Annotated in this window: 52 protein-coding genes and 2 tRNA genes (2 of these 54 only partly in view); 35 read left to right on the forward strand and 19 right to left on the reverse strand. The window is 47.2% G+C overall.

Annotated elements, in window-relative coordinates; genetic code table 11:
• The 3 genes from HCJ96_RS08700 to rsgA all read right to left on the reverse strand — a co-directional run.
• On the reverse strand, window positions 1–859 hold the 5' portion of the coding sequence (locus HCJ96_RS08700; protein ID WP_169210649.1) for a DMT family transporter. It extends 17 nt beyond the left edge of the window; the window shows 859 of its 876 coding nt (coding positions 1–859); its start codon is at window positions 857–859; its stop codon lies beyond the left edge, outside the window.
• A 10-nt stretch (window positions 860–869) separates the two neighbouring features.
• Window positions 870–1,742 (reverse strand): archaetidylserine decarboxylase, encoded by an 873-nt coding sequence (asd, locus tag HCJ96_RS08705; RefSeq protein WP_169210650.1) that lies wholly within the window; start codon window positions 1,740–1,742, stop codon window positions 870–872.
• A gap of 95 nt (window positions 1,743–1,837) precedes the next feature.
• Window positions 1,838–2,875, reverse strand: a complete 1,038-nt coding sequence (rsgA, locus tag HCJ96_RS08710; protein WP_169210651.1) for a small ribosomal subunit biogenesis GTPase RsgA — start codon at window positions 2,873–2,875, stop codon at window positions 1,838–1,840.
• An 82-nt stretch (window positions 2,876–2,957) separates the two neighbouring features.
• Between rsgA and orn the strand changes: the two genes are divergently transcribed.
• The 6 genes from orn to ilvN all read left to right on the forward strand — a co-directional run bounded on the left by orn (window position 2,958) and on the right by ilvN (window position 8,655).
• The gene (gene orn, locus HCJ96_RS08715) at window positions 2,958–3,503 is read left to right on the forward strand and encodes an oligoribonuclease (protein WP_169210652.1); all 546 of its coding nucleotides are present in this window, start codon (window positions 2,958–2,960) and stop codon (window positions 3,501–3,503) included.
• Between the two features lie 108 nt (window positions 3,504–3,611).
• Window positions 3,612–3,687, forward strand: a tRNA-Gly gene (locus HCJ96_RS08720).
• 342 nt (window positions 3,688–4,029) lie between these two features.
• Complete coding sequence (locus HCJ96_RS08725; RefSeq protein WP_169210653.1) at window positions 4,030–5,577, forward strand: tetratricopeptide repeat-containing sulfotransferase family protein; 1,548 nt, start codon at window positions 4,030–4,032, stop codon at window positions 5,575–5,577.
• 169 nt (window positions 5,578–5,746) lie between these two features.
• Entirely contained in the window at window positions 5,747–6,253 is a 507-nt protein-coding gene (locus HCJ96_RS08730; protein ID WP_169210654.1) for a DUF4442 domain-containing protein, read from the forward strand.
• Window positions 6,254–6,445: 192 nt separating this feature from the next.
• Window positions 6,446–8,158 (forward strand): acetolactate synthase 3 large subunit, encoded by a 1,713-nt coding sequence (locus HCJ96_RS08735; protein WP_169210655.1) that lies wholly within the window; start codon window positions 6,446–6,448, stop codon window positions 8,156–8,158.
• On the forward strand, window positions 8,158–8,655 hold the full coding sequence (gene ilvN, locus HCJ96_RS08740) for an acetolactate synthase small subunit (RefSeq protein WP_169210656.1): 498 nt from the start codon (window positions 8,158–8,160) through the stop codon (window positions 8,653–8,655). The genes HCJ96_RS08735 and ilvN overlap by 1 nt, the downstream gene beginning before the upstream one ends.
• A gap of 17 nt (window positions 8,656–8,672) precedes the next feature.
• Here the strand turns inward: ilvN and HCJ96_RS08745 are convergent, their stop codons facing one another.
• Window positions 8,673–9,608, reverse strand: a complete 936-nt coding sequence (locus HCJ96_RS08745; RefSeq protein WP_246261234.1) for a hypothetical protein — start codon at window positions 9,606–9,608, stop codon at window positions 8,673–8,675.
• Between the two features lie 222 nt (window positions 9,609–9,830).
• On the opposite strand from HCJ96_RS08745, the gene tatA reads away from it, so the two are divergent.
• Genes tatA through hemB form a run of 7 tightly spaced genes read left to right on the forward strand, consistent with a single transcriptional unit; the run spans window position 9,831 to window position 15,321 of the window.
• Window positions 9,831–10,064 (forward strand): Sec-independent protein translocase subunit TatA, encoded by a 234-nt coding sequence (gene tatA / locus HCJ96_RS08750; protein WP_169210658.1) that lies wholly within the window; start codon window positions 9,831–9,833, stop codon window positions 10,062–10,064.
• Window positions 10,064–10,366 (forward strand): Sec-independent protein translocase protein TatB, encoded by a 303-nt coding sequence (gene tatB / locus HCJ96_RS08755; protein WP_169210659.1) that lies wholly within the window; start codon window positions 10,064–10,066, stop codon window positions 10,364–10,366. Before tatA ends, tatB begins: the two co-directional genes overlap by 1 nt.
• Entirely contained in the window at window positions 10,363–11,109 is a 747-nt protein-coding gene (tatC, locus tag HCJ96_RS08760; RefSeq protein ID WP_169210660.1) for a twin-arginine translocase subunit TatC, read from the forward strand. The genes tatB and tatC overlap by 4 nt, the downstream gene beginning before the upstream one ends.
• Before the next feature lie 17 nt (window positions 11,110–11,126).
• On the forward strand, window positions 11,127–11,657 hold the full coding sequence (locus HCJ96_RS08765; protein WP_169210661.1) for a hypothetical protein: 531 nt from the start codon (window positions 11,127–11,129) through the stop codon (window positions 11,655–11,657).
• A 1-nt stretch (window position 11,658) separates the two neighbouring features.
• The gene (locus tag HCJ96_RS08770; protein ID WP_169210662.1) at window positions 11,659–12,438 is read left to right on the forward strand and encodes a TatD family hydrolase; all 780 of its coding nucleotides are present in this window, start codon (window positions 11,659–11,661) and stop codon (window positions 12,436–12,438) included.
• 25 nt (window positions 12,439–12,463) lie between these two features.
• The gene (locus HCJ96_RS08775; RefSeq protein WP_343034697.1) at window positions 12,464–14,320 is read left to right on the forward strand and encodes a sensor domain-containing diguanylate cyclase; all 1,857 of its coding nucleotides are present in this window, start codon (window positions 12,464–12,466) and stop codon (window positions 14,318–14,320) included.
• On the forward strand, window positions 14,320–15,321 hold the full coding sequence (gene hemB, locus HCJ96_RS08780) for a porphobilinogen synthase (RefSeq protein WP_169210664.1): 1,002 nt from the start codon (window positions 14,320–14,322) through the stop codon (window positions 15,319–15,321). The genes HCJ96_RS08775 and hemB overlap by 1 nt, the downstream gene beginning before the upstream one ends.
• Before the next feature lie 18 nt (window positions 15,322–15,339).
• On the opposite strand, the gene HCJ96_RS08785 is transcribed toward hemB, so the two are convergent.
• Together HCJ96_RS08785 and rhlB are read right to left on the reverse strand one after the other, a co-directional pair.
• Window positions 15,340–16,851, reverse strand: coding sequence for a Ppx/GppA phosphatase family protein (locus tag HCJ96_RS08785; RefSeq protein WP_169210665.1), 1,512 nt, complete (start codon window positions 16,849–16,851; stop codon window positions 15,340–15,342).
• A 3-nt stretch (window positions 16,852–16,854) separates the two neighbouring features.
• Window positions 16,855–18,141 (reverse strand): ATP-dependent RNA helicase RhlB, encoded by a 1,287-nt coding sequence (rhlB, locus tag HCJ96_RS08790; protein ID WP_169210666.1) that lies wholly within the window; start codon window positions 18,139–18,141, stop codon window positions 16,855–16,857.
• Window positions 18,142–18,241: 100 nt separating this feature from the next.
• On the opposite strand from rhlB, the gene trxA (HCJ96_RS08795) reads away from it, so the two are divergent.
• The 11 genes from trxA (HCJ96_RS08795) (at window position 18,242) to HCJ96_RS08845 (ending at window position 29,847) form a co-directional block, all read left to right on the forward strand.
• Window positions 18,242–18,568, forward strand: a complete 327-nt coding sequence (gene trxA, locus HCJ96_RS08795) for a thioredoxin TrxA (protein WP_169210667.1) — start codon at window positions 18,242–18,244, stop codon at window positions 18,566–18,568.
• 240 nt (window positions 18,569–18,808) lie between these two features.
• Window positions 18,809–20,074 (forward strand): transcription termination factor Rho, encoded by a 1,266-nt coding sequence (rho, locus tag HCJ96_RS08800; protein ID WP_169210668.1) that lies wholly within the window; start codon window positions 18,809–18,811, stop codon window positions 20,072–20,074.
• Window positions 20,075–20,300: 226 nt separating this feature from the next.
• The gene (locus HCJ96_RS08805) at window positions 20,301–21,536 is read left to right on the forward strand and encodes an amidohydrolase (protein ID WP_246261273.1); all 1,236 of its coding nucleotides are present in this window, start codon (window positions 20,301–20,303) and stop codon (window positions 21,534–21,536) included.
• Between the two features lie 23 nt (window positions 21,537–21,559).
• The gene (locus tag HCJ96_RS08810; RefSeq protein WP_169210670.1) at window positions 21,560–24,355 is read left to right on the forward strand and encodes an ATP-binding protein; all 2,796 of its coding nucleotides are present in this window, start codon (window positions 21,560–21,562) and stop codon (window positions 24,353–24,355) included.
• Between the two features lie 216 nt (window positions 24,356–24,571).
• Entirely contained in the window at window positions 24,572–25,060 is a 489-nt protein-coding gene (gene purE / locus HCJ96_RS08815) for a 5-(carboxyamino)imidazole ribonucleotide mutase (protein WP_169210671.1), read from the forward strand.
• The gene (locus tag HCJ96_RS08820; RefSeq protein ID WP_169210672.1) at window positions 25,060–26,208 is read left to right on the forward strand and encodes a 5-(carboxyamino)imidazole ribonucleotide synthase; all 1,149 of its coding nucleotides are present in this window, start codon (window positions 25,060–25,062) and stop codon (window positions 26,206–26,208) included. The genes purE and HCJ96_RS08820 overlap by 1 nt, the downstream gene beginning before the upstream one ends.
• Before the next feature lie 69 nt (window positions 26,209–26,277).
• Window positions 26,278–26,353 (forward strand) — tRNA-Thr (locus tag HCJ96_RS08825).
• 227 nt (window positions 26,354–26,580) lie between these two features.
• The gene (locus HCJ96_RS08830; RefSeq protein WP_169210673.1) at window positions 26,581–27,066 is read left to right on the forward strand and encodes a copper chaperone PCu(A)C; all 486 of its coding nucleotides are present in this window, start codon (window positions 26,581–26,583) and stop codon (window positions 27,064–27,066) included.
• Window positions 27,067–27,188: 122 nt separating this feature from the next.
• Window positions 27,189–27,662 (forward strand): Dps family protein, encoded by a 474-nt coding sequence (locus HCJ96_RS08835; RefSeq protein WP_169210674.1) that lies wholly within the window; start codon window positions 27,189–27,191, stop codon window positions 27,660–27,662.
• A 14-nt stretch (window positions 27,663–27,676) separates the two neighbouring features.
• The gene (locus tag HCJ96_RS08840) at window positions 27,677–28,789 is read left to right on the forward strand and encodes a PQQ-dependent sugar dehydrogenase (protein ID WP_246261236.1); all 1,113 of its coding nucleotides are present in this window, start codon (window positions 27,677–27,679) and stop codon (window positions 28,787–28,789) included.
• A gap of 251 nt (window positions 28,790–29,040) precedes the next feature.
• Window positions 29,041–29,847 carry a hypothetical protein gene (locus HCJ96_RS08845; RefSeq protein ID WP_169210675.1) on the forward strand — a complete coding sequence of 269 codons (807 nt, stop codon included), beginning with the start codon at window positions 29,041–29,043 and terminating at the stop codon, window positions 29,845–29,847.
• Between the two features lie 123 nt (window positions 29,848–29,970).
• On the opposite strand, the gene HCJ96_RS08850 is transcribed toward HCJ96_RS08845, so the two are convergent.
• The 4 genes from HCJ96_RS08850 to HCJ96_RS08865 all read right to left on the reverse strand — a co-directional run bounded on the left by HCJ96_RS08850 (window position 29,971) and on the right by HCJ96_RS08865 (window position 33,862).
• Window positions 29,971–30,447, reverse strand: a complete 477-nt coding sequence (locus tag HCJ96_RS08850; RefSeq protein WP_169210777.1) for a LabA-like NYN domain-containing protein — start codon at window positions 30,445–30,447, stop codon at window positions 29,971–29,973.
• Window positions 30,448–30,458: 11 nt separating this feature from the next.
• Window positions 30,459–31,307, reverse strand: coding sequence for an acyl-CoA thioester hydrolase/BAAT C-terminal domain-containing protein (locus HCJ96_RS08855; RefSeq protein WP_169210676.1), 849 nt, complete (start codon window positions 31,305–31,307; stop codon window positions 30,459–30,461).
• An 88-nt stretch (window positions 31,308–31,395) separates the two neighbouring features.
• Entirely contained in the window at window positions 31,396–33,477 is a 2,082-nt protein-coding gene (locus HCJ96_RS08860) for a S9 family peptidase (protein ID WP_246261238.1), read from the reverse strand.
• A 34-nt stretch (window positions 33,478–33,511) separates the two neighbouring features.
• Window positions 33,512–33,862, reverse strand: coding sequence for an Mpo1-like protein (locus HCJ96_RS08865; protein ID WP_169210678.1), 351 nt, complete (start codon window positions 33,860–33,862; stop codon window positions 33,512–33,514).
• A gap of 162 nt (window positions 33,863–34,024) precedes the next feature.
• Here HCJ96_RS08865 and trxA (HCJ96_RS08870) point away from each other — a divergent pair, with 162 nt between their 5' ends.
• From trxA (HCJ96_RS08870) to HCJ96_RS08895, 6 genes are all read left to right on the forward strand, one after another.
• Window positions 34,025–34,885 carry a thioredoxin gene (gene trxA, locus HCJ96_RS08870; RefSeq protein ID WP_169210679.1) on the forward strand — a complete coding sequence of 287 codons (861 nt, stop codon included), beginning with the start codon at window positions 34,025–34,027 and terminating at the stop codon, window positions 34,883–34,885.
• 28 nt (window positions 34,886–34,913) lie between these two features.
• On the forward strand, window positions 34,914–36,083 hold the full coding sequence (locus tag HCJ96_RS08875; protein WP_169210680.1) for an aminotransferase class V-fold PLP-dependent enzyme: 1,170 nt from the start codon (window positions 34,914–34,916) through the stop codon (window positions 36,081–36,083).
• A complete protein-coding gene (locus HCJ96_RS08880) occupies window positions 36,083–36,268 on the forward strand; it encodes a DUF2065 domain-containing protein (protein WP_169210681.1) in 186 nt (61 codons plus the stop codon). Before HCJ96_RS08875 ends, HCJ96_RS08880 begins: the two co-directional genes overlap by 1 nt.
• A gap of 93 nt (window positions 36,269–36,361) precedes the next feature.
• Complete coding sequence (locus HCJ96_RS08885; RefSeq protein WP_169210682.1) at window positions 36,362–37,660, forward strand: adenylosuccinate synthase; 1,299 nt, start codon at window positions 36,362–36,364, stop codon at window positions 37,658–37,660.
• A 167-nt stretch (window positions 37,661–37,827) separates the two neighbouring features.
• Window positions 37,828–39,228, forward strand: a complete 1,401-nt coding sequence (locus tag HCJ96_RS08890) for an aldehyde dehydrogenase family protein (protein WP_169210683.1) — start codon at window positions 37,828–37,830, stop codon at window positions 39,226–39,228.
• Window positions 39,229–39,244: 16 nt separating this feature from the next.
• The gene (locus HCJ96_RS08895) at window positions 39,245–39,661 is read left to right on the forward strand and encodes a VOC family protein (protein WP_211162767.1); all 417 of its coding nucleotides are present in this window, start codon (window positions 39,245–39,247) and stop codon (window positions 39,659–39,661) included.
• Here HCJ96_RS08895 and ggt read toward each other — a convergent pair.
• Both ggt and HCJ96_RS08905 read right to left on the reverse strand, forming a co-directional pair.
• Window positions 39,643–41,331, reverse strand: a complete 1,689-nt coding sequence (gene ggt, locus HCJ96_RS08900; RefSeq protein ID WP_169210685.1) for a gamma-glutamyltransferase — start codon at window positions 41,329–41,331, stop codon at window positions 39,643–39,645. The two genes, HCJ96_RS08895 and ggt, sit on opposite strands and share 19 nt — an antisense overlap.
• A gap of 4 nt (window positions 41,332–41,335) precedes the next feature.
• On the reverse strand, window positions 41,336–42,712 hold the full coding sequence (locus HCJ96_RS08905; protein ID WP_169210686.1) for a Na+/H+ antiporter NhaC family protein: 1,377 nt from the start codon (window positions 42,710–42,712) through the stop codon (window positions 41,336–41,338).
• A 228-nt stretch (window positions 42,713–42,940) separates the two neighbouring features.
• Between HCJ96_RS08905 and HCJ96_RS08910 the strand changes: the two genes are divergently transcribed.
• From HCJ96_RS08910 to HCJ96_RS08920, 3 genes are all read left to right on the forward strand, one after another.
• Complete coding sequence (locus HCJ96_RS08910) at window positions 42,941–44,782, forward strand: glycoside hydrolase family 3 protein (RefSeq protein ID WP_169210687.1); 1,842 nt, start codon at window positions 42,941–42,943, stop codon at window positions 44,780–44,782.
• A 116-nt stretch (window positions 44,783–44,898) separates the two neighbouring features.
• Window positions 44,899–45,831 carry an ABC transporter ATP-binding protein gene (locus tag HCJ96_RS08915; RefSeq protein ID WP_169210688.1) on the forward strand — a complete coding sequence of 311 codons (933 nt, stop codon included), beginning with the start codon at window positions 44,899–44,901 and terminating at the stop codon, window positions 45,829–45,831.
• Window positions 45,828–46,592 carry an ABC transporter permease gene (locus tag HCJ96_RS08920; RefSeq protein WP_169210689.1) on the forward strand — a complete coding sequence of 255 codons (765 nt, stop codon included), beginning with the start codon at window positions 45,828–45,830 and terminating at the stop codon, window positions 46,590–46,592. Before HCJ96_RS08915 ends, HCJ96_RS08920 begins: the two co-directional genes overlap by 4 nt.
• A gap of 7 nt (window positions 46,593–46,599) precedes the next feature.
• Here HCJ96_RS08920 and HCJ96_RS08925 read toward each other — a convergent pair whose 3' ends face one another.
• Genes HCJ96_RS08925 through HCJ96_RS08940 form a run of 4 tightly spaced genes read right to left on the reverse strand, consistent with a single transcriptional unit; the run spans window position 46,600 to window position 53,075 of the window.
• Complete coding sequence (locus HCJ96_RS08925; protein ID WP_169210690.1) at window positions 46,600–49,437, reverse strand: FAD-binding and (Fe-S)-binding domain-containing protein; 2,838 nt, start codon at window positions 49,435–49,437, stop codon at window positions 46,600–46,602.
• Window positions 49,438–49,445: 8 nt separating this feature from the next.
• Complete coding sequence (locus HCJ96_RS08930) at window positions 49,446–50,594, reverse strand: exo-beta-N-acetylmuramidase NamZ family protein (protein WP_169210691.1); 1,149 nt, start codon at window positions 50,592–50,594, stop codon at window positions 49,446–49,448.
• Window positions 50,584–51,513, reverse strand: coding sequence for an N-acetylmuramic acid 6-phosphate etherase (gene murQ, locus HCJ96_RS08935; RefSeq protein WP_169210692.1), 930 nt, complete (start codon window positions 51,511–51,513; stop codon window positions 50,584–50,586). Before murQ ends, HCJ96_RS08930 begins: the two co-directional genes overlap by 11 nt.
• Window positions 51,510–53,075: a sodium:solute symporter gene (locus tag HCJ96_RS08940; RefSeq protein ID WP_169210693.1), complete on the reverse strand. Its 1,566-nt coding sequence runs from the start codon at window positions 53,073–53,075 to the stop codon at window positions 51,510–51,512. The genes murQ and HCJ96_RS08940 overlap by 4 nt, the downstream gene beginning before the upstream one ends.
• Before the next feature lie 132 nt (window positions 53,076–53,207).
• Between HCJ96_RS08940 and alr the strand changes: the two genes are divergently transcribed.
• On the forward strand, window positions 53,208–54,281 hold the full coding sequence (gene alr, locus HCJ96_RS08945; protein WP_169210694.1) for an alanine racemase: 1,074 nt from the start codon (window positions 53,208–53,210) through the stop codon (window positions 54,279–54,281).
• An 18-nt stretch (window positions 54,282–54,299) separates the two neighbouring features.
• On the opposite strand, the gene HCJ96_RS08950 is transcribed toward alr, so the two are convergent.
• On the reverse strand, window positions 54,300–55,283 hold the full coding sequence (locus HCJ96_RS08950) for a GGDEF domain-containing protein (protein ID WP_169210695.1): 984 nt from the start codon (window positions 55,281–55,283) through the stop codon (window positions 54,300–54,302).
• A 204-nt stretch (window positions 55,284–55,487) separates the two neighbouring features.
• Here HCJ96_RS08950 and HCJ96_RS08955 point away from each other — a divergent pair, with 204 nt between their 5' ends.
• Window positions 55,488–56,378 carry a glucosamine kinase nucleotide-binding domain-containing protein gene (locus tag HCJ96_RS08955; RefSeq protein WP_169210696.1) on the forward strand — a complete coding sequence of 297 codons (891 nt, stop codon included), beginning with the start codon at window positions 55,488–55,490 and terminating at the stop codon, window positions 56,376–56,378.
• Between the two features lie 15 nt (window positions 56,379–56,393).
• Here the strand turns inward: HCJ96_RS08955 and HCJ96_RS08960 are convergent, their stop codons facing one another.
• Window positions 56,394–57,065, reverse strand: a complete 672-nt coding sequence (locus HCJ96_RS08960; RefSeq protein ID WP_169210697.1) for a YitT family protein — start codon at window positions 57,063–57,065, stop codon at window positions 56,394–56,396.
• Window positions 57,066–57,216: 151 nt separating this feature from the next.
• Window positions 57,217–57,671, reverse strand: the 3' portion of a protein-coding gene (locus HCJ96_RS08965) for an O-acetyl-ADP-ribose deacetylase (protein ID WP_169210698.1). It continues 67 nt past the right edge of the window; 455 of the gene's 522 nt are visible here — the last part of the coding sequence; the start codon falls outside the window, past its right edge; the stop codon is at window positions 57,217–57,219.

The raw sequence follows: 57,671 nt of genomic DNA on the forward strand, positions 1-57,671 counted from the left end.
GGTGAGAGCGCCCTGTATTGACAGTTTCGTAAATCGAAGCCGAAATGATTAACAAACCGCCGAGAAGTGTAGATAGTTCGGGTGTTTCTTTAAGCAACACCACCGCTAGCAACACGCCGTAAAGTGGCTGCATACAGGCAATTAATGAAAAGGTTTTAGCTCGAAGATATATTAAACAGTTGGCGATAAGGGCATGTGGCAGGGCGGTAAAAAGCGTCCCCAGCGTAGCAATCAGCAATCCGGTAGATAAATTGATCTCGGTTAGCTCAGTGCTGCCAACCGGAATCAGGACGATACAAATAACTAAAATTTGCCACGCCATTGCTTTCGCGCCACCATAATGAGAAAAGTACTGCCGGTGAAGCAGATTCCTTAATGCATAAAGTATGGCAGAGGCAACACCGATTGCCACTCCCAGCGTGACATTATTATTTAAATCTGGTGCAGGAACGAGCAGGTAAATGCCTATCAGAACGACAAGCGCGCTGACCACATCCTGCCACTTAAGCCTGACAGCCTCAAAGAACGGCTCCATGAATACGGTGATGACTGGAAACGTGAACAGCGCGATCAAGCCTACCGATACACTGGCATACTGCATGGCAGCGAAATAACTGACCCAGTGTGCAGCCATCAGTGCGCCCAGGCCGATGGCTATAAAATAATCGTGTTTACATGCTAATTTAAGCGACTCCCCTGACCACAGCAAGTAAGCTATCAGTGTCAGACAAGCGAAAACAGAACGCCCGATCGTAATATCGGTAGCGCTTAATGGAATGAGATGAGAAAACAAGGCTGTGCCGCCGAGCAGCACAACTGTAACATGAAGCGTTACCAGGCTTCGTTTAATGGGATCCATCGACGATAAATTATTCGCTGGCTGAAGCTGCGCGTGTGGCCATTGGTTGACCTAATCGGGTTACCTGAAGTGGCGCCAGGTCGGTAAAATCGATGGAATCTGGTTCGAAACACACCACAATGGTAGAGCCCAGTTTAAAGCGTCCCATTTCCTCTCCCTTTTTAAGATGGATACTGGTTTCATTGTCTGTTTCATATTTCCAATGCTGCACGTTTTTACCAGCGGGGGGAGTCACTGTGCCCGCCCATACGGTTTCGATGCTTGCCACTATAGTCGCGCCGACTAACACCATGGCCATTTTACCCACCGGCGTATCAAAATAAGCCACCACCCGTTCATTGCGTGCAAACAGGCCGGGGATATTTGCGGCGGTGAGCGGATTGACCGAAAATAGTTCGCCAGGAACATACACCATGTCGGTCAGCGTGCCATCAACGGGCATATGTATGCGGTGATAATCCTTGGGGGCTAAGTAAATAGTGGCAAACTTACCATTTCGATACGGCGTTGCCAGTTCTGGCTTACCGCCCAGCAGCGTGGTAAGACTATAGTCATGGCCCTTTGCCTGAAATACGCTGTCGTGACGAATATCACCAAATTGACTCACTGCACCATCGACAGCGTGGATGATAGAATTATCGTCCGCATCAATGGGCCTGGCGTCGTCTTTCAATGGACGGGTGAAAAATTCGTTAAAGGATTTGTAATGTGCGGGATCAGAATACATAGCCTCATCCATATTGACGTTGTATTGCTTAATAAAAAGTTTGATTAATCCCGTGGTCAATCCTCCTGCTTCGGCACTGGCCAGCTTACCTACCAACCTCGATAACAGATGCTTTGGTAACAGGTACTGAAGATTTACTTTTAACCAATCCAACACAACAATTCTCCGCTTTTAATCCTGGTATTCAAATTTCGGCCGCGATTGTACCCTATCTGTACGCAAATAGTTGTCTTTTTGGGTTACCGGAATTATTAATTTGACGGAATGTAACTTGGACGCTGCTCTTCCATCGTGGCCAGAATTCTGTGATAACTGTCAAAGCGAGTTTGACTGATTTCACCTTTCTCCACTGCCTCGCGAATCATACATCCCGGGTCATTCAAGTGTTTACAGTCGCGGAATTTACACCCGCCGATATACTGTCTGAATTCAACAAACCCCCAGGTCACTTCCTCTTGGGTGAGGTGCCATAAACCAAATTCACGGACTCCGGGCGAATCGATTAAGTCGCCTCCGGCTGGCAGATGCAGAAGCTTTGCTGATGTAGTGGTGTGTTGGCCTAACCCTGATGTGGCTGAAATTTCACCCACCACTTCATCCGCCTCTGGCAGGATTTTATTAATCAAGCTGGATTTACCAACCCCGGACTGGCCGACGAAGATGTTCGTTTTTTCACTCAGGTGTGCGTTCAAATCATCCAGCCCTTCAGCACTTTTACAACTGGTGTAAATAATTGAATATCCCAGCTCGGCATAGGTTTTGAGGGTGGTTTGTAACTGCGTGTAATCCTCTTGGCTTAGCAACTCAACTTTATTCATTACAATGAGTGGGTGAATATTGATATGCTCACACGCGACTAAATAGCGATCAATAATATTTAACGACACTGCCGGAAGCACTGAACTGACGATAATTATTTGATCAATGTTGGCTGCAACTGGCTTGACGCCATCGTAATAATCCGGGCGGCTAAGCATACTGCGGCGATCTTTGACTAACTCGATCACCCCTTGCAGGGTTGCGTTAGTATGCTCATCTTTGCTGATTAGCACATCATCGCCACAGACTACCGAATCAATGGTTCTTCTGATGTGACAACGACAGATTTCGGGTGTATTTGAAATGACAATTTCCACATCCGCATGCTTACCAAACCGACCTACAACGCGACCTTCAATTAGTTCAGCAGTATTGAGAGTCTTTTCTGATGGCGTGTTTTTCAGCATTTTACTTCGATTTGCCGCCACCTGTCTTTTCTGTCGATGAGTCAATTTAGGTTTTTTAGCCACGATATCCTGATAAATTAGCGTATACTCTGCCAATCATACCGTTTGTTGAGCGTGCTTACCACGCCTATACACAGAGGACCCTATGACAAAAGACAGTAAAAACCTGGTTTGGATTGATATGGAAATGACAGGACTCGATCCTGAAACCTGTAAAGTGCTGGAAATTGCCACCATAGTTACCGATGCGCAATTAAACGTTTTAGCTGAAGGGCCGGTCATTGCCATACACCAATCTGACGAGATATTGGATAACATGGATGCATGGTGTGTGCGAGTTCACGGGGAAAGCGGCTTGACCAAGCGTTGTCGCGAAAGTGCAATCACAGAGCAGCAAGCTGCTGAGACCACGATTAAGTTTTTAAGTGACTATGTGGATAAGGGGGTGTCGCCGCTGTGTGGCAATACCATCGGTCAGGACCGCCGCTTTATGGTCAAATACATGCCGGAACTGGAAGACTACTTTCACTACCGCAGCATTGATGTGTCGACAATTAAGGAATTGGCAAAACGCTGGAAACCAGATGTGCTCAACGGTTTCACCAAAAAAGGCGTACATTTGGCACTGGATGATATTCGCGAATCAATCGAAGAGCTCAAATATTACCGAGAGCACGTGTTTAGTATATAAATTCGCCATGATGACAAAAAAGTTGTAATTAGGTATTGCGTTAATAAAAATTTTTTGTAAAATGCGCACCTCTTCAAGCAAAGCGATGCTTGAAGAGGTCTTTTTAATGCGGGAATAGCTCAGTTGGTAGAGCACAACCTTGCCAAGGTTGGGGTCGCGAGTTCGAGTCTCGTTTCCCGCTCCAAATCTTTATCCTCCAAATTTTCATTTTCCAGATTTTGTATCAAACCCCTTTTTATGTTTGTTTGATTCAGCAAGTGTTTCAATATCAGCGCGTTAAAAAGCCTCACTTTTAGCCTGTGGGTGAGCAAAATTTCGCTCCTTCGTGGCTTGAGATTCTGGTTGCTGGTGGGCGAACTAAGTCGAGCAATAAATTTAATTAATCTGAGCGATTTCATTTAATCCGGTTACATTAAATCCGTGTAATCATCTATAATCGAAACGAATTAGTAAATCGGAGTATGACGACTAACTTTTCCTTGAGAAAATCAATTAAAAATTATAATTAGTCGTTGCAGTCTTAAAGATGGAAACCCGCAGTCAGTTAATTTCAAAAGCAGAAGCCGCTTGCGATGCCGGCGATGTAGTTAATGCGCAACGAGCGTGCTCAATTTATCAAAAAAACTTTGGTGAGGACCCTGATATTTTGTGCCTCACCGGGCGTACCCTTCTTAACCTGCGTCAGTATACAGAAGCAGAAAAAGCGCTAACCCGGTCTTACGAACAGTCGCAAAGCAATATCACACTGGCCTATCTCATTATTGCGGCATGCGCTTCATATAATCGTGCGCGAGTTGAAACTGTCGTCACAGAGCTTCAATTTGACCAAATAGAACAATACGAGCTTCTTGTTCTTCTCGGACAAAGTCTGGCGACCTTAAAGTTGCATACTTTAGCACTGGACGCGTACAACCAGGTTTGTGCTATATGGCCGCGGCGCGCAGATGGCTTTTATTATGCAGGTCGAACATACGTTAAACTCGGCAATCGTCCACAAGCCGTCGTGTCACTAAAACAAGCCATTGATATAGAGCCGACGCATCTGCTGGCTAACCATACACTGGCTATCGCCAACCCTGCTGACTTCGATTCGGCCCAGGTGGCAGCGCTGTCTGATGCATTTAAACAAGCTCATTCGGCAGGGGATCAGGATTCCGCTGTCATTTTGGCGCACACTTTAAACAAAATTTACGCGCATCAGGGGGCGTATAGAAAGGCAGAGAACATTTTATTGCAGGCAAAGGGTGAATTTGTAGAGGATGCCGAAATATCAGAAGCAAGAAATGCCGCCATCTTCGACTGGTTGCTAGAGGGAAAACGCGAAAATTGCTTCGGTTCTGTGGGCAGTGCAAGTGACCAGCCCATCTTTATCGTCGGTATGCCCGAAACCGGATCGAATATTGTAGCTCACATTCTATCTGCGCATCCTGAGGTGGCAACACCATCATCCACTAACCTGTTTGTACAGGCAGTTAGCCAACTTTGCGATAGAAAAAAACATATATCGCTGGATTTAAAAGCATTGCTTGAAGCTGAGGAATTGGATAATCAGCGATTCGGTGAATACTATCTGCAATTGACCAATGGAATGAAATCAGGCTCTGAAAAATACACCGTTGATTACCAGCCGTATAACTTTTTCAATGTGAGTCTGATCAAACGCGCTTTGCCGAACGCCAAAGTGATAATTATGTTGCGCGATCCTGTAGAAACAGTCATCGCCAATTATCTTAAGCTGACATTGCCCTTCAATCATACCAATGGGTACACTTACGATTTGACTTATTGCTGTCGGTACTATCGCCATTTTTATAATCTGATGCATCGGTGGCAGTCAATTTACGGCGACTCAATTCGTATCCAGTCGTATGCAGCATTATCCAGCGATTGGGAAACAGAAGTGAATGCACTGTTCGATTACTGCGGCTTTGCAGCCGTTGATAAATCAACCAGGGCATTTCAACAGCGTATTTTATCAGCTCACCAAAAGCTCACCAATAATAATGACCTTGACCATTACACCACGTTTGCTGAGTTAGTGCGGAACAAATTGTCAGACTTACTTAGCGATTAACCTGATCGGGAGACGTATAGGTGACGCCACGACTTGGTACAGGTTTGCATTCGGTATCATTAAGCTTCTGACAGCGATTGCCTGCTATGTTGTTGCAACCCCTTGTTGAATTTTGGTGCGTATCCAATTAGGCTTACTGGTCTAACCAGATTGAGTGAAGATATGACCCGTGAACACCAAAGCCAAACACAAACCCAATCCCCTGAGGCAATTTGCAAATTGGGCTAACAAGAAACCAGACTGGTTAAGCCGCAGGCTGTTAACCTGGATATTCCGTTTTAAAGTGAAATTAACCGGCACCACCAGACTGGAAATCCTGCACACCGATTTTACTTCCGTCACCTTTCGTCAGCGCAACTTAACCCGTGTGCAAAACCACATCGGTAGTGTGCACGCCGCAGGTATGGCGTTGCTGGCTGAGTCTGCGACAGGGTTTATCGTTGGTGTCAATTTACCCGGTGATAAGTTGCCGTTGATAAAGTCGATGGAACTCAAATATGTAAAGCGAGCGAAAGGCGATATGCAAGCGATCGCTACACTCACAGAAGAACAACTTGCGCTAATGCAGCGTGAGGATAAAGGAGAGGTACTAGTGAATGTCAAGGTTACAGACGAGACCGGTGATGAGCCTGTTTTGTGTCAAATGCTATGGGCCTGGGTGGCGAAAAAAACCTGATGGCGAAATTGTAAAAATTGTGTTAATTGACCTAATTGGGAGTGGATAAAGCCTACTGGATAGGTTGTTCATCCTATTATTTTGCTATATTGGGATATATATCTCACTTTATTGAAAATTGTTGTTTATCCTTCCTAGTTCCTTCGATATAGTCTCAAAACGGTGCTTTTATAGACAAAATGGGAGGGAGTTGTGAAGATGATGTCAGGTGCAGCCATGGTGGTTGAGGCATTGAAAGATGCAGGTGTCAGCCATGTTTTTGGTTATCCGGGGGGCGCTGTTCTTGACATTTATGACGCACTATTTGCGCAAGATTCAGTTAAACATATTCTGGTTAGACACGAGCAGGCTGCTGCGCATATGGCAGACGGATACGCACGCTCGACGGGAAAAACGGGAACCGTTCTAGTTACCTCAGGACCAGGCGCTACTAATACGATAACCGGAATTGCCACGGCGTATATGGATTCCATTCCGATGGTGGTACTTTCAGGTCAGGTTCCGTCAATGCACATTGGCGAGGATGCGTTTCAGGAAACCGACATGGTCGGTTGCTCGCGCCCCATTGTTAAGCATAGCTTCCTGGTCAAGCGCACGGTTGATATTCCCGACGCGATAGCCAAAGCCTACTACATTGCAAGTACGGGCCGTCCTGGTCCAGTGGTGGTGGATTTGCCTAAAGATTTGGTTAATATTCAGGAAAAACACCTCTACTCCTATCCGCAATCAATCTATATGCGGTCATACAATCCAACACTTAGCGGGCATAAAAAGCAGATTAAAAAAGCGCTTGAAGCGCTAAAGAATGCGCAGCGTCCGGTGTTGTATGTCGGCGGCGGTGCCGTTGCTGCTAACGCCAGCGCGAAAGTTATTGCCTTAGCTGAAAGCCTGCAGGCGCCGGTAACCTGTACGTTAATGGGGTTAGGCGCGTTTCCCGGCCAACACAATCAGAGCCTGGGCATGCTGGGGATGCACGGCACACTTGAGGCCAATAAAGCCATGCATAACGCAGACTGCATCCTGGCCTTAGGCGCGCGCTTTGATGATCGCGTAACCAACAACGTGGCTAAATTCTGTCCGCATGCCACTATTATCCACGTTGATATTGACCCGGCTTCAATCTCAAAAACCGTTAATGCACATATCCCTGTAGTTGGAAGTGTGGAGAAAGTCCTTGAACAGTTACTCGAATCGTTAGCTTTGGAGGGCTCACAGGCGGATAAGTTAGCCGACTGGTGGCAACAAATTGAACAATGGCGCCAACGCAATTGTCTGCGTTATCAGCAGGCAGATGACAAAATCAAGCCGCAGCAGGTAGTGGAAAGTGTATATCGTCATACCCAGGGTCAAGCGTTTGTGAGCTCAGATGTAGGGCAGCATCAAATGTTTGCCGCCCTGTACTACAAATTTGCCCGTCCCCGACAATGGATTAACTCTGGGGGGCTGGGCACTATGGGATTTGGATTACCTGCGGCAATGGGGGTGCAGGTGGCTCACCCGGAGGCAACGTCAGTGGTAATCACCGGAGACGGCAGCATCCAGATGAATATTCAGGAGCTATCTACCTGCTTGCAATACAACCTGCCAATTAAAATTATTTCGCTTAATAATCAGGCGCTGGGAATGGTGCGGCAATGGCAAGACATGATTTATAAAGGTCGTCACTCGCACTCTTATATGGAATCCATGCCGGATTTTGTCAAGCTGGCTGAAGCATATGGTCATGTGGGAATTCGCGTCGATCATCCAGATGAACTTGAGGCGGCAATGGAGCAATGTTTTAGTCTGAAAGAGCGCTTGGTCTTTGTCGATGTCAGGGTAGATCAAAATGAACATGTTTATCCAATGCAAATTAAGTCCGGCGCTATGGATGATATGCGGTTAAGTAAAATGGAGCGTACCTGATGAAACGAATAATTTCAGTATTGATGGAAAATGCTCCGGGCGCATTATCCCGCATAATCGGCGTATTTTCACAGCGAGGCTACAATGTTGACTCATTGTGCGTGGCACCGACAAACGATCCCAGTTTATCGCGATTGACAATTATTACGCATGGTGACAGCAAAATTATCGAGCAGATAACGAAACAGGTTAACAAACTGATTGATGTATTAAAGGTTGCGGATCTGACCGAAGGCGCGCATATAGAACGAGAGTTGATGTTAATTAAGGTGGCCACGCGAACCGAAGCCATTCGTGCTGAGGTTAAGCGTAATACGGATATTTTTCGAGCACGTATCGTCGATGTCAATGCACACAATTATACTATTGAGATTACCGGTACTACGGACAAACTTGACGCGTTTGCACTGACCATGAGTCAGGCCTCTGAAATTATCGAATCGTCGCGAACGGGGGTGTGTGGTCTGGGCCGGGGTGAACGCGCGTTAAGGCCCTGAATGTTAGTAAATGCTTACTACAGATGATATTTTCCGTAATAAACTTCAATTCGCAATGCTACACCATAGGAGGGCTTGAAGTCCTCCTCTCTTAACCATAGTACAAAGGGCTCAACCTCATAAAACAACCACTCTCTATGAGGGTTGGTGCGATAACGCGCGCTAACATAGTATTGGTCGAGTCGGTTTCCGGGCTTAGTGAAGCCTTCGGTGAATAGGTTGTAAATCACCGCAGAATCGTTAGTCAGAGGCTGCAGAAATTGCAGTTCGTGCCGCCACATCCAGTCTTCAGACAAGTCGCGGTAGTAATAGCGATTGTTAAAGCGAAAAACATGGTCGGTTTCATTCACGTGTTGAAACGATGCCCCAACTTCGGCGCCAAATTCGTCACGAGTGTAATAATACGCTTCGGCGTCATACAACATTGACCAGTTCTGATTGAATGAGTAGGTATCCCGGTAGCGGGATTTAAGGTAAATCTGGCCGCGTCGACCGGTTCCGATTCGATGCGAAAGGGACGAATCGTCAGACTTTTTGAACCTTAACGCAATTGTGGTGCTCTCTCTGGATGACAGACTCTGGTCGCGCACGGCGTTAATGGTATCATCTTCATCGTAATCGTCATCATCACTAAGCAATAAATCAACCCGGTCTTTTAAGGCTGGAAGTTTTACCCGGATACGAAACTTTAAATCCAGTTCTGACATGTCGCGTGTGCGCGGTTCCCAACCTAATCTGACACGTCCTTCCGCTCTGGCATCTTTGTACGCATCGCTACCTTCCACCGCAAAAAAACTATCGAGCTGACGTGCAGTATTGTCCATGGATTGAGTCAAACTCTGCTGCCAGCGATCGAACCAGGAGGCATCCTTATTTTCGACCGTATCTGGAGGGAAGGGGCGCACTATTTCATCGGTTTTAAGCTCAGCATCAGCTTCACGATGATGTGACATTGTGCGATTTGAAGTGTCCTCAACAACAAGCGAGGAGCAAAACAATAATATCAGACAAGACATTGTTAATGGTTATCAACTTACTACTATTCCATGTATTACTTTAGCATGCTTGGTAATTAACGAGAGGTCAAATGAGTTTTTCATCTGATCAGGATAAAGATAATGAAAGCAGCTTCTGGCAATGGCATACTGTAACTTCTGACGTAAAGGAGAAACAATATGGGGATCAGTATTTGGCAATTGCTGATAGTCTTGGTCATCGTAATCTTATTATTCGGCACCAAACGTCTGAAAAATATCGGCAGTGATTTAGGCGGAGCATTAAAAGGCTTCAAAAATGCCGTTAATGACGACAAAGATGCTGAATTTGACGCGGATGAATCCAAAAAAGTCGAACAGCAGGATTCTCAAAAGCAAACCTCTGCCAAGCAGGAAACTAAAGAAAAACAATAATGTTTGATATTGGTTTTTGGGAACTGTTGACTGTGGCAGTGCTTGCATTGTTGATACTGGGGCCGGACAGACTCCCGGGTGCCTTGCGTTCAACCATTTCTACGGTGCGCAAAGTGCGCAATATGGCGACCGGTTTTAAACATGAAGTCGAGCACCAGTTGCGTATTCATGAGCTTCACGAGAACCTGAAAAAAGCAGAGCAGGAAGGGATTGAGAATGTCTCGCCTGAATTGAAAAAAAGTGTCGAAGAGTTGAAGCAAGCCGCCAGCTCCGTGCAAGAACCCTATAAAAAGAAAGAATGACTGACGAAAACAGCTTGCTATCCCACTTAATTGAACTGAGAAGTCGAATATTAAAAGCATTACTTAGTGTTCTAGTAGTGTTTTTATGTTTGGCCTATTTTGCTCAGGACTTATATCAATTGTTAGCGCGGCCACTTCTTGATGCGCTGCCCGATGACGCGTCCATGATTGCAACCGATGTTGCATCTCCGTTTTTTGCCCCATTCAAATTAACTCTGGTGTTGTCATTTTTCATAGCTATTCCATACGTGCTCTATCAGGTGTGGGCCTTTGTGGCACCCGGTCTGTACAAAAATGAAAAACGACTTGTCGCGCCTTTGCTGTTTTCCAGTACATTGCTGTTTTATGCCGGTATGGCCTTTGCCTACTTTGTGGTATTCCCGCTTGCGTTCGCTTTTTTTACCAGCGTAGCACCTGAAGGTGTAACGGTGAGTACCGATATCAACAGTTACCTGGATTTTGTATTAAAATTGTTTTTTGCCTTTGGTATCTCATTTGAGATCCCAATCGCTATAATTTTGCTTTGCTGGACCGGGGCAACTGATGCCAAAAGCCTGCGCGCCAAACGCCCGTATGTCATTGTTGGGGCATTTATCATTGGCATGTTATTAACTCCCCCGGATGTGATCTCGCAAACCTTACTGGCGTTACCCATGTGGTTGTTATTTGAGGTAGGTGTGGTGTTGGGAGGTATTTACTCTCAGCGCAGCCAGCACGTTTCAGATTCAAATTTACATGAATAATAAAAAGGGAAAACAACATGAAATTTAGCATTTTGGTGGGTTCTGTCGCTCTGTTATGTGCCGCCACCACTCAGGCAGAGTCCATTGAGCAGGCTCTGGTCAAATGCAGCAACGTAGATAACAGTCTGCAACGTCTGGTGTGTTTTGATAAGGTGGCAAAGGACGTGCAGCAGTATTCGGGCGTTGAAGAGGCCATCAAGCGTGGCTATTCGGTACCCGCAGGTTCGGTTTCAGCGCCCCGGCCGGCACCGCGCAAGTCAATAGAAACCGTGACGCCGGCCGCAGAAGCGACACCCTTTGGATTAGAGCCCAAAGAACAGGGTGAAGAAATTGAAGAAATCAGCGCCACTGTTGCCAGCCTGGATAAAGCCCCACGTGGCGAATTGATTATTACCCTTTCTGACGGCAGTGTGTGGCGGCAGCGTGACTCCACACACTATAAACTTAAGTCTGGTGACGTGGTAAACATCGAACGCGGCATGCTGGGTTCTTTTTATCTCTCTAAACCCGACCAAAATAAGCGTATAAAAGTCAAGCGAACGAAATAACATGCGCTGGTTTGATGCTGGAGTAAACTTGCTGGACAGACGCTTTGAACCGCAAGCCGTGGTGGAAAGCGCGCTTGCGGCAGGCGTGTCGAAAATGTGCGTCATTACCACTCAACCTGATGAATGGCAGCCCGCGATGAACGTGGCTGCAGCATACCCTGAAAATTTGGTGTTTACCGTTGGGATTCACCCTCATAATGCCAAGCTGGCCACGCCAGACGATTTTATTCGGCTCGGCGATGCTCTGCAGCACGCGCAAGCTGTGGCAGTGGGAGAGTGCGGGCTGGATTTTAATCGTAATTTCTCCCCCCCTGATGTGCAGCGCGACGTGTTTGAACAACAACTTAGGATTGCCGTTGCGGCCAATAAACCTGTTTATCTGCATGAGCGGGATGCCTTTGCGGATCAAGCCCGCATATTATCTGCTTATAGGGCGCAACTCACAGGTGGCATTGCGCATTGCTTTACCGGCACTAAGACGCAACTCGAAGCCTACCTGGCGATGGGGCTTCATATCGGTATAACCGGGTGGCTGTGCGATGATAAGCGCAATGCATCCTTGCTTGAGGCAATTGAAGCGCTGCCGGCTGATAAGCTGATACTCGAAACGGATGCGCCGTATTTGTTTCCCAAAAACAAGCGTCCACGTGCGCGCAACAATGAGCCTGCGTATTTGCCCAGTATTGCAGACAAACTCAGCGAAGTGACTAATATTCCAAGTGAAACCCTCAGCAAGACAAGTTATGCTAACACTTGCAGATTATTTGGGATAACTGATTAGCGCAATGCAGCAAACAGCTTTTACAGTGCGTAAATACGATTTGTGGTTACTGGGAGTCACAAGCATCCTGGTAGCGCTGCTTATGGTAATTGCATTCAGGTTTGCACCCGTGGATACGCAAGAACAACGCATTCAGAATCTTTTTTATAGTTTCGAAAGTGTTGACGACGCACCATTCGCCACGGAACACCACTGGTTGGCGATACCTAACCCGGTCAATCTTGGGATGCGTGAAGCGCCGACGTGGTTTCGCTTTACTATTGCCCCATCAAATGGCCCGATTCGATACCTGCTGGAAGTTAAATACCCACTGCTGGATACCATCACGGTTGCATTTTATGCGTCGGATACACAACAGCTTATCAATGAATTCGAAGCCGGGGACGCGCAGGCATTTGCTCATCGTCCGATTCTTCATGAGTCACTGTTATTTCCCGTGCCCGATCATGAGAGCGAGCTGACGGTCATTATCAAAGTACAGTCAGCTGGCACCACCAGACTCCCCTTACGGCTTTGGAAAAAAACCGAGTTTATTGAGTACACCTCAAAACATAATTTATTAATGGGGTTGTTTTTCGGTTTTCTAGCAGCGATGGGGATCAGTAATCTCTTTTTCTTTTTTACTACCCAAAATCGTACTTTCTTTATCTATTCCGGCTACGTATTTTCACTAATGCTCACCTTGATGTCAGTGAAGGGATTGGCGTATGCACATATCTGGCCTGAGTGGGTTTGGTTTCAGGAACGTGCAGTCGGTATTTTTGCCAATGCGGCGATTATGTGCGCTGTCATTTTTTCCAGCTGGTTATTGAATGTCAAACATTACAATAGGCGCCTGGCCTTAATATTAAAGGCGTTTGGCTGGGTTTTTTTAGCTAATATTTTTATTAGTCTGGTGCTTCCGTATGCCTACTTGATTAAGTTGTTTTTCGTATTGTTGAGCATCGCGGTTGTCGTCACGTTTTCTATTGGCATCTGGCTGGCCATAAAGGGCGTCGTTATTGCCAGGTACTATGCTTTCGCCTGGTCAATTTTGTTACTAAGTGGCTTGCTGGCCAGTCTCGATAATCTGCAATTGATATCAATCAACATTCAGTCAAATTACCTGCTTATGTTGGGGGGGGCGGTTGAAACGTTGTTATTGGCGTTAGCGCTGGCAATTTCATATAACCTTAATCGCAAAGAAATGCTGGATGCACAGGAAGTTGCTATTGCCCAGGAGAAATCTGCCCTGAATGCCAAAGAACAACTTCTGGCGGTTCAGGAACAATATCAAAATGAACTTGAGTATAAGGTGCAGGAGCGGACGTTAGAGTTGGAGGTGGCGTTAAGAGAGTTGTCTGAAGCCAACCGGGAACTTGAAAAACTTAACACGATAGATTCTCTGACCAATATTAAAAACCGTCGTCACTTTGATAAGCGTTTAATCGCGGAGGGAAGACGAAGTCGTCGGGAACAGACCCCTCTCAGTATTATCATGGCCGATATTGATCATTTCAAAAAAATTAATGATAAATATGGGCATGCCGCTGGCGACGCCTGTATTAAACATGTTGCCAGCTTGCTCAAAGAAGCCGTTCGCCGGCCTACCGACGATGTGTGCAGGTATGGTGGTGAAGAGTTTGCCATCATACTGCCTAACACCGATTCAGAAGGGGCATCCAATGTAGCTGAGCTGATGCGGCAAACCGTTGAATCGTCACCCGTGTTGGTTGACGACTCCACCATCAGAATGTCATTAAGCGTGGGCATAGCCACCGCAATTGTTACCGCAGAGGAACAAGAACTGACCATGCTGAAAGAGGCTGATCGCATGTTATATGCCGCTAAACAGGACGGCAGAAATAACGTAAAAATTATGGATTTATCAGGAAGTGAATAATGAGTAGCAATAATTTCCCTGTTCGCAGAATGCGCCGTTTGCGCTTTAATGAATCACTTCGTTCACTGGTCACAGAGCATCAGTTAAATGTGAGTGATTTGATTTATCCGGTGTTTATTTTACCCGGCGAGCAGCAACGTCAATCGGTACCATCCATGCCTGGCGTTGAGCGACTTTCAATCGACGAATTATTGCATGACATTAGTGAATGGTTTGCGTTGGGTATTCGCGCGCTGGCAATATTTCCGGTAACCCCGGCAGACAAGAAATCACTTTGTGCGAGCGAGGCTTTTAACCCGCAAGGACTGGCTCAGCAAGCCATCACAGCGGTTAAGCAAGCCTACCCGGAGATGTTGCTGATCTCTGATGTAGCGCTGGATCCGTTTACCTCGCATGGACAGGACGGGCTGATTGATGAAGCGGGTTACGTGCTGAATGATGAAACCGTGGAAGTACTGATCAAACAGGCAATCTCGCATGCCAATGCGGGGGCAGACATTGTCGCCCCTTCGGACATGATGGACGGTCGAATTGGTGCAATTCGTCAGGCGTTAGACGCACATGCACATATTAATACCTGTATCATGGCATATTCCGCAAAATATGCGTCAAGCTATTATGGGCCTTTCCGTGATGCGGTTGGTTCTGCAGCTAATATCAAAGGCGGCAATAAAAAATCTTATCAAATGAATCCGGCGAATTCTGATGAAGCAATTCAGGAAATCAAGCTGGATATTGAAGAAGGTGCCGACATGGTCATGGTCAAACCCGGCATGCCTTACCTGGATATTGTCCGACGTTGTAAGGATCAGTTCAGAGTGCCAACCTTCGCCTATCAGGTCAGTGGTGAGTACGCTATGCATATGGCCGCTTTTGAGCAAGGGTGGTTAGACAGGAATGCGGTCATTGTCGAATCACTGCTGGCGTTTAAACGGGCTGGCGCAGACGGTATTTTAACTTATTTTGCGGTAGAGGCAGCAAGGCTATTGCAGCAAAAATGATCACCAGCGCGGACACAACTAAACGCAGTTAAGTGTCCAGCCTGCTTTATGCTGTAGCCAGCGTTCGTTAGCCAGTTCAGCTTTAATGAGCGGATGATGATTGAGCCAGTTTTCAGGAAAACACAAAGTCCACTCATCATCGTCCACCATCAGTTTTACTGTGGGGATATGCTTATTTTGGCGTCGCAAGCAAAGTACGACGGCAATACGTAGAATTCGAAGCATGCCCGTGAGCATGGGTTGAATTTCTGCATGGTAGCCTGCAAAAATATCTGCATTCACTGCCATCCGATGTGCTGAAACCAAATCTCTGACGGCCGCACGTTGCAGTCGCGTGTAGCCGGGCAGCTCAATATGACTGAGAATGTAGGCACCATGATGATGGTGTTTTTTATACTCAATGTGCAAGCCGGTTTCATGCAAAATAGCCGCAGCACCTAATACCGCTTCAGTATCAATATGACAGATACTCTGCTGTGCACATAGCTGCTGGCAAAGCTTAAGCGCCAAGGTTTTCACTAACTCAGCATGGTGCATATCAATATGGTAGCGAATGACGAGCTGATTCAGCGTTTGCTGACGCCGGTCATTTTCCTGCAAGTTATCCAACATACCGTAAATAAGGCCTTCGCGTAATGCGCCTCCAGCGATATTCATGGTTTTGATATGCAAGCGTTCAAACAATGTAATGAGGATGGCCAGGCCGCTGGGAAAGATGGCTTTTCGGTTTTCTTCTAACCCTTCAATATTAAGCGAGCTAACTGACGCACAATCTATGCACTGCTGGCGAAGGTGATGTAAATAAGTCAGTCTGATGGCATCACTGATTCCTTGCCTGACCAAGATTTCAACAATTGCCTGCGGGGTACCTGAAGCGCCAAGACAGTTTTGCCAGTCGAAACATAAAAAACTGTCAACCCACTTGTCTAATAGCTGGTTGGCCGCTGCCTGCGCCGCGTCAAATGCCTCTTGGGTAATATTCCCATCTTTGAAGTAACGCTCCATAAAGGTCACACAACCCATGTCGATACTGACACAATGTATTGGTTGCAAGTCGTTACCTAAAATGATCTCGGTGCTTGCTCCGCCTATGTCAACCACCAAGCTATTGCCCTGATTAGCGGATGTATAGGCAACGCCGAGGTAAATCTGACGGGCTTCTTCAAGGCCGCTGATCACATCCAGCCGCAAACCCAAAATTGCTTCAGCGCGTTTGACGAATTCGTGTGCATTGGTGGCCAGACGCAGCGTTGCTGTTGCTACGGCCTTGACGTTTGAGGCGGGGATGTCTTCCAGTCGCTCGGCAAAAGATTCCAGGCATTTCCAGCCTCTTTCCATGCTCTCCTGACTTAGCGCCATGTTTTCGTCAAGCCCTGCAGCCAGACGTACTTTTTGTTTTATTTTGCCAACAATTTGTACGCTACCATTGACCACGTGCACCACAACCATGTGAAAACTATTGGAGCCAAGGTCGATGGCGGCGTAGTGTTCACCGTTGACAATTGTGTCCTGAAAAATCTCTGCCTGCATAGATTATGACTGTCTGTTGGAAGTCCTTTTATTGTTCCTGCCACGACGAGAAGAGTTCCGATTGTTACTATTGCGCTTTCTATGACGAGGACGCGGCGCTTTCACGTCATCCAGTAACGCGGTGCGATCATAATCTGTGACCGGAATGGGGTGATGAATATAGGTTTCAATTGCCGGTAGATTGAGCGCATACTTTTCACAAGCAAAGCTGATGGCATGCCCACTTTTTCCTGCACGACCTGTGCGGCCAATGCGGTGAACATAATCTTCAGCATCGTCAGGCAAATCGTAATTGAACACGTGAGATACTTTGTCGATGTGTAAGCCGCGCGCGGCCACATCAGTTGCCACTAAGATGTCCAGATTATCTTTGGTGAAGTCATCCAGAATACCTAAGCGCTTTTTCTGCGGCACATCACCACTTAACAAGCCGACCCGGTGTCCGTCGGCTTCCAGCCAGTCGTTGATCTTTTCACAGGCATGCTTGGTATTGGCGAAGACGATGGCTTTTTCCGGCCACTCTTCTTCCAGCAAAGAAAGAAGTAACAACATTTTGTCGTCGTCAGACGGATAAAATAACTCCTCCTGAACGCGACTTGCTGTTCTTTGCTCCGGCGCAATTTGTACATGCGTGGGGTTGTTCATATGTTCGTAAGCCAATTCCTGGACGCGGTATGATAGCGTGGCAGAAAACAGCATGCTTAAACGCTCAGTTGCCGCTGGCATACGACGGAAAAGAAAGCGTATATCTTTAATAAAGCCTAAATCGAACATGCGATCGGCTTCATCCAAGACGGCTACCTGTATGTGTTTGAGTGTAAACACGCCCTGTTTATTGTAATCCAGGATACGCCCGGTGGTGCCGATAATGATATCAACACCTTCTTCTAAAACTTCCCGTTGACTTTGGTAGCCTTCGCCCCCATATATCAACCCAAGCGTTAGTCCAGTGTGTTCACTGAGCAGTTTCGCATCATTGTAGATTTGTACGGCAAGTTCCCGTGTGGGTGCCATAATGATAGCTCTGGGCGCATTTGCTGGCCAGTTAGCCGTTTCATTACGTTGCGAACTTTCCAATAAATAGTGGAAAGTGGCGACCAGAAATGCGATCGTCTTGCCGGTGCCGGTTTGAGCCTGACCTGCAATGTCCAGGCCCTCCAGTAATGGAGGTAGAGCCAGCGCCTGTATCGGCGTGCAATGAGTAAAGTTGGCAGCAGCAAGTGCTGAAACCACCTTATCATTGATAGGCAGGTCAGAAAAATGAGTTTCGGTTAGATGTGTAGTTTGCATAGCTTATAGCTTATCAGTGCTTGCATTAAATGACAGTTTCTATATAACACTTAGGGTAAAGCTGAGCAAATCAGCAGTAGACCAAATGACGGAGAAAAGAATGAGCGACAAAATTATCCAGTTAACTGACGATAAATTTGAGGCAGATGTAATCAATGCTAGCAGTCCTGTACTGGTTGACTTCTGGGCAGAATGGTGTGGCCCGTGTAAAATGATCGCACCTATTCTTGAAGAAATTGCGAACGACTTTGATGGCAAGTTAACAGTTGGTAAACTGAATGTCGATGAAAATAATGAAACGCCACCAAAATATGGTATTCGTGGTATCCCTACATTATTGCTTTTCAAAGACGGTAATGTAGCTGCTACCAAGGTTGGGGCGTTATCTAAAGCGCAATTAACAGAGTTCTTAAACGAAAATCTGTAAATTGACTTTCGAGCCAGCCATTTGAGCTGGCTCATCCCCCATACCAAATACCTGGCAGTATTTGAATATAAAATTGTGTTTTTTATGCAAAAACACTGGACGCATCAAAATTATGGTGCTAACTTTCATTTAGCTCATACCTGAGCAGCGTTCTGCATGCCCATATCCGGGCGGTATAAACATTTCAAATTAATCTAGTGACATTTAGTCCTGTATGCGAAGTCCAAAAGACCCACCAGTATGAATTTAACTGAACTCAAGAATAAACCCATAAGCGAATTGGTTTCCCTGGCCGAAGAAATGGGCCTGGAAAATATGGCACGTGCCAGAAAGCAAGATATCATTTTTTCAATTTTGAAAAATCACGCCAAGGGTGGCGAAGATATTTTTGGTGATGGCGTATTAGAAATTCTGCAAGATGGATTCGGCTTTTTACGTTCCGCCGACTCTTCTTATCTTGCCGGACCTGATGACATTTACGTCTCACCAAGCCAGATTCGACGATTTAACCTTCGCACAGGCGACACTATAGCCGGCAAAATCCGGCCACCTAAAGACAGTGAACGCTATTTTGCCCTCCTTAAGATTCGCGAAGTCAACTTCGATAAACCTGAAAATTCCCGCACTAAAATTCTTTTCGAAAACCTGACCCCGCTACATGCTGCGTCGCGTATGCGGATGGAGCGAGGCAATGGGTCTACTGAAGATATTACCGCGCGTGTGCTTGACTTGGCGTCGCCCATTGGTAAAGGTCAGCGTGGCTTGATTGTTGCCCCCCCTAAAGCGGGTAAAACCTTATTGCTACAGAACATTGCCCAGTCAATTGCGGCGAATCAACCAGATTGTGAACTAATGGTGTTACTGATTGATGAGCGTCCTGAAGAAGTGACTGAAATGCAACGTCTGGTGCAAGGTGAAGTGGTTGCCTCAACTTTTGATGAACCCGCCAGCCGTCACGTGCAAGTTGCTGAAATGGTAATTGAGAAAGCCAAACGCCTGGTTGAGCATAAAAAAGACGTGGTCATTCTACTTGACTCAATTACCCGTCTGGCGCGTGCGTACAATACGGTTATCCCATCATCGGGTAAAGTATTAACCGGTGGTGTGGATGCCAACGCGTTACACAAGCCTAAACGTTTCTTTGGTGCTGCGCGTAACGTAGAAGAAGGCGGCAGTCTGACAATTATTGCAACTGCGTTAATTGATACCGGCTCTAAAATGGATGAAGTTATCTATGAAGAGTTTAAAGGTACCGGTAACATGGAACTTCATCTAAACCGCAAGATTGCGGAGAAACGTGTTTTCCCTGCGATTGACTTTAACCGTTCAGGTACGCGACGTGAAGAGTTGCTGACCAGTCAGGAAGAATTGCAGAAAATGTGGATCTTACGTAAAATTGTCCACGAAATGTCGGAAATTGATGCCATGGAATTCTTGATCAACAAGCTCTCCATGACCAAAACCAATGATGAATTTTTTGACGCTATGAAGCGCCAAAAAGGCTAATTGTTTACACTGAAAGCGCAGGTCTATCCTGCGCTTTTTTTGTCTCTCTTCTTCTCTTTTCTATTTCCCTAAATACCTCTGTTTCAGCGAGTTAGTTCGCTACCGCTTACTTTCCATTAACCCGGATTTACGCTACTGTTTACACTCAGCTAATTACTTAGAACAGGAAATTACTATGTTGCGTGCGCTGCTTAGCTCTTCAATACTTTTCTTTTCATCTGCTGTTATGGCTGATGACCACGTGGCTTCACTGGTCGATGCTGTAGAGCCCGAGGTGATTAAGTGGCGTCATCATTTTCACGAGTTTCCTGAACTTTCAAATCGAGAATACGAAACAGCTGATTATATTGCCAAGTACCTACGTAGCCTTAACCTGGATGTAACCACCGGGGTGGCGAAGACCGGAGTGGTGGCGATTTTAGATAGTGGCAAGCCCGGTCCTGTGGTTGCACTGCGCGCCGATATGGATGCACTGCCGGTGAAAGAGGAGAACGATTTACCCTTTAAGTCGGTGCAAACGGGTGAATACAAAGGTGAAACGGTACCGGTAATGCATGCGTGTGGTCATGATACCCACATGGCCATGTTAATGGGTGCGGCAAAAGTGCTGGTGCAAATGAAAGATCAATTACGGGGCAAAGTAAAATTCATATTTCAGCCTGCTGAAGAAGGCGCGCCTCCGGGTGAAAAAGGCGGTGCTGAGGTAATGGTGGCCGAAGGCGTACTTAAGAACCCCGATGTCGATGTGATTTTTGGATTGCACATCAGTGCCAATAGAGATGTTGACACTGTCATGTACAACTCGGGTGGCGTAATGGCTGCAGTTGACCCCTTTAAGATTGTTATTAAAGGCAAGCAGGCCCATGGTGCCTATCCATGGAAAAGTGTTGATCCTATCGTCACGGCCGCACAAATGGTGATGTCATTGCAAACCATTGTCAGTCGTGAAGTGAAAGTGATTGATAACGCAGCGGTAGTTACTGTAGGTTCAATCCACGGTGGTAATCGTTCAAACATTATTCCAGCCGAAGTTGAGCTAATCGGAACTATCCGTACGCTGAACAAAAAAGCCCGAGACTTGATGTATGAAGCCATGCCCAGAAAGGTAAAAGGGATTGCCGAAAGTATGGGCGCTGAAGCAGAACTGACGTTGCCTTTAGACTATAGTTATCCTATTACCTATAATGATCCGGAGTTAATGGCGAAAATGCTGCCAACGATTCAGTCGACAGCAGGAAAAGAAAATGCTATTCAGGACAAACCAGTAACAGGAGCGGAAGACTTTTCGTTTTTCCAGGAGAAAGTACCTGGCTTGTATCTGTGGGTAGGTGGTAAACCTAAAGATGTCCCAGAAAATGAATCACCAGCGCATCATACGCCCGAGTTTTATGTTGAAGACAGCGGAATGAAACTGGGCGTTAAACTGTTAACCAACCTCACGCTTGATTATATGCACCAATAAAAGGCCAGTAAGGGAGTAAGGCTTTGAGAAATGCGAAAAATGTAGTGATGTACCTGCTGCTCACGGTAGCAGGTGCTGCCGCAAATACCCTTGCTCCCGCTATTATTTCAGATGGTATTTTTGCCTATGGAGTGGCTGCGTCCATCTTTATCGCATTGCGCTATCGTCCAGTTTTAGCTATTCCTGCAGCCTTTGTTATCGCGTTTCCTTTAACCTTGCACCACCCATTATTGGCGGTAGCAGTACTGGTTGCTCAACCTCTTATCCTGAGTTTGTTCTGTTATCCCAAAAGAATTCTAAAACCGTTAATCTATGCTGGCTTTTTTTGGAGTCTGGTAGCCCTGCCTATCATAGGCCTGGCCTTCATGGGCGAACAAATTGAAACCACATCAGAGCTTATCACCGCCAGTATTATCAGTTGGCTGGGGGGAGTGGTAGGTCTGCTTATTGGACATATCAGTTATTGTATCGCTAACCGAGAAAGAATCGCTGCCTCGTCTGAACTAGTGCCTGCCAGAGGCATGCTGAGTTACATTTTTGCCAGTCTGTTATTTTTAATTATATTAGTGATTTTTATTGGTTATCTGCATATTTTCCAGAAGCAGCAAAAAATGCAGATCGACAAGTATATCGGTGAGCGCACTGGAATAATTGCTGAACAAGTTGAAGTATTTTTAGAACGCAATCAAAGTGCGGTTAATCTCACCGCAAACCTGCTCGCCGCCGGTTTGTCCAACAACAGTGCAACCAATGAAGCCATCACCCAGTATTTACAGTCTTTAGCAGTCAACCAGCCACATTTTTTAACCTTCCTGGTCGCCAACGAACAGGGTGAAATTACCAACTCTTACCCGCCGGATTTAAAAATAAAAGCCGAAGAACTGGGCTATAACAGTGTTGCTGCGCGGCCTTATTTCAGCCAGGTACAAGCGACGGAGAAGCCGTATCTTTCCAACGCGTTCCAGGGGAAAGGTTTCGGCAATGATCTTATTGTTGCCATCTCATCTCCGATTATGGTGGAGAAGCAATTGGCTGGTATTGTGGAGGGCTCGCTCTCATTGAGTAGCTTTGCCCAATTTGATAAGCAACAAATTCCCGGCTTTGCAGTAATCATCGAAGATGCTGCACAAAATGTGGTTTACGCCAGTGAGCGCTTAGCTTTAACGCCATTGATGCCGGTGGAATACGAAGCGTGCCTTAACGAGCGTTGCGCGCATGGTGTCAGGCTAAAAGAGAATGACTGGTTAGGTTCACGTCGCGGCGTCAGCCAGACCAACTGGCATGTTAGATTACTGTATGATTTTTCCCGCTTTACTGACACTTTTAACACCTGGCTGTTATTAGCATTAGGTGTGCTGCTGTGTCTGGCGTTACTGAGTGTGCTGGTAGGTCATATCCTTGCTACCGTATTTACTGCACCTATGAACAATTTGGTGCGTTACTTTGAATCATTTGCGCCTGACAGTCAGTCAGTAGGCGTGCTTCCTCAACGCAAACGATTTTATGTGGTCGAGATCAACCAGCTCAATGAAGCTTTCTCTAATTTACAGGAACGTCTCATCAATGCGTTTAAAGATCTCGCTCAGTCGCGGCTAGAGCAGAAGGTCTTAAACAAACAGCTGAGAGCGTTGAACATCTCGCTGGAAGAAAAAGTCGAAGAAAAAACCCAGTCGTTGAAGGAAGCACTCGACAAGGCCAAATCAGCGAATGAATCAAAAAGCCAGTTCCTGGCCAATATGTCTCATGAAATTAGAACGCCAATGAATGGAATTTTGGGCAGTTGCGAAAATTTACTGGAAATGCCGCTGCCTGATGGCGTATCTAAAAAAATCGAAGTCATCCACTATTCCGCCAGTCATTTACTGTCAATTTTAAATAGCATTTTAGATTGGTCAAAAATTGAAGCGGGCAAAATGACTCTGGATGAACATTCGTTTTCTATGAGAACCTTGGTCGATAGTGTGTTGTTTCTTAATTCACAGGCGGCACAGAGAAAAAATGTGTTACTTCGCTGTACAGTGAACGAGTCGGTTCCGGAACATTTATTGGGCGATGGCGGAAAACTGAATCAAATCATCAATAATTTGCTGAGTAACGCGATTAAATTCACGCAAAGCGGCACGGTCAGCATCAATGTCTCATTTAGCGACGATCAACTACAGATCAGTATTGCTGACTCAGGTATTGGGATGAGCAAAGAGCAACTTGCACGAATATTCGACCAGTTTGAACAAGCCGATTCGTCTACTACCCGTGTCTACGGTGGCACCGGGCTAGGCCTTTCAATTACCAGCAAGCTGATAGAGTTGATGGGAGGAACCATTCAGGTAACCAGCAAATTACGCCAGGGAACCACCTTTACGGTTTCTATCCCGTTTTCTCAGGACGTGAATCTGGCCAATGCGAACGTCCCTGTTTTGCCGCATCTTCCACAAAAGCTTAACGTCCTGTTGGTCGAAGATAATCACATTAATGCTGAAATCGTTGCAGATATAATTAAGTCACAGAAATGGGTGCTGTTATGGGCTAAAGACGGCCAGCAGGCACTTGATGTGTTGTCTAAGCATCATTTCGATTTAATCCTGATGGACTGTCAAATGCCGGTGATGGATGGCCTGGAAGCCTCCCGCCAAATTCGAGCACGCACAGATGATAAAGCATTAATTCCAATCATAGCGCTAACAGCGAATGCGTTTGAAGAAGATAAGCAGGCATGCCATGAGGCAGGCATGGATGCACATCTGGCCAAGCCGTTTAAAAAGGAGCAGCTACTCAACGTAATTGCCACGACGTTGAAGCGCACTACATCAATTAGCTGATGCCAGTTAGCAGCACCAATTCATCCTGCCGTCATCGGTATATTATTCTACGCTTACGATTTTAACTCAATCGCGTTAAAGTCCTTCTTTGACTATGGGCAAAACCAGCCGTTTGAGTTAAAATTGTGCGCTTTTCCACACACCTTAATCTTCGTTCTTCACGCATACAGTGTTTGTGCAGTTCGAAGCTAAAACTACAGTTATCAGGAGCTGTTGATGGCAAAAGTCGCAATTGTTATGGGCTCGACCTCTGATTGGCCTACCATGCAGCAGGCGGCAAAAATGCTGCGGTCGTTCGGTGTTGAATTTGAAGCGAAAGTGGTATCAGCCCATCGAACCCCCAACTTGCTGGTCGAATTTGCTGAAGGCGCTGCTGAGCAAGGGTTCAGTGTCATCATCGCCGGAGCTGGTGGCGCCGCTCACCTGCCAGGCATGATTGCCGCACATACACATCTACCGGTATTCGGTTGTCCGGTTCAGTCAAAAGCCCTTAGTGGTTTAGACTCCTTGTTGTCTATAGTACAAATGCCCAAAGGTGTTGCCGTAGGAACATTGGCTATTGGTGAGGCAGGCGCAGCTAATGCAGGCTTACTGGCCGCGCAAGTTGTAGCGCTACAAAAGCCTCAAGTGGCTGAGGCGATTAAACATTTCCGTAAAAAACAAACCGAAAAGGTTCTTGAAAATAGTAAGCTGGAGCTCGACTGATGCAGGTGCTGGTTTATGGTGCCGGGCAGCTGGCGCAAATGATGTATCTTGAAGGTTGCCCCATGGGCATTGAAGTACAGGCTGTCGATGTTAAAAATGAACAGGTTGTACACCCCGTTACCAAACAGCCAATGAACATTTCACTGGGTCAGGCGATTGCCAATGCGGATGCGCTGACGGTAGAGTTTGAACATGTGCCAGAACATTTGCTGGAACAAGCTTCGCGTTCAGGTAAATTATATCCATCCATTGATGCAGTATTGATTGGCGCTGACAGAGTGCGCGAGAAACGTCTGTTAACCCGTGTAGGGGTAGCAAACTGCCCTCATCGGGTGGTTACCCAGATAGATCAGCTGGACAGCTGCATTGAAGAGTTAGGCGAGCGATTAATACTTAAAGCTAGCCGCGATGGTTATGATGGCTATGGCCAGTGGCGACTAACTCAATCTTCAGAGCTTTCCGCGCTCAAGACCACTTTACAGGGGCTGGACTTAGAGTCAGTGCCTCTAGTCGTCGAGAAAATGCTCGACTTTGACCGTGAGGTGTCAATTATCGGCGTGAGAGACAAGCAGGGCCAAATCCGTGTTTATCCGTTGGCCGAAAACCTTCACCATAAAGGTCAGTTGCATGTCTCAGTGGCACCCGCTCTGAATATTACCGATGCGCTGCAGAAACAGGCTGAAACCATCTTTACCATACTGGCGGAAGGAATGGGTTATATTGGCGTGCTGGCGGTTGAATTATTTCAGTGCGGGGAACAGTTACTGGTGAACGAAATTGCACCACGTGTTCACAATTCAGGGCATTGGACTTTAAGCGGCAGCGATGTCAGCCAGTTTAATAATCACTTGCGCGCTGTCACCGGGTTGCCGCTTGGCCAGAGTGACTCATTGAAAGTCAGTGCGATGGTCAATATTATCGGATGTAGTGCGTTTTCAAGTGACTTGCTCAGTATTCCGGGTTGTCATCTTTATTGGTATGGCAAAACGGTGCGTGAGAAACGAAAAATGGGACACATCAATGTTACCGCAGACAACTTCGCTGAGTTAGGCGACAAGCTGCGTGCGCTAAGTGAGTACTTACCTCTTGAGCACTTCCCTAAGCTTGAAGATGAGGCTAAACGCTTAAAATCGCTTAGTCCTGCTTGACAACTGAAGCGCGGACGCTAAAATACGCGTCCGCTTCAGGGGCTTCTTCTCTGATGTGGCGTTAAGTGTGCCGACTTAGCTCAGTTGGTAGAGCAACTGACTTGTAATCAGTAGGTCGCCAGTTCGATTCCGGCAGTCGGCACCATTTAACTTTTTAACTTTTTAACTTTGTAACTTGTTAGCCCCTTAGTATATCCAACAACTTACTTTCCATGTTCCCACAGCGTTAATCATAGCAGTAAGTGACTGTATTTTTACGATAATATAAAAATAATTAACGACGTTATCAATCAGTTCAGCGCAATTGCAGTATCAATTTCACTATGACTTTGCTAACGTAACTGCTTAATTTACTTTAATACATTACGCGATATGAAGACGATTTCTCGATTAATCTGTACTCTGATTTTCAGTTTGTTCAGCTTTTCGGCCTGGTCCTCTGCTAACATTGAAGTCAGCGATGCCTACGCCCGCGCGACCTTTGCGATGGCGACAACAGGGGCGGTTTATATGACCCTGCACAATCATTCAGAAGGTGAGCGAACGCTTAAAACGGTTAAAGTGAGTGAGTCACTCGCTGATGAAGCGCAAATCCATACTACGCAGATGGTTGCTGACATGGCAAAAATGCGTGAAGTAAAAGAAGGCGTCAAATTGCCGTTACATCAATCGGTTGAGTTCGTTCCCGGTGGACATCACATCATGTTGTTGGGCCTGAAGAAGCCGCTCATCGAAGGTGAAACGATTTCACTGACACTGATTTTTGATGACAATTCCAGCCTAAACGTTGAAGCCATGATCCGCAATGAGAGTGGCGAAACCTCCACTAACGGGCATCACGACCATTCGCACCATTAAGAAGCAATACTGCCCTAATTGCTCATTGTACTAATCCAAAATGAGCTTATTTGTCTATTAAACGTGAATCGTTCAGGGTCTTTGCACCCTGACTTTAATCTGATTAACAAGGAGCAAAATGCATGAGTAATATTGATATTGGGATTTCCGAGGGTGACCGTAATCAAGTCGCTGATGGGTTAAGCCGCTTGTTAGCTGATTCATATACTCTTTACCTGCAAACGCACAATTTCCATTGGAATGTGGTCGGGCCTAAATTTCGTGATTTACATATGATGTTTGAAGAACATTATACCGAGCTGGCCGTTGCAGTTGACGATATTGCAGAACGGATTCGCACACTTGATGTACCAGCGCCTGGCACTTACAAAGCATTTGCCGAACTCAGTTCCATTGAGGAAGTCGAGGGGGTACCCGAGGCGACCGAAATGGTGATACTGCTCACTCATGGTCACGAGCAGGTGGTAAAAACGTGTCGGAAAGTACTGAAAATGGCCCAGGAAGCTGATGACGAATCAACCGTGGCGCTAGTTTCCGACCGCATGCGTGTGCATGAAAAAACGGCCTGGATGTTACGCGCGTTAACCCAGAAATAAACATAGGAACTATTTTGAAGACATCACTCTTGCTCAACCGACTGGCCGCCGCTAGCGTGGTTGCCACATCTTTATGTGCTACTACGGCACATTCGGAAGATCTGCAGGTAAAAGAATTAGCGACTGGATTAAATCACCCGTGGGGCATGACTTTTTTACCTGACAACCGGTTGGTCATTACCGAACGCGGTGGCGCAATACAGATTTATGACGCAGAAAACGGATTAAGTGGCGATTTGGAGGGGGTGCCGAAAGCTGCCACCAATAATCAGGGCGGGATGTTAGATATACTTGCCGATCCTGATTTTGCATCTAACCAGACATTGTATTTCTGTTACAGCAAACCAGGTGAGGGCGGCAGTAGTTCTGCGGTCATGAAAGCCAGATTAGACGGTGGAAAACTGGTCGGCGGTGAAGATATTTTTATTGCTAACCCACTGGTTGATAATGGCTTTCATTTTGGCTGTCGACTAGGTTTTGATGCCGAAAAGAACTTGTACATCACGTTAGGTGATCGCTACAAATACATGAAAGAGGCGCAGAACACCGATAACCACCATGGCAAAATTGTGCGCATACGACCTGATGGCAGCATACCAGACGATAACCCCTTTAAAGACGGTCAGGCACCTGAAGTGTTCAGTTATGGGCATCGCAATGTTCAGGGGTTGACGGTTCACCCCGAGAGCGGCGAGGTCTGGGCAATGGAACACGGTCCTAAGGGGGGCGATGAGGTGAACAAGCTTGCCGCAGGCAATAACTACGGCTGGCCTGTGATCACCTATGGTGTCGATTACAGCGGTGAAATCATTTCGGATAAAACCAGGCAGGAAGGCATGGAGCAGCCCGTTATCTATTGGGACCCGTCGATAGCGCCCAGTGGAATGACTTTCTATTATGGTGATAAGTTTAAGGCGTGGGAAGGCGACCTGTTGGTTGGCGCGTTAAAATTCACCCATCTGCGTCGAATCGAGATGGACGGCGACACGCCGGGCAAACAGCATGAATACCTGCGTGAACGCAATCAACGTATTCGTGATGTCGAAGTTGGGCCTGACGGCTTAATTTATCTGCTGACCGATGAAGCGAATGGCAAGTTGCTGCAATTGTCGCCAGCACAACAGTAATAGGCATTTGGTTCACTTTCGCATAGTGGAAGTGAGCCAACCTTTCTACCAATTATCTAGCAGGACAAAACACTTTCGCCCAGCCTGTTTGCTATTTTCCTAGTCAATTATCTACCCTACAATCAGCGTGTTGGACGTGAGTGCCAATCCACAGTGAAAACATCATTGATAAGATGTAATCTGCTTTTCTACACGCTGGTCTATACTTCGGATTAAGGAAAAAAGGAACAGAGAACAGGAACAGCAAGGATATGTTGAAAGGATTGCTGGCATTAGGCCTTTTACTTCTTCACACTGCAGTTTTCGCGAATGATAAAGATGTGGTCGTCAGTGTAGTGGAACACCCGCTCAGCGCCAGATACAAACCTCTTATTACAGAATCTTATCAAGCGGTAGGTCTTAACGTCAGGTTTGTCACTATGCCTCTTTCGCGGCGTCTTATTGCATTAGATGAAGGTGGCACAGATGCCGATCTGGTTGGCAGGGACAAGCTTTCCAACCATTACAATAATGTTTTGCGTGTAGGGCCTAAGCTGGCAACGATCACGATAAAGCTTATATGCAGTGACAAGCTGCGCTGTGGTAAGGGCGATACACAGCACTTTTCTCAGCGTATTTTCATGGATAAAGCGACCCGTGTTGCCCTTAGACAGGAATTTAAAATTCGCTTCAATAACGTTAACGACAATATTGAGTCACCACAAATGCTGGTCGAACTGTTCGAGAAAGATCGGATTGATTATTTTATATTTGTTGACGATGAGTCCGCGCAATCACTAAAGCTGAACAGAAAACATAAGTCGGTGTTTCTGGGAGAGTTGGATTTATATCATCACGTAAATAAGAAGATGCAACCTATTGCTAAAAAGTTAGCTGAGGCCATGCTCTCAGCGTCTCAAAAACGTAAGGCAAAGGCCAGAGTCGTCGATGACAAGCGGCACTTCCATCACTCAACACCCGGGGTACGGAAAATGCTCTGTATCGCTCCGGTTAGCGCAGCGCATTGTAGCGGCAACGCTGGTTTATCTGCACTTATTGAGCCCACTTACTATCTTTAGATCACGTACGCTATTTTACCATCGAGGTCGCATAAAAATTATCTTAAGCTGACGCTACGATGGTGAAGGAGCCAGTTGATAGTCAGGTCGATAGGCGAAGCTGCCTGCCACTTGCAATCTTATTTAACCAAGTAAGAGTTGATGCTCTATCGCAATATAATTTGTAGCGACCTGCATTAGGCTGGTAGCCGTGAGTGCGGGTACTCCATACACTACAACCTGTTTGCCTTTTTGTGTTTTAAGTCGCTCAACTAATATGTCGAAATCGCCATCGCCTGAAACGAGTATGAGTGTGTCGGCATCGTCAGCATAATCCATCATGTCGAGGGTAATGCCTACATCCCAGTCACCTTTGGCGCTGCCATCAGCGCGTTGGATAAATGGCTTTAACTTCACTTCAAAGCCAATTGCCCGCAAGATATTCTGAAATTCCTGCTGCTTTTTATCACCACGATCGACAGCATATGCGATGGCCTGAGTTACCTGTTTACCAGCGGTGACGGTTTGCCAGAATTTATTGTAATCGAAATTCTTTTTATAGGCCTGCCGAGTGGTGTAGTAGACGTTTTGCACGTCCACAAAGATTGCTATTTTTTCCATAAGGGATTCGTTCATTGTATGTCTGAAATACTGTCCGCAAAAAGTTGATGCATGGGGGTGCTGCGGTCTAAAAATTTTAAATCAAGCAAATGATCCCGTCCTGCAAACGTGTGGTGTTCACATTGCCCATTGTTGGCGCTGTTCATCGAGTTGCACACATCGTCTGCCATTTGCGAAGAGGGCCAGATCTCATCATTCCCGCCGGTCAACAGTATCACCTTACCTGTAATTTTCTGTACATCGATAGATGCTTTGCCGTTGTCGGTGCGATTCTGCAATGACTGCGTGTACAAATCGAGTAAACCACTTACCGGACCAGAGGGGCGAAAAGAAACGTGAACGAGCGGTTTTCCCTGATATGTCCAACTTGATGAGGGAATCTTTGACCAGTCTGTTAGAATTCCAGCCCAAACTACTGAGCTGGGCGCAACGGCGACCACCCGTTTGATGTGTGAGTCACGGGACGCCATCAGCAAGGCCAGTTCTGCTCCCTTTGACCAACCAACGATTACCAGACCTGACCGTTCAACCTTGGAATTATCCATCAGCCAGGCTTTTGCCTTATCAACGTATTCCAGAGGAATTTCATTCAGTTCAGCTGGCAGCCCCTCGTGGTTGAAATAGGCCAGTGCCAGCGTAGCATGACCCAGATCAGCGACCGCTCTTGCTAATTTTAATGGAATACTACCTTCTGAACCGCCTAATACCAGCACGGCTAAGGTACTTTGTGTGCTGCGAGCTGGATAAAACTCAGCTGCAATACCATTTTCAGCCATAGTTAGTTTTTGCGGGTTTGCCAGACTTGGGCTTGAAATTAAAAACGTGAACACGCTGAGAAGCAAAATAAGGCGGCTTAGCATAGAAGAGTTCCTTTCAATTAATGGACGTTGACACACAGAGTGGAGTTATAATGCGGAAAGCAAAACGCGCCCCACGGGCGCGCTATATTTATTGTGCGGTGGCGGCTTCATTCTGAGAAGTATCGTGGTTTACCTGATAGCGCTCAAACCAGGCCAGGATGTTCCCCACCTTTTGGATCAGACGCGACGGTTTACCCGCGATGCCATGCGGCGCTCCTGGAATTCTCACCATGGCAGCATCCACGCCTTTTAATCGTAAGGCCTGGTAATACTGTTCTGATTCACTGATAGGCGTTCGATAATCAGACTCGCCAGTTAACAACAGGGTAGGCGTGCTGACATTCCCCACCAGCGATAATGGTGATCGCTTCCACAACTGGTCGGCAATATTCCACGGCATATCAGGCATCCAATATTGACTGAAAAACGGATAGGCATCGGCGGTTAATGCAAAACTCATCCAGTTGATCACCGGCTTGGCAACGACGGCCGCTTTAAAACGATCGGTTTTACCGATTGACCAGGCGGTGAGTACACCACCACCGGAGCCGCCGGTGATAAACAGGTTATTTGCATCAACATTACCTTTGGCTATAGCCGCATCCACCACATCCATCAGATCGTTGTAATCCTGTGAGGGATAATTGTGATGGATCAGGTTACCGAAATCTTCTCCATAGGAACTGCTGCCACGTGGATTTGACCACACAACCATGTACCCTTTAGAGGCCATCAACTGAACTTCCATTGAGAAGTGTGGACCGTAAGCCGCGTGTGGGCCGCCATGAATCTCTAAAATTAACGGGTACGTTTTATTACTGTCAAAATTGGGTGGGTAAGCAACCCAGGCATCGATTTTACGTTCGTCCACCGATGAGGTGACTTCTAACGCCTTTACTTCGGCCAGAGTTAGGTGGCCTAAGGCATCGCTGTTTAAATCAGTTAGCAATAACTGTTTGTTATTGCCTGACCTGACCAAGGCTAAATCGGCGGGCTTATTCATGTTCGCCTTCGTAAAAGCGATGTCACCATTTTTATTAATAGCAAAATCACCCGATGTATATGGGCGGCCCATCGACTGACCGCCTAAGGTGACCGCCAACTTTTCGATATTGCCAGCCAGATCGGTGGAGGCAAGTTTATGCTCACCCTGATCGAGATAGGAAAATACCAGGCTTTCGCTATTCTGCTTCCAATAAAAGCCCTGAATTGAGCGGTCTAACGCAGAAGTAATGCGTGTAGCCTCTCCCGACGCTAAATCCATCACCATCAGATCGGCATTCTGATAGGAAAGCTTCCTATCATTAAGTTGCATAAAGGCCAGCTTGTCGCCGTTGGGACTGAGTTTGGGTGAAAATTCAGGACCATCCATAGAGGTAACCTGGCGTACCTCACGGGTTTTAATGTTCACACTGTACAAGTCGGATGACAACGGCTGCAATGCAAAATCTTCACTGCGATTTGCAGAAAAGAAAATTGATTTATTATCGGCGGCAAACGCCAGTACACCTGAATGCGGAAACGCGCCGGTGGTTAATTGTCTGGGCGTGCCCCCTGATACGGGTAATATATAAAGTTGGTTATAGCCGGTAGGTAAATAGCCTGCACCGTCTGAACGGTAATTGGTGCGCTCGATATATTTCGCGCTTTCTGACCACTTAGCGCCCTTGGGTTTGGCTGGCATGTCGGTAAATAAAGGCTTTTCCTGCGTAGCCGTGAACATGCTGAAGGCCAAAGTTTTACCATCATGAGACCAGGTTATATTGGACGGTCTGTGAGGCAGCGATGAAATTTTTACCTGTTCACCGCTATCAAAATAATGGATGTGAATTTGTGAGCCTGCCACATAGGCCAGCATGGTACCATCGGGAGAAAGGGTTGTCTGGCCGATACTTTCATCCTGCGCGATAAGAGGACGATGCTTTTTGCCGTCTAGCGACACCTGCCACAATGCGGTGTGCGTTCTGTCTTTCATGATATCCATGGAGCGTCGTTCGTAGATAACGTTTTTACCATCATGGGTGAACAACAATGAGCCCGGATATTCAAGATTGAAGGTGTCCGCATATTGCAGTGTAGTAGGAAGCGCATCAGCGCGCACCGGTGTCGCGCCAAGATCACTCAATGTGGCTGCTGCTAATATCAGCGTGGCATAGCAAGAATATCGCATATTTGATGTTTCTCCTGTTCCCTGCATAGTTGGTTCAGCTATCGTCTTGTTGAGACGCAGAGGTTTTATGTTTCAGGGTTACCCGGCCAATTAAAATATCTTTAAACATGACCCAGTCACCTAGTAAGCTATAAAGCGGGTAGCGAAAGGTCGCCGGCTTATTTTTTTCATAAAAAAAATGTCCCACCCAGGCGAAGCCATAACCGATTAATGGCAATAGCCATAAAAGCGCCCATTTTTGGGTAAGCAAAGAGGTAAAAAGAACGATGAGAACGAGAGTTGAGCCGACAAAATGTAACAACCGGCACGTTGGATGTGTATGCTCACGCAAGTAATAGGGATAAAATTCGCTGAAAGTGCGAAACCGGCTTTCTACTTGACTCATTAGCACCCCCTTTTGTAAAACTAATCTAACATAGCATTTACATCATCACTAGAACAGAACAATGCTTTAAACGGGCGAAAAAGTAAGATAATACAATGTTGTTGTTTTTCTTAAGGTACGCCCCATATACACTCTCACGATCGCAAGAAACAGGCAGAAAAAATGGATAACTTAGTCGCAAATAATATTGTGGATATCACCGTAGAAAATTTTCAGCAGGTCATCCTGCACGACTCGCGCGAAAAGATTGTACTGGTAGATTTTTGGGCGGACTGGTGTGAGCCATGTAAAGACCTTATGCCGATATTGGAAAAAATTGCCGGTGAGTACCAGGACAGTATGATCCTGGCTAAAGTGGATTGTGAAAAGCAGCAGGAAGTCGCAGCCCAGTTTGGAATTCGTAATCTGCCAACGGTGATGGTTGTAAAAGACGGTCAACCGGTGGATGGCTTCGCCGGCGCACAACCCGAAGCGCAGATCCGTGAAATGCTTGCGAAATATCTTCCCCAGCCTGAAGACGAGTATCTTCAACAAGCCATGCAATTTGTTGCCGACGGCGATTATCAGAGTGCTTTCCCGCTGGTTAAGCAAGCATACGAACTTAATCCGGAAAATCTGGAAGCCAAGTTGACTTATATAGACTGTATGATCGAAACAGGCTCTATAAATCAGGCAAAAGAGTTGCTTGCATCAATTAAAATGGTGGATCAGGACAATCGTTATCACGCACTGAATAGTAAAATCGAATTAGCCGAACAAGCCTCGCAGAGCCCGGAAATGCAGAAGTTGAAAGAAGCGGTGGCGCAAAACCCGGATGATTTACAACTGAAAATTGATCTGGCGGTGCAGTTGCAACAGGCGCATAAAGCGGATGAAGCGTTGGAATTGCTTTATCAGGTTTTGTTAAAGGACGTCAATTTTGGCGATGCCAAAAAAGTCATGTTGGACATGATTAATGCACTAGCCGATGGTGACACGTTAAAATCTTCTTATCGTCGTAAGGTCTACAGCTTGCTGTATTAATCGAATTCCACAAACGGCAGGGCATCTCATGTATCAACAATTTTATCAGCGTTTTTTAAATGCAACCAAAGGTAAACAGCATTACGCCTGTCATAGTCATTATTTCTGGCCTGATGTGACCCGCGAAGCGATGCTGGCTTACTGGGATGACAGCGCCAAATGGGTTGATGATAAATGGGAGCACTTTTTTAATGATGTAGTTCCTGCTGTGCAACAGCATATATCACGTACGCTGAACACCGATCATCCGGAACAGGTTGTTTTTGCGCCTAACACTCATGAGTTTGTCTATCGTATTTTGTCTTGTCTGAATCTTGCTGCGCCCCAGACCATTGTTACCACTGACAGTGAGTTTCACAGCTTTAATCGACAAATAAACCGTTTAGATGAATGGGCGAATATTGATGTGGTACGGGTGCCAACACAGCCATTTGCCACCTTTAATCAACGGTTTATTGCTGCGATTAAGCAGCATCAACCTGATCTGGTGTTCTTCAGTCAGGTGTTTTTCAACTCTGGTTATTGGGTGCAGGATATTGAAACGATTGTCAGTGCGGTTGAACGTGAAGAAACGCTGGTGGTGATCGACGGTTATCATGCGTTTATGGCGTTACCTGTTGATATCAACACAATACAACAAAGGGTGTTTTATTTAGGCGGTGGGTACAAATATGCGCAGAGTGGTGAGGGGGTGTGTTTTGCTCATGTGCCGCCTCAATCTAAATTAAGGCCGGTGTATACTGGATGGTATGCCGAATTTGGCGCACTGGAAAAGCCTAAAGACAACCATGTTCAATATAGTGAAGACGGGATGCGTTTTGCGGGCGCGACCATGGATTTTTCCGGTCTGTACCGCATGCGCGCGGTATTCGATTTGCTGGCCAGTGAAAACCTGAATGTTGCAGGCATCAATACCTACGTAAAATATATTCAGCAAACTTTTCTGACACGGCTTGATGAGCAAGGGCATGCGTTGGTTAACCGTCAGGCGCTGGTCGTTGACTCACTGGATCAGTGCGGTCATTTTCTTACGTTCACCATGCCCGATGATGCAACCACGGCCTCAATAGCAGCGTTTTTAAAACAGCATGGGGTGTTAACCGATTACCGCGGCAACCGTTTGCGCTTTGGCTTTGGTCTTTATCACCTTGCCGACGAAATAAACCTGTCCTGTCTGCATGCATTTGAGAATAGCTGATGGAATGGTTATGGCCCGCGCTGGCGATTGTATGCATCATTGAAGGATTAGGACCTTTACTTATTCCCAATCGCTGGCGACTTTATTTATTGGAAATAAGTCAGCAACCTACTAATAATCTGCGCCAGATAGGCGGAATATTGGTCATCATTGGGGCGGTCAGTTTGTTTTTTCTCACTCGCTAAATTTAATTTGCATTAAATTTGTACATAAAGGGGGTGATCATTCACGTACATTTTTGGTAGAATCCCCGCCTAATTTTTTAACACTTCTGATCCATGGCAAAAAATGTAGTCGTACTCGGCACCCAATGGGGTGATGAGGGTAAAGGTAAGGTCGTTGACCTTCTCACCGATCGAGCAAAATATGTGGTGCGCTATCAGGGCGGCCATAACGCAGGTCACACACTGGTCATTGACGGTGAAAAAACCGTTCTTCACTTAATTCCATCAGGCATTCTGCGAGACAATGTTACCTGTATCATTGGTAACGGCGTGGTACTGTCGCCAGAAGCGCTGATGAAGGAAGTCAAAATGCTCGAGGAACGTGGTGTTCCTGTGCGTGAGCGACTCAAAATCAGTGAAGCGTGTCCGCTCATTTTGCCTTACCACGTGGCCTTAGATGTTGCGCGTGAAAAAGCCCGCGGCAGCAAAGCCATCGGTACCACAGGTCGCGGCATAGGTCCGGCTTACGAAGACAAAGTATCCCGTCGTGGCTTAAGAGTGGGTGATTTATTCAATCCTGAAGATTTTGCCAGCAAGCTTAAAGAAGTCTTGGCAATCCATAACTTCACCCTGACCGAATATTACGGTGAAGAAGCCGTGGACTATGATAAAACCCTGAATGATGCACTGGCTGTGGCTGACATTCTTAAGGCTATGGTAATCGATGTAACTGATGAGTTAGATAAGGCTCATCAGGCTGGATTGCCCATCATGTTTGAAGGTGCACAAGGTACATTGCTTGATATTGACCATGGCACATACCCTTATGTTACTTCGTCTAACACTACGGTAGGTGGCGTGGCAACAGGGGCAGGCTTCGGCCCATTACGCTTAAACTATGTGTTAGGTATTGTAAAAGCTTACACCACGCGCGTAGGTTCAGGCCCATTCCCAACTGAGTTAGATTGCGATGTGGGCGAACACTTAGGGGTTAAAGGGCATGAGTTTGGTGCAACCACGGGACGCAAGCGTCGCACCGGCTGGTTTGATGCCGTTGCCATGAAGCGTGCAGTACAGATAAACTCAATTACTGGTTTTTGCTTAACCAAACTTGATGTATTAGATGGCCTTGAATCGCTGCAAATCTGCGTAGGATATAAAGACGCTGAAGGTAACATTAAGGATGTTCCACCCATGGCGGCAGACGGCTACGATCTGGTGACGCCCGTATATGAAGAAATGCCGGGTTGGAGTGACAACACTTTCGGTGTTACCGAATATGAGAAACTCCCACAGGCTGCGAAAGATTATATCGTACGTCTGGAACAACTGACTGGCGTTCCGGTAGATATTATTTCTACAGGCCCGGATCGCAACGAAACCATCGTGTTACGTCATCCGTACGACGCGTAATACATAGGCTTCTTCAGTGACCCCTGGAGAAGCCCGCTTTTTCTTTTCCCGTTTATTTCAGTCAATTCGCCCAAATCTGTGAGCGGGTCTCACTTCAATGCAGTTTGGTATAAAGCGCATCCCTGATACACTGGTACCACCTATTGTAATCAGCCTGTGGTTTTTCAATGACAATCTCTTCCGTCTCGACGCATCATTCCAGCCTTGCAGACGATATTCATCGCTCGTTAAACACGTGTTTTAGCACTGGTAAAACCCGTCCGTTAACCTGGCGTAAACAGCAGCTTGAACAGCTTAAATCCTTGTTGGCGGAAAACGAAAACGCGATTTATGCCGCTTTGACCGAGGATCTGGGTAAGTGTCAGACCGAGTCATGGCTGGGGGAGTTTGGCTTTTTACACAATGACATTGAGCATACACTAGCCAATTTGAAGCGCTGGACCGCGCCGCGCAAGGTGTCTACCCCCTTAGTGGCCCAGCCAGGCAAAAGCTTTCAGCAAGCAGAACCGTTAGGTACCGTGTTGATTATTGGCGCCTGGAACTATCCCTTACAGCTATTACTTGCTCCTTACGTGGCAGCGTTGGCGGCCGGCAACTGTGCGGTGCTAAAACCCTCAGAACTGGCTGAAAATACCTCGTCACTTATTGCCCGTTTGATTCCACAGTATATGGATACCGAAGCTGTGCAGGTGGTGGAAGGTGGCAAAGAACAAACCAGCGAGTTACTTGCATTAAACTGGGATCATATTTTTTATACCGGTGGTGAGCAGGTGGGCAAGATTGTAATGCGCGCGGCTGCCGAATATCTCACCCCGATTACCCTGGAGCTGGGCGGAAAAAGCCCTTGCATCGTCGATAGCACAACTGATTTAGCGACTACGGCCAATCGTATAGTCTGGGGAAAGTGGATGAATGCCGGGCAAACCTGTATTGCACCTGACTATATTCTGGTAGAAAAATCGTTCAAAGATAGCTTGGTATCCGCGTTAAAAAAAGCGCTGGTTCAACAATACGGCGATGACCCATTACACAATGAAGACTACGGGAAAATAATAAATCAGCGACATTTTGAACGTCTTCAAGGTTATCTGAACAATGTTAATGTGTTGCATGGCGGCGGTTCTGATGCGCAACAACGTAAAATAGAACCTGCTATTGTGGAAGTTTCCGATCACACGCATGCGTTATTGCATGAAGAAATATTCGGCCCGATACTCCCTGTCGTTACTGTTGATAACGTTGATGATGCAATTGTTTACATCAATCAGCGGGCGAAACCGCTGGCACTTTACCTGTTTACCCAACGCAGTGAAGTAGAAGCGCAGGTGTTACAGCAAACCAGCGCGGGTAGCGTGTGCATTAACGATACATTGATGTTCATGTCTAATCCTGAATTGCCTTTCGGTGGAGTTGGTAACAGTGGTATGGGGCATTATCATGGCAAAGCCGGATTTGATACTTTCAGTCATTTAAAAAGTATAATGAAACGTTCATTTAAGTTTGATGTGCCAGTGCGTTATGCGCCATTTAAAAAATGGAAATTGGCGATCCTTAAGAAATTAGCCTAACCAGTAGGATGTAATGATGCCCCAACCGTTTCATTTAGCTATTCCGGTAGACGATTTGTCTGCTGCAGCAGAGTTTTACGGCGACCTGTTAGGTTGCGACAGAGGCAGAAGCAGTGAACACTGGATTGACTGGGACTTTTTCGGTCATCAATTAGTGACTCACCTGGTCAACGCCATGCCGTCACCGCCAGAATTTAACCAGGTCGATAATCATCAGGTGCCCGTACCGCACTTTGGCGTGGTACTGACCATGGAGCAGTGGCGGACACTCGCCACCCGTTTAGAAGCCGCCCACATCGAATTTGTCATTAAACCCTATATCCGTTTTAAAGGGCAGCCCGGAGAACAGGCCACCATGTTTTTTATCGACCCGGCAGGCAATGCCTTGGAATTCAAGGCATTTGCCTCAATCGATCAATTATTTGCCAGCTGATCTTTTTCAATTACCAGACTGCGACCACGGCCGCTTTTCTCTGAAGCGGCTTCTAACCCGGCAGCGGTGCGTTTGATCAAATGCACATCACCAAAACGACGTTTGTCTAACACATAACCCATCTCGGTCAGTTTATTCAGTGTTTGTTGATCAAAGCCATCGTGGACACGAATAGTATCCTTTGGCAGTAGTTGATGATGAAAGCGGGGCGCATTCACCGCCTGCTCAGCGTCTAGATTGAAATACAGCGTAGATAAAATCGACTGTGCCACCGACGAGATGATGGTGGTGCCACCCGGAGAGCCAGTGACTAGCTTCACCTTGTCATCGTGCAATACGATGGTAGGGGTCATGGAAGAAAGCATGCGTTTGTGCGGTTGAATTTCATTGGCTTCGCCACCCACCGCGCCAAAGAAGTTGGGTACTCCGGGCTTGGCACTAAAATCATCCATCTCATCATTGAGCAGAAATCCTGCGCCTTCCACCACCACGCCGCTGCCGAAACTCAGATTAATCGTTGTGGTATTGGCCACCGCGTTACCCCACTGGTCCACAATGGAAAAATGGGTGGTATCTTCGCTTTCGGCTAAGCCGGGTCGGATTGAATCCGTATCTGAAATCGCAGTAAGATTAATTTCAGCGGCACGCGACTCGATATAGTCGGGGTGAATTAATGCTGCCTGTGGCACATCGATAAAATCCGGATCGCCAAGGTAGGTGGCGCGATCAGAAAACACCCGTTTACTGATTTCTGCCATCAGGTGCAGATAGGCAGCACTATTATGTTCCAGCTGCTCAATATCATCCGCGCGTTCACTAAACATGCCCAATATCTGCGCCACTGCTACACCACCGGAACTGGGCGCAGGTGACGTGACTACCTCGTAATCGTTCCATTCAACCGTGATTGGCTTACGCCACGCGGCTTCATAGTTGGTTAGGTCAGCTTTATTAATCAAACCGTTATTTTCCTGCATGTAGGTGTGTATAAGCTGGGCGGTTTCGCCTTCATAGAAGCCTGCTCGTCCCTCGGTTTGAATACGCTTGAGGGTGGTGGCAAGTTCGGGTTGACGAAATAACTGATTCGCTTTCATATGACCAAAATACTTGCTGAAATTGCCAATCAGCTCCTGCTTTTGTAGTTTCTGCTGATACCAGCTGACATTGTCAGCCAGTGCCTGAGGTACCTTGAAGCCTTCTTCAGCCAGCGTAACCGCAGGTTGCAATAAACGTTTCCAGGGTAGCAAGCCATACCGTTTATGCGCGGCCCACATACCTGCAACCGTGCCGGGTACCCCTGCGGCGCGCGCACCAAATAAGGAGTTGTACGGTTTTACCTCGCCGTTTTCATCCAGGTACATATCGCGGGTGGCCTGTTCTGGCGCCATCTCGCGATAGTCTAAAAAGGCGGGTTCTCCTTCCATGACCAGTGTCATAAAGCCACCGCCACCAATATTGCCGGCTTCAGGCAAGGTGACCGCGAGGACAAACTGGGCGGCAATCGCAGCGTCAACGGCGTTACCGCCTTCCAGCAAGACGTCCATGGCCGCTTGGGCACTAAAGGTGTCTGGCATGGCAACCGCGTGTTCTTCGACGGCGGGCAGGTTTGAACGATCATATGCGCAGCTGGTAAGGGCTAGCGCGACGAATACAGAGGTAAAAAAGCGCATAAAATTATCCAATCATAATCAGGCTGGTTACAAAATAGGCCACCAGCGTGAGCCCACCCGCGGTTAACGCGTACGGCATTTGCGTTTTCACGTGGGTTAATAAATCACAACCTGCTGCAATCGAGGAGACCGCTGTGGTATCCGAAATTGGTGAGCAGTGATCACCAAAAATACCGCCGCCTAAGATGGCCGCCAGTACCAGTGACGGTGGCAGGCCGAATGCTTCAATCAAGGGCACACCCAAAGGCACTAAAATCGCAAAGGTGCCCCACGACGTGCCGGTGGTGAATGACATGATAGCGCCAGCCAAAAAGAGGGTGGGGACAATAAGATAAATGGGTAGAAACTCGCCCACTATCTGGGCCACGAACACACCGGTTCCCAATAATTTCAGGCTAGCTCCCAGTGCCAGTGAAAATAACACGATAACTACCACTGGGAGTAACTCGCCCATACCCTTAAACGCGGTTTCAACAATGGCCAGATGCCGCATCTGGCGATGGCTGACTAATAACAGGTAGGCTACCGCAGTCGCCATCAGGGTTGCATACAAGCCTGACTTACTGCCGCTACCGTTCGCTATCGAGCCGTCGCCGGTCCAGTACATAAAGCCTACCATCCCGAATACCAAGGTGAGCAGAGGCAATATCATAAAACGGGCTTTGGAAGCATCAGTGGTAGTGAGCACCGAGTCCTCTGTGGTCAGACGCGCTTCTTCCTCGGCCATGGGGCCATGAACTTTATCTTTAACAATGGTATACACTACGATCGCCAGGGTGATTAACGCATAGAAATTGAATGGGACACTGCCCCATAAAATTTCAGCAGAACTTTGCGGCAGACTGTAACTGTCGAGTAAACCGATAATGAAAGCACCCCAGGCATTCAACAGGATCAAAATACAAATAGGGGCGCAGGTACTGTCAATAATGTAGGCAAGCCGTGCCCGGCTCATCTTAAATTTATCAAATAGTCCGCGGGCAAAGATACCGGCGGTCAGTACACTTAAATTAGATTCGATAAATACTACGATGCCGGTTGCCATAGTGACGCCGCCGACCTGACGTTTGCTCTTGGCGACGCCTTTGTTAACCAGGTAATTCACCGTCGCCGCGATGCCACCAGAATCCCTGATCAGCGCCAGCAGTGCGCCAACCAGCAAGGAAAACATCAATATGCGGGTATTACCGGGTGAGGCTGCGACCTCAACAATACGTTCCAGGGTATTGATGGGTGTTATCAGCCAGCTAGGATCGCTGGATTGCCATAACAGTAGCGCTTCGGCAGACAGAATTGCCAGAAAGAGCGCGAGAATAACTTCTTTTTTCCAGAATACGACGATAATGGCGACAAGTGGCGGGATGATGGACATCCATTGCATACGATTTTCCTAACACACTGATAGTTTTAATTGTTATTCTGGCTGTGTCCGCTTAGGGCTGCACCTTGCAAAATTATTTAGCCCTACCGCACCTGTAAAGGCGGGTTTGTCAAAAACGGAGAAATCACATGCTGAGCGATTACACATCACCACAAATTGTCATCATACTGGCATGAAATCAAGTTTGAAACCGTGTGCAATTAAATTTCACTTAAAAAGTAATTATTAATGAAATCATTATCCTTTTTCATCTGGCTATCTTCTTTGCTGTTTCTGACTACGCAGGCCACTGCCACAAGCGTCACTCAAACAGACTATAAACTGGCTATCGGTCAGAAATTGATGCTCGATTTTCGCTATTTTTGTGCAAACAATAAAGTCGGTCAATTTTGCAATGAACCAGTGCTGCAGTTAACAGACGAACTCGCCGACGTGCTGGTGAAAGGGCATATAGGTGGCGTCATTTTGTTTTCTGAAAATATCCAGTCAACAGAACAGGTGGTGTCATTGATATATGACATGCAGATGTTGATGAAACAGCACAGTTTGCCTCCGCTGTTTATCGCGGTCGACCAGGAAGGAGGGCGGGTTGCTCGCTTCCCCGGCCATATCGCTACGCGGTTTGTCGGTAACATGGCTATTGGCGCAACATTTAAAAAACACGGGGCAGACTATGCTGAGTTCGTGGCCGATGGTATCGCCCGCGAGCTCAAGTTACTGGGGATTAATGTCAATTTTGCCCCCAATGTGGATGTGAATGTAAACCCGGCCAATCCTGTTATCAATGTAAGGAGTTACGGCGAGTCACCCGCAATGGTGGCGACACTGGGACAAGCGACCGTAGCCACCTTTCAGCAGCTAGCTTTAATCAGTGTGATAAAACACTTTCCCGGCCATGGCGATACGCATGTAGATAGCCATTCAGGTCTACCCAGAGTGACGCACAGTCGACAGGAAATAGAAGCCAAAGACCTGTTGCCCTTTCGTGCCATAATCGACAGTGAAACCCCGCCTGCCATGGTGATGAGCGCCCATATTCAATACCCGGCGCTGGATAACTCCACCCTTACAACTAAAAATGGTACAGCGACAACCGTGCCCGCCACGTTATCAAGAAAGATCCTGCATGGTCTGTTGCGTAAAGAGCTAGCGTTTGATGGGGTGATTGTCACCGACGCTTTGGATATGCAGGCGATTTCGCAGTTTTTCAGTCAGACTGACGCTACCTTGCATGCGTTTAAAGCAGGTGCTGATATCGCGCTTATGCCCTACGTGATCAGAAGTAACGCTGATATCAAACGCTTCTGGCAGTGGCACCAAACGCTGGTCAGTGCAGCTGAGTCGGGTGAGTTAAATGCCAGTGAGCTGGCGTCCTCAGTGAAGCGCATTGAGCAGCTGAAACAGCAATTTCAGGTGGGAAAGTTTGTTGATAAAACAAAGCCACTGCGTATCCAACAAGCCCAAAACGCGCTCCCAATACCCGCTAACAGGCAACTGGAAAAGCAGTTAGCCAGCGCTGCCATCACCACATTGCTTAATCGAAATACATTACCGTTATCGGCAAAGCGGCGCTGGCAAGTCGTCATGCCTGATCGCGCACGCTGCGATGCATTTATTCGCAGCGTTAAAGCAATTAATAACACGGTTAATATCGATTGCATCAGTCTGGCAGTGATCCCCGAACAGCCTGTTCGCTTTTCATCCAACGATGTGTTTATCGTGGGCGATATCACTCCATTGCATGCAGTGTATGAAATGGGTGGCATGGATCCCCCTTCGCACCTTAAGCGACGCGCGAGCAATCAACAACAACACCAATGGGTGAGATCGGCAATGCACGCAGCCAAAGCTGCTGGCACGCCGGTGGTCCTCGTTGCTCTGCGCACGCCCTATCTGATAAGCGATTTCGCCCAACACGTCGATGTTGCGCTGGCCACCTACGGTTACAATGTAGATGTCGCTGATAACATGGCCAGGGGCGCGGTATTTGAAGCGGTGGCCGAAGTGCTATTGGGTAAGCACAAAGCCCGGGGCAAATTGCCGGTTACGGTTAAGCTGGATGATCACTAGCGCCGGGTGGAGTGTTTGAAGTTTAAGTGAAAGAATTTGAAACAAATAATTTCGCCTGACCTGCTGCCCAATCGTTTAAGATGCGACATGCATTCAGGATTAGTAGTGGGCCAGGCATGTTAGCAGTCAGGGAATTAAGCAAGTTTTACCAGAATAAGCCAGCGTTAGATAATGTCAGCTTCAACCTTAATCGCGGTGAAATTGTCGCGTTGTTGGGCGCCAATGGCTCTGGTAAAACGACCACCGTGCAAGCTATCTGCAATTTAATTGAATTTGAGCAGGGCGATATTCAATTTGACGACGTTTCGGTTAAAAACAACACCCGCTATTTACGCCACGTAGGAGCGGTACTGGATGGCAGTCGCAATACAAACTGGCGATTAACTGCCCATCAAAACGCGGAATATTTTGCGCAAATCAAAGGGATCAAGCCCAAACACTCCCGCCCAGTTATTAATAAGCTTTCGTCTCAGCTTGGACTTGAGCCTCATCGACACAAAGAAGTGATGAAATTATCCACGGGTAACAAACAAAAAGCGTCATTGCTTTGCGCGTTAGCTTACCAACCTGAGCTAATGTTGCTAGATGAGCCTACGCTGGGGCTCGACTTTTCAACAGTAAACGAATTACAGCAAATTATCTCTGAACAAGCGGCCAACGCTGAACAAGGCTTTTTAATTACCTCTCACGATCTGTCGTTTATCGATCAGATATGTGACCGGGTCATTGTGCTGGAGCAAGGCAAAGTCATTTTTAACGGCTCAATAAGGGAACTGAATCAGCAGATGTTTCGCTATGAAATGAAAGTCGTGGCGGAGCGTGAGCATATCGCACGCTTTCAGGAGACGATACAGCTTACTGCGCAGGGAAACTGGGAGCAGCATTGCGATGAAAACAGACTAGTGGTCCACTATGACACTGTGGAGCAGGTGTTACCGCTATTATCGTGGCTGAACAACCAATCCTGGCGTCCCCAGTCGCTACAGGTTAGCGAACTTAATATTGAAAAAGCCTACCGCACGCTGTTAGCTAACAAGGAAGCGTCATGAATTATTTCGATTTATTTATCAATGAAACCAAAGTGCATTTTTTTGAAATGCGTCAATACTGGTTTGAAACCGTCACGGCTCTGTTGATGATAGTCGGTATATTTGTCGGCCTGTTTTTTGGGGTTAAGTCACTCATGCCGGGAATGAGTGAGGGCGACTCACTGGATGGGTTAGTGTTTGGCTTTTTGCTATGGTCATTTGCCAGCAGTGCTTACAACGCGGTTGCCAAAAGTATTATTGAAGACACACAAAAAGGCTACATTGAGCATTTGTTTATGTGTCCGGCTGGGTTTTCAAAACTAATGTTAACCCGCACCCTGGCTGAACTCATCATAGGCTATGGTTATTTAATTCTCATCGCTTTTGTCGCCATGTGGGCCACTGACAACTGGATAGACATTAATTTTTTCTGGCTGTTCTGCTTACTTATGTTAGCGGCACCGTCACTGGTAGGGTTAGGATTTTTAATCAGTGGTCTGGCGCTGCTGTTTAAGAAAGTCGAAACCGTTGGCATGATGCTAAGTCTTGCTTTCATGGGGTTGGTGGCATTAGATGGCTTGCCATTTAACATCTTTACGTTACTGCCTTTTGTGCCTGGAGCTTCATTGGCAAGAGATGTGATTGTCGCGCAGCAACCGGTGAACCTGGTGCACGTTGGTATTGTAGCGCTTAATTCGTTGGTGTATTGTCTGGTAGGTTTGATGGTGTTTCGCCGCATGGAAAAACTCGCCAAACAGAGAAACTTAATCGGTAAGTACTAACATCGGTTTACCGGCTGACTTCGTCAAGCAAATACGCAATATGGGAAAACTTAACACCGCTGTAGCGACTTAAGCCAATTTCGCAACTGCGGTTGTTGCTGACCCCGCGGCGACACTGGCTAAGATCCAGGCTGGCTAGCGGTGCTAACGCTGACTCATTAAGTTCAGGTATCCAAAAGCCTTTGTCGCCGGCAAAACCACAGCAGCTTATTTCGTCTGTTTCTATTACCGTTGTTGCACACAAGTGAGTGAGCTGCTGCATGAAGCTGCTCTGGTGACTACGCTTGGTTGAGCAGGTGGTATGTAACAGAACCGGTTCGTTCAGTGGCGTTATCGTGAGTTTTGGCACCACATTTTCAAGTAAGTACGCTCCCAGTTCCTTGTATGGCAGGGCGTTTTGTGCAAACTGCAGTGCGCAGGAACTGGCGTCGGTAATGATGGCAGTTTTACTGTCAGGGTTGAGCTGACTAATTGTGCGTGCTGTTTGCGCGCTGACCTTATTGGCCAACTCCACATACCCCTTTGACAGCCAGGGTTGACCACAGCATAAGGCGTCACTTTGTGCAGGAATGATAACTTCGATTTTTGCTTTATTGAGTAATGAAATAACCGTTTGCTGCAGGGGCGGTTGGTTTTCGTTGCTGCCAAAAGTTCGATTGGGGCAACTGGGCAAATAAATGATTTTGTCGGCGAAAGAGGCTGATTGGAAGCGGTTATTGTCGGCTCCAGCGGGAGTAGAATCTAACCATGCTGGAATGCGTCTGTCGGTGGCTTTATTTAGTTTTCGCGTCGTGCTCTCTAAGCGTTCAGCAGAAACCAGCTTGCTGACATTTCGCGTGAGAGATAACGTTTTGCGGGTCAGGTTTGTCACAGCGGAAAGATGAGTTGCTGAGAACGCAGCCAGCCAGTTCTTTTTCGCAACCTTGCTGCGTAAGTCTCGTACCCAATCCCCGGTATTAATGTTAACCGGACAAGTTGTGGCGCACATCCCCGTGGCCGCGCACGACTCAATGCCCAGATAGTTAAATGCCTTGTTAACCTCCTGCTGTGCGGAAGAAGGCAGACTTTTCGCGCGGCGTTGCAGCGCAATGCGATGACGAGGGGTCAGCGTTAACGCTTTAGAAGGGCAACTGGGTTCACAGAATCCACACTCAATACAGGCATCCACTTTGTCATCCACCGGTGGTAATGCCTTTAAATGCAGTAAATGCGCGTCAGGGTTATCGTTCAGGATGACCCCAGGGTTTAAAATGCCAGCCGGGTCAAGCAACGACTTGATTTTACGCATCACATTGACACTTGCGGGCCCCCACTGCTGGGATAAAAAAGGAGCCATATTGCGTCCGGTGCCATGCTCTGCTTTTAGTGTCCCGTCGAACCTCACCGTAATGAGTTCGACCACTGCATCCATCATCGCCTGGTAGCGCTTGATTTCGCTTTCTGTGTCAAAGCGTTGCGTAAACACGAAATGGACATTGCCATCCAGCGCATGGCCAAAAATAATTGCTTCAGGGTAATCGTGTTGCTCGAATAACTGGGTGAGTTCGGAAAGCCCCTCAGCCAATTGTTCCAGCGGCAGCGCAATATCCTCGATAATCACGGTGGTGCCGGCTTCGCGCACCGCCCCCACCGCGGGGAACAAGCCCTTGCGTATCGACCACAAGGTGTCGATAGTGAGTGGATCTGAAGTCAATTCGCATAATGGCTGTATTCCACTGGACGCGCTTAGAAGTGTGTTAAGGGATTGCCTGAGCGTGTCCAGGGAAGCAGGGTCTTCCGTGCCTATTTCAATCAACAAGGCAACCTGGCCATCTTCGACAGGGGCACCGATAAACGGCGAAAGCAGATGCTGAACGGCACGCAATGCACGCGTGTCCATTAACTCAACCGCACTGACATCCAGTGTTTTAAGCTGGGAAGGCAACCTACACGCTTGTGCCAGCGAAGAAAATAAATACAATCCAACCATCCGCTGTGTGGGTATGGCAATCGTGTTATAAGTGATGTTGGCGATAAAGCCGAGGGTGCCTTCTGAGCCAATCATCAGGTGGGTCAGCATGTCGAGTGGATCGTCAAAATCTAATAACGCATTGATACCATACCCCATAGTATTTTTAAGCCTGAACTGATGTCGAATATGCTCGCTAAGTGTCGGGTCGGCTTTAATTTGCGTGCCGAGCAACTTCAGTTCATTGAGCAGATTTGCATGGGCATCACGGAAGGTCGCGCTACTTTCTTTATCATTGGTGATTACTTCACTGCCATCCGCCAGAATAAGGTGCATGGCTGAGAGGGTATGATAGCTGTTGTGCCTGATGCCACAACACATGCCTGAAGCATTATTGGCGGCAATGCCACCGATTTTACAGGCATTTATAGATGCCGGGTCGGGGCCGATTTTACGGCCATAAGGCGCAAGCAGTCGATTTGCACGGGCACCTATGATCCCCGGCTGTAACGAAATTTTCCGCCCGTCATCGACAATCTCGTGCTGTTGCCAGTCTGAGGTAAGCATGATCAGCACCGAGTCTGACACTGCCTGGCCGGATAAACTGGTACCTGCGGCGCGAAATGTTATTGCTACTGAATGCATATGCGCCAGCGCAATCACTCGTTGCATTTGCTCTGGGGTGGCCACCTGTAAGATTAACGCAGGGGTTAGCTGGTAAAAACTGGCGTCGGTGCTGAAGGCCAGGCGACGGGTGAGATCACGAACAATATTTTGCGGCGGTAATATAGCACTGATAGCCTGATTAAATGCGTGTTGTTCTGCTTTGGTGAGCTGATGTAACGCTTTCGCATTAACTAGCGAATGCACGGCAAGGTTATCATCTGTAGCTATCATAACTTCGCTTACTGCACCGGATACAGCAGATAAGGTTGCCGCTGTTGTCTGAACTTATCCAGCCCCGCTTGCCAGCTGGTGCGTATGGTCATTTCATCCTTTCCTTGCTCGATGGCCTCGCGTAATGCTTTGGTGCCAGCCAGTTTGTCCATGAATCCGGGACGGTCAAAAAAGACTTCACCGGCTTCAGTAAAACGGTGGTAGGTCTCAATTAAAAAATTGAGCTGTAAACCTTGTACCGGGCTTTCTCTTAAATCCTGTGCGTACAGCTTTTCACCTTCCAGCTTAGGGCTGATCGCCGCGGGTTGGCTGATAGGGGTAACTTCAAATTTGCCCAGCTTAACAGTGGGGTGACCAATTAACTGAAAAGGGTAGGGTGTGCCGCGTCCTACACTTACCGCGGTCGCTTCAAAGAAACATAATGATGGATACAGGCGCACCGCAATATCATTGGGCAGGTTGGGGCTGGGTGGCACGGGAAGCGAATAAGTCATTGTTTTGTTATAACTCGCGACAGGTATCACATGCAGAATAAGTTTGTCCGCCTGATTAATCCACTGCTCTCCTTTGATCATCAACGCCAGCTCACCTACGGTCATGCCATGCAACACGGGGATTGGGTGCATACCAACAAAGGATTGTTCTGATGCTTCACGCAGCGGTCCATCGACAAAGCGGCCGTTGGGATTGGGACGATCTAATACCACCAGAGGGATCCCCTGTTCTGCTGCCGCTTCCATCACATAATGCATGGTGCTGATATAGGTATAAAAGCGTGCGCCCACGTCCTGAATATCAAAAATCAACAGATCGACATTTTTCAACATTGAGGGCGTGGGCTTATTGGTTTCACCATATAGCGACAACAACGGCAGGTCGCTCATGGAATTCACTTCGTCTTTAATTTTCTCCCCTGCAGAAGCCTGGCCCGTGAATCCATGTTCCGGACTGAAGATCTTGGTTACCTTGACCTGATTGGCAAGTAAAGCCTCGACCAAATGCTGATCACCCACCAACGAGGTATGGTTGACCACAACGCCTACCTGCTTTCCTTTCAACAACGGCAGGTACTGATCAGTGCGTTCTGCGGCAACGGTGATCGCCTGTGCCCAACTGCTGGTGGCGAATAAGAGTAATGCAACAATACTAGCTTTCATCTTTCAGCGCCTTACGTAAAAAACCATGATTCATGCTCAACAGTGCACTGGCTTTATCAACATCAATGTTCATCAATATCATCAAAATGGCCAGCTTGGCATTTTGGTTTGCCTTGCCCAATGCAAGTTCGGCAGCCGCCTCACTGCACTCGGTTGCCTGCATAACGATGCGTACCGCGCGGGCTTTTAGTTTTTGGTTACTGGCGACCACGTCCACCATGAGATTTTGATAGGTTTTTCCTTGTTTGATCATGGCTGTGGTAGAAAGCATATTCAAAATCAGTTTCTGTGCTGTCCCCGCCTTCATGCGGGTAGAACCGGTCAATACTTCTGCGCCTACCTGCACGCAGATAGGGGTGGTCGCCACGCTGTTCATAGGCGAGTGAGCATTACAGCTTACCGATACTGAATGCGCACCTATCAAATTGGCATACGTCAATGCACCTATCACATAGGGAGTGCGCCCGCTGGCAGATAAACCCACAACGACATCATGCTTAGACAAAGACAGGTTCTTTAAATCGAATTTACCTTGCTCTGAGTCGTCTTCTGCCCCTTCTACGGCATGCTGAATTGCCTGGCTGCCACCGGCAATGACGCCTACCACCAGCGTATCATCGACATTGAACGTGGGACGACATTCAGCCGCATCTAAAATGCCCAGACGGCCGCTGGTTCCCGCACCAACATAAATCAATCGGCCGCCGCGACGCATTCCTGCAACTATGGCATCCACCGCCTGTGCTATCAGGGGGAGCTGTTCTGCCACCGCCGGAGCGACGAGCGCATCCTGATGATTAATTTTTGCGAGAATATCAATCGTATCCAGTGTGTCCAGCGCTAATGTTTCGGCGTTTCGCTGTTCTGAGGCCATCGTTTCCAGTTGTGCCAGCAGGCTGTTTTCTGTGCAGTTGCTCATAATTTTAATGCCGACTCCTTTTGATAGGTTGTCAAAGGTTTTCCCATCCAGCATACGCCACTCGCGATCACTGTTCCAATGATTAGTTGCCAGGTAAAGGCAAGGTCAAACTGCCACGCCGGAGGATAAAATGTGACTATATACGGTTGCATCAGTAGTGGAGTCACGAAGCCTGCAACCAACGCCCAGATAACGGAACGGTGATTGCCTCTGTGGGTAAACAAACTGACGATGTATACCCCCAACAGACCACTGTACGAAAAAATCATTACAACCAGTGCGAATTGGAGCAGCGGTGTATCACTGTACTGTTGCCAGTAAAAACACAAAAACGCCATGCCTGCTAACGCCAGTGCTACCGCAGTCATGGCGACTCGGCCAGCAAACACTAATTGATGAGGAGATAGCTTTACGCCCGTTTTACGTTTCAGCGGTGCGTAAAAATCTTGCACAATCACACTGGCCATAGAATTTAAGCCAGAGTTGAGTGATGACAAGGCGGCCGCAATGATACCGATGGTTACCAGGCCTTTTACGCCTGCTGGCAAATCGGTCAATACGAAATACAGAAAAATGGTGACAGTCTGACCCAGATATAGGGGGGTGTTTGCTGCTGTGGTGGGTAATGCACTCCGATAGTAAACGTATAGCAATAGTCCGATGCAGATAAACAAAAACATGACAAAGGCAGTTACCAGAACGGAGATGAACAACGCTTTTTGACTGGACTTATTATCGCGGCAAGTGAGTAACCGTTGCGTCATATCCTGATCCAACCCAAAAGCCGCCACATTTAACAGCACCATGCCCAATAAAATGTTGGGCAAAGAAAACACCGCTTCCGGACCAAGTGAGAACGACGTGTTGATCAGTGTCAGTTTTGAGCCGCCCTCAAAGGGGTGCTGTAAGACGTGAATAATGTCGTTCAGTGGAAGAGAGATTTTTTCATGCAGTACAATAATCACCGCAAGGGCAGAAAGCGTGTAAATGGCTGCCTGTAATGCATCGGAAAAAATGACTGAGCGAATACCACCAATGATTGTGTACATGAGTCCGCACAAAACAATTACACCGATGGAGATCACTATGCTGGACGCGTGGATATTTGCAAACAGGATCATCGATACTGCAAGTGCAGCGATATACAAACGAGCGCCGCTGGCAAACACCCGCCCGAGCAGGTATATCAGGCCAGCGGCTTTGCGTGCTGACGAGCCAAAGCGTTGTTCCAACAGTTCATACACCGTATACACATTGTGTTGATAAAACTTCGGTAACAGAAAACGACTGACAATCAGCGCAGCAATCAGCGCCGACAGCGTGGTGGCGAGATAACTGAGATCGCTGCGAAAGCCCTGATCAGGCCCGCCCAAAAAGGTGGCAGCAGATTGCGATGTGGCTAAAACGGAAATTGCCACTAACATCACGGGCATGGCGTGATTACCCAGAAAATACCCTTGCGTAGAAGACTGACGACGATTTACCCACCATCCGCTGGCGACCAATAACAGCAGATAACAAAGCAGGACGACGCCGTCGAGTGCAGAAAATTGATCAAACATAGTGAGATGAATAACTTTGCGATAGCACGTTATACCATGTATTAAATAAATCGATAACTCCACTCTGGAATTACCTTGTGCCAATAACGTGATACACTTCGACTTATACCAAAAGTAACCGTTTTGATTCCGTTGAGTAGACAAACTCAGGCTGTTATTCACGCCGACGCTTTAATCCACAATTTTGAAGTCATTTCAGCTTTAACGCCTGCCAGCAAGATCATGGCGGTGATAAAGGCTGACGCCTATGGTCACGGTGCAGTGAACGTTGCAAAAATTCTTCAAGGGCGCTGCCAGTGTTATGCCGTGGCCATTTCTGAAGAGGCGCTAATCCTGCGAGAAGCGGGTATTCAGGAGCCTATCGTTATCTTTGAAGGCGCCCATCAAAAATACGAATGTGAAGAAGCCGCCCGCTTAAATTGTACGTTAGTGGCGCATAACCAGCAGCAGTTAGAGTGGTTGATGCAAACACCTGCTTCACAGCGTCCTCCGGTCTGGTTTAAGATTGATACCGGTATGCATCGGCTGGGCTTTGATGTAGCCGATGTTGATACGATTATGACGACTTACGCTGAATTGGTTACAGCGCACAGCGTTTTGGTCACCCATCTGGCAAGCGCGGATGATTTGTCAAACGCCTTCACGCAACAACAACTGAACACATTCACCGCACTACAGCAACGATTTCCACTGCATAGCAGTATCGCCAATTCGCCAGCTACACTGGGCTGGCCCGGCGCACGCGGCACCTGGAACAGGATAGGGATGGGATTATTTGGGGGCGGGCCACTGCCGCAGAACGAAGAATTACCTGAACTCCTGCCCGCCATGACATTACAAGCGTCTGTGATGTCGTTACGCACTATCGCCTGTGGCGAGTCGGTAGGCTACGGCCAGGCGTGGGTGGCATCAAGAAAAAGCGTGATCGCTACTGTCAGCATTGGTTACGCCGATGGTTATCCCAGGCATTGCCCTAATGGCACGCCCACCTTTGTGCGCGGCAAGCGTGCCCCATTAGTTGGTCGCGTTTCCATGGATATGCTCACTATCGATGTAACGGACATCGCTGATGTGGAGTTAGGTGATGTGGTAGAGCTGTGGGGGAGGCAAGTCTCCATTACTGAAGTGGCCGAACTGGCCGGAACAATCTCTTACGAACTGATGACACGTTTATCCACCCGAGTGCCTCGTTTGATTGCGAAATAAGCGGCGACTGTTTAAGCATTAAAAAGGAATGTCGGGTGCCGAGCAGGTGGTGTTACGGCCAGACTCTTTGGCTTTATAAAGCGCTATGTCAGCGCGCTCCAACCAGTGCCACTGATTTTCATCTTTTAAATACTGTGCCACGCCAAACGAAGCGGTAAGCGAGCAATGCCCCTGAAACGTTATACACTCAATTGAACTGCGTAGAGATTCGGCCAGCGTAATCGCTTCTTCCTGAGACGTGTTGTCCGCGATAACCACAAACTCTTCTCCACCGTACCGATATAATTTGTCAGTAACACGAATCCGGTCGACAATGGTATTAGTAAAGGTGGTGAGCACTTTATCGCCGAAACTGTGCCCGAAACGATCGTTAATCGACTTAAATTCATCCAGATCGATTAATATCAGGGACGCTGATTGCTCAGGGTAGCGTTTTTTCAAATCAATCAGCTCAATCAGCTTTTCTTCCAGAGCACGTCGATTTCCCACGCCGGTCAACGTATCCTGAGTCGCAAGAATGGTCAGTTCATCCTGTTGTTTTCGCATACGGTAGGAAAAAGTAAAGCAAAACAGCATGGTCGACCCTGTAGCAATGAAAAATTGTAAGGCCATTACTTTGTCCATACTTGGCCATACAAAGGTAATGATCACTGCCAAAAACCCGACCGCAATCAGTAGTGCTAAAAAGGGAGTAAGAACGAAAAACAGGGTCGTCAGAGCAGGAAATATCCATAAAATATTCTGATAACCTTTTAAGTAAACGGTAAATGACATAACAATAACAGCCAGCGATGCGATAACCCACCTTGCTATGGTCGTGCGCCCGGTTAGACAGACATATGTGAAGACCGTAGTAAGGCCGATAAACGCAAAGGTATTGAGGACAACCATCACCCAGTCTTTTTGCAGCAAACGAATAACCACAAATGGCAAAATACCTAAAGCAATTGCGCCACTTAACACCAAAATGATAAATTCGTCAGAACTTCTTTTTTTACTCATCAACTATCACTGTTAGCCATAGAATAACTAACACTCGTTTGTTCAAATTCACTGGGAATGTATCAATCACTGGGTTTACTGCTATAGATATCTTGCGTGAGAGAAGTTACTTTCCTTTATAACTCAGTAAAGTGCAAATTCTATCAATTGCAAATTATCGAGTACGATGGGGCGCTGTTTTAAATCTGGTAAGGGGGCGTTTTTTTGCCACAGTTTCACACCTATTATGTCGGTATTGACGGTGGCGGTACACGCTGCCGGGCAACCCTTTTCGATCAAGCTGGTAAGTGTCTCGGCGTTGCCGAGGCAGGTGGCGCCAATGTAGCGATGAATGCCAGGCAGGCACAACGGTCTATTCTAAACGCTATTGAGCAGGCTTTAACCCGGGCAGGTCTGCAAAATCAGGTAAAGCTTTCACAATTACGTGTCGCCGCAGGGTTGGCTGGGGCAAACGTGGCGTCTGCCCGTTTGTTACTCACTGAGTGGGCCCATCCTTTTGCTTCATTTTTGTTTACCTCAGATTTGTTCAGCACAATTATTGGAGCACATGCGGGAAAGGAAGGCGCGTTGTTAATCGTAGGCACAGGATCCTGTGCAGCCTCTTGGCAGAACGGCGAACTTAAACAATATGGCGGCCATGGTTTTGCGCTTGGGGATAAGGGCAGTGGCGCGTGGCTGGGGAAGCAAGCAATCGCCCATACGCTTGAAGTGCTTGATGGCGTCACCCCGCAATCCGATTTGGCGCAGTTATTTTGTGAACACTTACAGCTACATTCGGCTGATTTACTGGTTGAACGTTTTCATAAGGCATCTTCCGCGCAGTTTGGGGAACTTGCACCTTGGGTATTTGATGCTGCCAGCGCCAACGATAGTGTAGCAATAGCGATTATTAAAGACGGAGCAGCCTACTTGTCTACCATCGCTCGTCTGGCATTGACAGCAAATTCGGGCAAGTTGTCAATAACAGGTGGTGTTGCGGCTGCCATAACACCCTATCTGCAAGAAAATGTGCGTAATGCACTGGTACCAGTTGCACACGGGCCGGAATGGGGGGCAGTACATTTATTTTACCGCGATCACTGTCGCTTGCCGTAACGGTTGGCGAACCCGCTAACTGCTATGCGGTTGAGAGTGGGGCAGGGGCAAGGTGTCTACCGCTTTTTCGACAACGTGGACATGTCCGGCATGAAAACGCTCGGGGTGATAACGCTCAGGTCTGTGATTTAATGAAATGACCAAATTGAGACAAATTGCGGCTAAAACAGAGATGACAACCAGCGGCCAACTAATCACAAACAAGGCACAGGAAAGAATGACGCTGTCCACGCAAAACTGTAATACCCCTGCCTTAAGGCCCCAGCGCTGTTGTAAATAGTACCCTAAGATTCCAATACCGCCGAGACTGGAGGAGTGTCTGAACATAATGAGCATACCCACACCAATTAACACGCCACCAAAAATTGCGGCGAACAATGGATTGACGTGCGCGATATTCACCACGCCGGGAAGACTTTCACTTAATATTGAAATCGTTGTCACGGTGATGAGTGTATTTATGGTGAACCGCTTACTGATTTTCGTCCATGAGAGTAAATAAAACGGCAAATTGATTAGAAAAAATAACCAGCCAAACTCTAAATCAATTGCAAAAGTACCTAATAAGGCAAGCCCTGCCGCACCACCGACCATCAGCTGCTGAGCTTGAAAAAGCACTAAACCGAATGAGACAAAGAGACCCGCGCAAAGCAAGGCAAAAAAGTCTTCGAGCAGGCTGTGTTTCATTTGAGTTAAATTCTCTGGTGTCGATGATTGAGTGCGGCATTATACGCTCGTAAGCCAAAGTAGATGTATTATAGGTTGATCATTTCGGGTCTGGAAATTAGCCGGGAGTAGCGTGCGCTTTACACTTTATTGCAGGGGCGTGAAGAAGCTGTTATGCAGTTGTGAATTCGGTCAGTGTTTGCTGGTAGTGTTGATGCATCCGGGCATCAAAACTGACCAATAAAACGGTCTGTAATGACATCGGTGACTGGTTCAGTTTGTCATGAATTGTTCTAATGCAAATTTTTGTCGCCTGCTCAGCAGGGTAGCCGTAAACCCCACAGCTGATAGCGGGAAACGCAAGGGTATCTAACTGGTATTGATTTGCCAGCTCCAAACTCTTTACGTAACAGGATTTGAGCAATTCTGGTTCTCCCTTATCGCCGCCATGCCAAACAGGTCCAACTGTATGAATGACATAGCGACAAGGCAGGTTGAATCCCGGAGTTATTTTAGCCTGACCGGTTTCACACCCCTTAAGGCTGCGACAGTAATCAAGCAGCTCAGTCCCCGCCGCCCGATGGATAGCGCCGTCAACACCACCGCCTCCCAGCAAACTGTTGTTAG

The organism is Alteromonas ponticola (assembly GCF_012911815.1).
Taxonomy (GTDB): domain Bacteria; phylum Pseudomonadota; class Gammaproteobacteria; order Enterobacterales; family Alteromonadaceae; genus Alteromonas; species Alteromonas ponticola.

Excerpts from the sequence above, each read along its gene's own strand:
- orn (WP_169210652.1), top strand. The coding sequence starts at position 2,958 with ATGACAAAAGACAGTAAAAACCTGGTTTGGATTGATATGGAAATGACA.
- HCJ96_RS08725 (WP_169210653.1), top strand. The coding sequence starts at position 4,030 with ATGGAAACCCGCAGTCAGTTAATTTCAAAAGCAGAAGCCGCTTGCGAT.
- ilvN (WP_169210656.1), top strand. The coding sequence starts at position 8,158 with ATGAAACGAATAATTTCAGTATTGATGGAAAATGCTCCGGGCGCATTA.
- HCJ96_RS08745 (WP_246261234.1), bottom strand. The coding sequence starts at position 9,608 with ATGTCACATCATCGTGAAGCTGATGCTGAGCTTAAAACCGATGAAATA.
- tatA (WP_169210658.1), top strand. The coding sequence starts at position 9,831 with ATGGGGATCAGTATTTGGCAATTGCTGATAGTCTTGGTCATCGTAATC.
- tatB (WP_169210659.1), top strand. The coding sequence starts at position 10,064 with ATGTTTGATATTGGTTTTTGGGAACTGTTGACTGTGGCAGTGCTTGCA.
- tatC (WP_169210660.1), top strand. The coding sequence starts at position 10,363 with ATGACTGACGAAAACAGCTTGCTATCCCACTTAATTGAACTGAGAAGT.
- HCJ96_RS08765 (WP_169210661.1), top strand. The coding sequence starts at position 11,127 with ATGAAATTTAGCATTTTGGTGGGTTCTGTCGCTCTGTTATGTGCCGCC.
- HCJ96_RS08770 (WP_169210662.1), top strand. The coding sequence starts at position 11,659 with ATGCGCTGGTTTGATGCTGGAGTAAACTTGCTGGACAGACGCTTTGAA.
- hemB (WP_169210664.1), top strand. The coding sequence starts at position 14,320 with ATGAGTAGCAATAATTTCCCTGTTCGCAGAATGCGCCGTTTGCGCTTT.
- HCJ96_RS08785 (WP_169210665.1), bottom strand. The coding sequence starts at position 16,851 with ATGCAGGCAGAGATTTTTCAGGACACAATTGTCAACGGTGAACACTAC.
- rhlB (WP_169210666.1), bottom strand. The coding sequence starts at position 18,141 with ATGCAAACTACACATCTAACCGAAACTCATTTTTCTGACCTGCCTATC.
- trxA (WP_169210667.1), top strand. The coding sequence starts at position 18,242 with ATGAGCGACAAAATTATCCAGTTAACTGACGATAAATTTGAGGCAGAT.
- rho (WP_169210668.1), top strand. The coding sequence starts at position 18,809 with ATGAATTTAACTGAACTCAAGAATAAACCCATAAGCGAATTGGTTTCC.
- HCJ96_RS08805 (WP_246261273.1), top strand. The coding sequence starts at position 20,301 with ATGGCTGATGACCACGTGGCTTCACTGGTCGATGCTGTAGAGCCCGAG.
- purE (WP_169210671.1), top strand. The coding sequence starts at position 24,572 with ATGGCAAAAGTCGCAATTGTTATGGGCTCGACCTCTGATTGGCCTACC.
- HCJ96_RS08820 (WP_169210672.1), top strand. The coding sequence starts at position 25,060 with ATGCAGGTGCTGGTTTATGGTGCCGGGCAGCTGGCGCAAATGATGTAT.
- HCJ96_RS08830 (WP_169210673.1), top strand. The coding sequence starts at position 26,581 with ATGAAGACGATTTCTCGATTAATCTGTACTCTGATTTTCAGTTTGTTC.
- HCJ96_RS08835 (WP_169210674.1), top strand. The coding sequence starts at position 27,189 with ATGAGTAATATTGATATTGGGATTTCCGAGGGTGACCGTAATCAAGTC.
- HCJ96_RS08845 (WP_169210675.1), top strand. The coding sequence starts at position 29,041 with ATGTTGAAAGGATTGCTGGCATTAGGCCTTTTACTTCTTCACACTGCA.
- HCJ96_RS08850 (WP_169210777.1), bottom strand. The coding sequence starts at position 30,447 with ATGGAAAAAATAGCAATCTTTGTGGACGTGCAAAACGTCTACTACACC.
- HCJ96_RS08855 (WP_169210676.1), bottom strand. The coding sequence starts at position 31,307 with ATGCTAAGCCGCCTTATTTTGCTTCTCAGCGTGTTCACGTTTTTAATT.
- HCJ96_RS08860 (WP_246261238.1), bottom strand. The coding sequence starts at position 33,477 with ATGCGATATTCTTGCTATGCCACGCTGATATTAGCAGCAGCCACATTG.
- HCJ96_RS08865 (WP_169210678.1), bottom strand. The coding sequence starts at position 33,862 with ATGAGTCAAGTAGAAAGCCGGTTTCGCACTTTCAGCGAATTTTATCCC.
- trxA (WP_169210679.1), top strand. The coding sequence starts at position 34,025 with ATGGATAACTTAGTCGCAAATAATATTGTGGATATCACCGTAGAAAAT.
- HCJ96_RS08875 (WP_169210680.1), top strand. The coding sequence starts at position 34,914 with ATGTATCAACAATTTTATCAGCGTTTTTTAAATGCAACCAAAGGTAAA.
- HCJ96_RS08880 (WP_169210681.1), top strand. The coding sequence starts at position 36,083 with ATGGAATGGTTATGGCCCGCGCTGGCGATTGTATGCATCATTGAAGGA.
- HCJ96_RS08885 (WP_169210682.1), top strand. The coding sequence starts at position 36,362 with ATGGCAAAAAATGTAGTCGTACTCGGCACCCAATGGGGTGATGAGGGT.
- HCJ96_RS08890 (WP_169210683.1), top strand. The coding sequence starts at position 37,828 with ATGACAATCTCTTCCGTCTCGACGCATCATTCCAGCCTTGCAGACGAT.
- HCJ96_RS08895 (WP_211162767.1), top strand. The coding sequence starts at position 39,245 with ATGCCCCAACCGTTTCATTTAGCTATTCCGGTAGACGATTTGTCTGCT.
- ggt (WP_169210685.1), bottom strand. The coding sequence starts at position 41,331 with ATGCGCTTTTTTACCTCTGTATTCGTCGCGCTAGCCCTTACCAGCTGC.
- HCJ96_RS08905 (WP_169210686.1), bottom strand. The coding sequence starts at position 42,712 with ATGCAATGGATGTCCATCATCCCGCCACTTGTCGCCATTATCGTCGTA.
- HCJ96_RS08910 (WP_169210687.1), top strand. The coding sequence starts at position 42,941 with ATGAAATCATTATCCTTTTTCATCTGGCTATCTTCTTTGCTGTTTCTG.
- HCJ96_RS08915 (WP_169210688.1), top strand. The coding sequence starts at position 44,899 with ATGTTAGCAGTCAGGGAATTAAGCAAGTTTTACCAGAATAAGCCAGCG.
- HCJ96_RS08920 (WP_169210689.1), top strand. The coding sequence starts at position 45,828 with ATGAATTATTTCGATTTATTTATCAATGAAACCAAAGTGCATTTTTTT.
- HCJ96_RS08925 (WP_169210690.1), bottom strand. The coding sequence starts at position 49,437 with ATGATAGCTACAGATGATAACCTTGCCGTGCATTCGCTAGTTAATGCG.
- HCJ96_RS08930 (WP_169210691.1), bottom strand. The coding sequence starts at position 50,594 with ATGAAAGCTAGTATTGTTGCATTACTCTTATTCGCCACCAGCAGTTGG.
- murQ (WP_169210692.1), bottom strand. The coding sequence starts at position 51,513 with ATGAGCAACTGCACAGAAAACAGCCTGCTGGCACAACTGGAAACGATG.
- HCJ96_RS08940 (WP_169210693.1), bottom strand. The coding sequence starts at position 53,075 with ATGTTTGATCAATTTTCTGCACTCGACGGCGTCGTCCTGCTTTGTTAT.
- HCJ96_RS08950 (WP_169210695.1), bottom strand. The coding sequence starts at position 55,283 with ATGAGTAAAAAAAGAAGTTCTGACGAATTTATCATTTTGGTGTTAAGT.
- HCJ96_RS08960 (WP_169210697.1), bottom strand. The coding sequence starts at position 57,065 with ATGAAACACAGCCTGCTCGAAGACTTTTTTGCCTTGCTTTGCGCGGGT.